The sequence below is a fragment of the Massilia phyllosphaerae genome, assembly GCF_034659755.1.
GTDB lineage: Bacteria > Pseudomonadota > Gammaproteobacteria > Burkholderiales > Burkholderiaceae_D > Telluria > Telluria phyllosphaerae.
The window spans coordinates 1-57,671 of record NZ_JAXSQX010000003.1 but is presented as its reverse complement, the minus strand read 5'-3'; the positions used below and the strand labels follow the sequence as shown (position 1 = coordinate 57,671).

The 57,671-nt window shown below is 67.5% G+C and carries 36 protein-coding genes (1 of these 36 running past the window's edge); 15 read left to right on the top strand and 21 right to left on the bottom strand.

The window, feature by feature from the left end:
* The 3 genes from U1H99_RS12835 to U1H99_RS12825 form a co-directional block, all read right to left on the bottom strand.
* Positions 1-632: the 5' portion of a M28 family peptidase gene (locus U1H99_RS12835; protein WP_323142143.1), read on the bottom strand. The gene continues 1,000 nt to the left of window position 1, outside the view; the window shows 632 of its 1,632 coding nt (coding positions 1-632); the start codon lies at positions 630-632; its stop codon lies beyond the left edge, outside the window.
* Between the two features lie 64 nt (positions 633-696).
* Positions 697-3,027 carry a M28 family peptidase gene (locus U1H99_RS12830; RefSeq protein ID WP_323142142.1) on the bottom strand — a complete coding sequence of 777 codons (2,331 nt, stop codon included), beginning with the start codon at positions 3,025-3,027 and terminating at the stop codon, positions 697-699.
* Between the two features lie 95 nt (positions 3,028-3,122).
* Entirely contained in the window at positions 3,123-3,803 is a 681-nt protein-coding gene (locus U1H99_RS12825) for an energy transducer TonB (RefSeq protein WP_323142141.1), read from the bottom strand.
* A gap of 221 nt (positions 3,804-4,024) precedes the next feature.
* On the opposite strand from U1H99_RS12825, the gene U1H99_RS12820 reads away from it, so the two are divergent.
* The 5 genes from U1H99_RS12820 (at position 4,025) to U1H99_RS12800 (ending at position 10,694) form a co-directional block, all read left to right on the top strand.
* On the top strand, positions 4,025-4,675 hold the full coding sequence (locus tag U1H99_RS12820) for a response regulator (protein WP_323142140.1): 651 nt from the start codon (positions 4,025-4,027) through the stop codon (positions 4,673-4,675).
* A 114-nt stretch (positions 4,676-4,789) separates the two neighbouring features.
* Complete coding sequence (locus U1H99_RS12815) at positions 4,790-5,752, top strand: hypothetical protein (protein WP_323142139.1); 963 nt, start codon at positions 4,790-4,792, stop codon at positions 5,750-5,752.
* Positions 5,749-7,251 carry a sensor histidine kinase gene (locus U1H99_RS12810; RefSeq protein ID WP_323142138.1) on the top strand — a complete coding sequence of 501 codons (1,503 nt, stop codon included), beginning with the start codon at positions 5,749-5,751 and terminating at the stop codon, positions 7,249-7,251. The genes U1H99_RS12815 and U1H99_RS12810 overlap by 4 nt, the downstream gene beginning before the upstream one ends.
* 31 nt (positions 7,252-7,282) lie before the next feature.
* Entirely contained in the window at positions 7,283-8,971 is a 1,689-nt protein-coding gene (locus tag U1H99_RS12805) for a M14 family zinc carboxypeptidase (protein ID WP_323142137.1), read from the top strand.
* A 22-nt stretch (positions 8,972-8,993) separates the two neighbouring features.
* Entirely contained in the window at positions 8,994-10,694 is a 1,701-nt protein-coding gene (locus U1H99_RS12800; RefSeq protein ID WP_323142136.1) for a PQQ-dependent sugar dehydrogenase, read from the top strand.
* Positions 10,695-10,836: 142 nt separating this feature from the next.
* Here the strand turns inward: U1H99_RS12800 and U1H99_RS12795 are convergent, their stop codons facing one another.
* From U1H99_RS12795 to U1H99_RS12785, 3 genes are all read right to left on the bottom strand, one after another.
* Complete coding sequence (locus tag U1H99_RS12795) at positions 10,837-12,651, bottom strand: DUF885 domain-containing protein (RefSeq protein ID WP_323142135.1); 1,815 nt, start codon at positions 12,649-12,651, stop codon at positions 10,837-10,839.
* An 80-nt stretch (positions 12,652-12,731) separates the two neighbouring features.
* Positions 12,732-13,862 carry a branched-chain amino acid ABC transporter substrate-binding protein gene (locus tag U1H99_RS12790; protein ID WP_323142134.1) on the bottom strand — a complete coding sequence of 377 codons (1,131 nt, stop codon included), beginning with the start codon at positions 13,860-13,862 and terminating at the stop codon, positions 12,732-12,734.
* 67 nt (positions 13,863-13,929) lie between these two features.
* The gene (locus U1H99_RS12785; RefSeq protein ID WP_323142133.1) at positions 13,930-14,415 is read right to left on the bottom strand and encodes an Lrp/AsnC family transcriptional regulator; all 486 of its coding nucleotides are present in this window, start codon (positions 14,413-14,415) and stop codon (positions 13,930-13,932) included.
* A 152-nt stretch (positions 14,416-14,567) separates the two neighbouring features.
* On the opposite strand from U1H99_RS12785, the gene U1H99_RS12780 reads away from it, so the two are divergent.
* The 4 genes from U1H99_RS12780 (at position 14,568) to U1H99_RS12765 (ending at position 28,116) form a co-directional block, all read left to right on the top strand.
* Positions 14,568-16,577, top strand: coding sequence for an aminotransferase class V-fold PLP-dependent enzyme (locus U1H99_RS12780; protein ID WP_323142132.1), 2,010 nt, complete (start codon positions 14,568-14,570; stop codon positions 16,575-16,577).
* A gap of 151 nt (positions 16,578-16,728) precedes the next feature.
* The gene (locus U1H99_RS12775) at positions 16,729-25,449 is read left to right on the top strand and encodes a GH36-type glycosyl hydrolase domain-containing protein (RefSeq protein ID WP_323142131.1); all 8,721 of its coding nucleotides are present in this window, start codon (positions 16,729-16,731) and stop codon (positions 25,447-25,449) included.
* Positions 25,449-26,336: an outer envelope protein gene (locus U1H99_RS12770; RefSeq protein ID WP_375341616.1), complete on the top strand. Its 888-nt coding sequence runs from the start codon at positions 25,449-25,451 to the stop codon at positions 26,334-26,336. The genes U1H99_RS12775 and U1H99_RS12770 overlap by 1 nt, the downstream gene beginning before the upstream one ends.
* A gap of 106 nt (positions 26,337-26,442) precedes the next feature.
* The gene (locus tag U1H99_RS12765) at positions 26,443-28,116 is read left to right on the top strand and encodes a CehA/McbA family metallohydrolase (RefSeq protein ID WP_323142129.1); all 1,674 of its coding nucleotides are present in this window, start codon (positions 26,443-26,445) and stop codon (positions 28,114-28,116) included.
* A gap of 122 nt (positions 28,117-28,238) precedes the next feature.
* On the opposite strand, the gene U1H99_RS12760 is transcribed toward U1H99_RS12765, so the two are convergent.
* On the bottom strand, positions 28,239-28,814 hold the full coding sequence (locus tag U1H99_RS12760; protein WP_323142128.1) for a TMEM165/GDT1 family protein: 576 nt from the start codon (positions 28,812-28,814) through the stop codon (positions 28,239-28,241).
* Between the two features lie 174 nt (positions 28,815-28,988).
* On the opposite strand from U1H99_RS12760, the gene U1H99_RS12755 reads away from it, so the two are divergent.
* Positions 28,989-30,596, top strand: a complete 1,608-nt coding sequence (locus U1H99_RS12755) for a serine hydrolase (protein WP_323142664.1) — start codon at positions 28,989-28,991, stop codon at positions 30,594-30,596.
* 234 nt (positions 30,597-30,830) lie between these two features.
* Here the strand turns inward: U1H99_RS12755 and U1H99_RS12750 are convergent, their stop codons facing one another.
* The 12 genes from U1H99_RS12750 to U1H99_RS12695 form a co-directional block, all read right to left on the bottom strand.
* Positions 30,831-31,742: a hypothetical protein gene (locus U1H99_RS12750; protein ID WP_323142127.1), complete on the bottom strand. Its 912-nt coding sequence runs from the start codon at positions 31,740-31,742 to the stop codon at positions 30,831-30,833.
* A gap of 2 nt (positions 31,743-31,744) precedes the next feature.
* Entirely contained in the window at positions 31,745-33,334 is a 1,590-nt protein-coding gene (locus U1H99_RS12745) for a trypsin-like peptidase domain-containing protein (RefSeq protein ID WP_323142126.1), read from the bottom strand.
* A 66-nt stretch (positions 33,335-33,400) separates the two neighbouring features.
* Positions 33,401-34,717 (bottom strand): phenylacetate--CoA ligase family protein, encoded by a 1,317-nt coding sequence (locus tag U1H99_RS12740; protein WP_323142125.1) that lies wholly within the window; start codon positions 34,715-34,717, stop codon positions 33,401-33,403.
* A 3-nt stretch (positions 34,718-34,720) separates the two neighbouring features.
* Positions 34,721-35,812: an NAD/NADP octopine/nopaline dehydrogenase family protein gene (locus U1H99_RS12735; RefSeq protein WP_323142124.1), complete on the bottom strand. Its 1,092-nt coding sequence runs from the start codon at positions 35,810-35,812 to the stop codon at positions 34,721-34,723.
* 173 nt (positions 35,813-35,985) lie between these two features.
* Positions 35,986-38,439: a TonB-dependent receptor plug domain-containing protein gene (locus tag U1H99_RS12730; RefSeq protein WP_323142123.1), complete on the bottom strand. Its 2,454-nt coding sequence runs from the start codon at positions 38,437-38,439 to the stop codon at positions 35,986-35,988.
* Positions 38,440-38,596: 157 nt separating this feature from the next.
* Positions 38,597-39,367: a fused MFS/spermidine synthase gene (locus tag U1H99_RS12725; RefSeq protein WP_323142122.1), complete on the bottom strand. Its 771-nt coding sequence runs from the start codon at positions 39,365-39,367 to the stop codon at positions 38,597-38,599.
* Between the two features lie 149 nt (positions 39,368-39,516).
* Positions 39,517-40,893, bottom strand: coding sequence for a sensor histidine kinase (locus tag U1H99_RS12720; RefSeq protein WP_323142121.1), 1,377 nt, complete (start codon positions 40,891-40,893; stop codon positions 39,517-39,519).
* Positions 40,890-42,224, bottom strand: coding sequence for a sigma-54-dependent transcriptional regulator (locus U1H99_RS12715; RefSeq protein ID WP_323142120.1), 1,335 nt, complete (start codon positions 42,222-42,224; stop codon positions 40,890-40,892). The genes U1H99_RS12720 and U1H99_RS12715 overlap by 4 nt, the downstream gene beginning before the upstream one ends.
* Before the next feature lie 15 nt (positions 42,225-42,239).
* Positions 42,240-43,472 carry an ABC transporter permease gene (locus tag U1H99_RS12710; protein WP_323142119.1) on the bottom strand — a complete coding sequence of 411 codons (1,233 nt, stop codon included), beginning with the start codon at positions 43,470-43,472 and terminating at the stop codon, positions 42,240-42,242.
* 29 nt (positions 43,473-43,501) lie between these two features.
* Positions 43,502-44,818 carry an ABC transporter permease gene (locus U1H99_RS12705; RefSeq protein WP_323142118.1) on the bottom strand — a complete coding sequence of 439 codons (1,317 nt, stop codon included), beginning with the start codon at positions 44,816-44,818 and terminating at the stop codon, positions 43,502-43,504.
* Between the two features lie 7 nt (positions 44,819-44,825).
* Complete coding sequence (locus U1H99_RS12700) at positions 44,826-45,533, bottom strand: ABC transporter ATP-binding protein (RefSeq protein ID WP_323142117.1); 708 nt, start codon at positions 45,531-45,533, stop codon at positions 44,826-44,828.
* A gap of 49 nt (positions 45,534-45,582) precedes the next feature.
* Positions 45,583-46,863, bottom strand: coding sequence for an efflux RND transporter periplasmic adaptor subunit (locus U1H99_RS12695; RefSeq protein ID WP_323142116.1), 1,281 nt, complete (start codon positions 46,861-46,863; stop codon positions 45,583-45,585).
* Between the two features lie 225 nt (positions 46,864-47,088).
* Between U1H99_RS12695 and U1H99_RS12690 the strand changes: the two genes are divergently transcribed.
* A complete protein-coding gene (locus U1H99_RS12690; protein WP_323142115.1) occupies positions 47,089-48,714 on the top strand; it encodes a MutS-related protein in 1,626 nt (541 codons plus the stop codon).
* A 225-nt stretch (positions 48,715-48,939) separates the two neighbouring features.
* Here the strand turns inward: U1H99_RS12690 and U1H99_RS12685 are convergent, their stop codons facing one another.
* On the bottom strand, positions 48,940-50,715 hold the full coding sequence (locus U1H99_RS12685) for a YbhB/YbcL family Raf kinase inhibitor-like protein (RefSeq protein ID WP_323142114.1): 1,776 nt from the start codon (positions 50,713-50,715) through the stop codon (positions 48,940-48,942).
* A gap of 181 nt (positions 50,716-50,896) precedes the next feature.
* Positions 50,897-52,765 (bottom strand): phosphoethanolamine transferase, encoded by a 1,869-nt coding sequence (locus U1H99_RS12680; RefSeq protein WP_323142113.1) that lies wholly within the window; start codon positions 52,763-52,765, stop codon positions 50,897-50,899.
* Positions 52,766-53,185: 420 nt separating this feature from the next.
* Between U1H99_RS12680 and rpsL the strand changes: the two genes are divergently transcribed.
* The 4 genes from rpsL to tuf all read left to right on the top strand — a co-directional run.
* Entirely contained in the window at positions 53,186-53,569 is a 384-nt protein-coding gene (gene rpsL, locus U1H99_RS12675) for a 30S ribosomal protein S12 (protein ID WP_005663517.1), read from the top strand.
* A 127-nt stretch (positions 53,570-53,696) separates the two neighbouring features.
* Positions 53,697-54,167 (top strand): 30S ribosomal protein S7, encoded by a 471-nt coding sequence (rpsG, locus tag U1H99_RS12670; RefSeq protein ID WP_141835730.1) that lies wholly within the window; start codon positions 53,697-53,699, stop codon positions 54,165-54,167.
* A gap of 132 nt (positions 54,168-54,299) precedes the next feature.
* Positions 54,300-56,405: an elongation factor G gene (gene fusA / locus U1H99_RS12665; protein WP_323142112.1), complete on the top strand. Its 2,106-nt coding sequence runs from the start codon at positions 54,300-54,302 to the stop codon at positions 56,403-56,405.
* Between the two features lie 94 nt (positions 56,406-56,499).
* A partial coding sequence (gene tuf / locus U1H99_RS12660; RefSeq protein ID WP_323142111.1) for an elongation factor Tu occupies positions 56,500-57,671 on the top strand: 1,172 nt, incomplete at its 3' end.

Genomic DNA, 57,671 nt, shown 5'->3' with positions numbered 1-57,671 from the left:
GTGTGGATGAGGAGCACGCCGGCGGCGCCGTGGCGCGCGGCTTCCTCGAATTTGTAGGTCCAGCGGCCATAATAGGTGAGGCCGCGGCCGTTGAAGCGGTTCGGCTCCGCCGCGGTCGGCGCCGGGTCGTTGACCAGCATGACCAGCAGCTTGCCCTTCACGTCGAGGCCCTTGTAGTCGTCCCAGCCGCCTTCTTCCGGCGCCTGGATACCGTAGCCGACGAAGACCAGTTCCGCATCCATCGCGTGCACCGGTTTGGCATCGCCGGGCGCCCACACCCAGTCCTTGGCGAAGGCTAACGGCAGCGGCTTGCCGCCGGCGGCCAGGGCCACCGAGCTGTCCTGCGGCTGCGCCTTGACGCCGGCGATCTTGACGCTCTGGCGGTAGCTGCTGCCGTTGGCCGGCTGCAGGCCGGCGGCCAGTGCCTGGTTCTCGAGATAGACGACGGTCAGCTCGCCACCGCGCTGGCCGGTGCCGCGGCCTTCGAAGGCATCGGACGACAGGGTGGCCAGGTGAGCGCGCAGCGGCGCCTCCTGGACGACGCCGGCCGGATTGGCGGGGGCGCCAATTGCGTGGGCGGCGAAAGCCAGCGCAAGGCTGGCGGCGACGGCGGTGCGAACGATCTTGTGCATGGAATCCTGACGCGTGAATGAGTGAAAGGCGCATGCATTGTATTGCATGCGCTTCCCTTCAAAATCACTCGATGCGCAGGATGTCGGCGGATATGGTGGTGCCGGTGAGCGGCAGCAGCGCCGGGCGCATGGCGGCGGGACGCGGCGGCAGGTCGCGCTCCGGTACCCCCGGCAGGTATTCCTGGACGAAGACCGTGAACGCGGGATCGCCGTAGAAATCGAAGGCGAAGCGCAGGTCCTGGTCTTCCATGCCGTACAGGTCGATGCGCCAGCCGCGGTAGGGAGTACCGGTCAGCACGCGGCCATTCAGGCTGGCCTGCTTCGGCCCGGCGCCATCGATGCGCAGCGCGATATGCGGCGCGCGGTTCTTCGAGCGCAGCAAGAATTCCACGTGCTTGGTGTCGCCGCGCCATTCGAGCTTTTCGATGAGCAGGTGGGGATAGGCGATGGTGTCGTTGCGCGGCGCCGCCGCATACCAGACCGGGCGGCCGCTGGGACCGAACAGGTAGGGCAGCTGGTAAGGATGCAGGGTGTTCGGGAACACGCTGCGGGTCCAGGGATCGAGCGGCACCGGCGGATACAGCCAGAACGCGCGCCAGCTCGGGGTGTCCTTGAAATACACCAGCTGGTTCGGCGCCGGCAGCTCCGGCACGCGCGGCGTGGCCAGGTAGGCGAGGACGACCGAGGCCGCGGCGGCCAGCAGCAGCGGACGCACGACGAAGCGCGCGCCGGTCTCGTGCAGCAGCAGGCCGCACAGCCCGAGCAGGGTAAAGGCCAGCGCCGCCGGCAGCACCAGCCAGGTGGGCGACACCAGCGCCAGGCTGTCGCGCAGGGCCGGCACGATCAGCACCGCGGCCGGCAGCGCCGCCAGCGCCGGCAGCGCAATCCTGTGGCCGGCAAAGCGCTGCGACAGCAGCATCAGCAAGGCCACTTGCGCCGCCAGCAGCGGCCACGCCAGCAGGTAGCTGGCGCCGGGCGCGCCCCAGCTCACGGCCACCAGCGCCAGCGTGGCGACGCAGAGTACGCCCAGCAGCATGCACAGGGCGCCGAGCCGGGCCTGCAGCCTGCGCTGCAACACGATGAAGCCGGCCGCCAGCAGCAGGGCAAAGGCCAGCACCTGCCAGCGGATGCCCTCGTCGTCGGCCAGCACGGCGGCGTCCCAGCGCCAGTCCAGGCCCGGCAGCGCGCCGTGGCCGAGGTGGACGATAAAGGTGACCAGGCAGCCCATGAACAGGAAGTTGAATCCGGCGTGGATGATGTCGGTGCCGGCGACGTGGGCGCGGCGCATCGCGCTGCGGCACACCAGCACGCTCAGCACGCACGCAAGCACGGTCAGGGGCCAGACCAGCGCATACGGGTAATGCACGATGCCCAGGCCAGGTACCGTAAAGAACACCTGGCCGCGCGCGCCCGGTGCCGGCAGCGGCCCGTTGCCGGCCTCGCGCAGCAGGGCCAGCATGGTGTCACCCTCGTGCTGCAGGCTGGCGCCGGACAGGCGCTGCGGGATGTCGTGGACGGCGCCGCGTCCGAGGGTGCCGCCGCCGGTCGCGAACTGCAGCACGGAAGCGCTGTTCGCATGCAGCAGTCCATCGGTGTTGCGCGGCCGGATATCGGCATACAGCTCGGCCATGAACGAATTCCCGTGTGGCGCCGGTGCTGCGCGCGCAAAGGCGGCCAGGGCGATGCCGTCCGCGTGCGCGGCATCGACCAGCGCCAGCGGTCCGCGGTTGCCCGGGTTATCGAAGCGCAGCAGCAGGCGTACGCGGCGTGCCCACGGATGCGAGGCCAGGAAGGCGCGCGTGCCGAGCGCTTCGCCGCTGTCGGCGTCGGTGAATACGAACAGCACGTCGTTGTCGAGCGGCGGCCCGGCCTGCAGCACGCGCAGCGCTTCCAGCAGCGCCGCGGCGGACATGGCGCCGTCGGCCGCGCCCAGCGTGCCTGCGCCGGAATCGTAGTGGGCGCTGGCCATGATGGCCGGGGCGTCGCCGGCGGCCGCTGCATGGCCTTTGGATGCGCGGCCCGGCTTGCGTACGACGATGTTGTGCACCGTCGCCAGCGTCACGCGCACGGTGCGCATCGGGCCTTCCGCCGTCGTCTGCACGGTCTCGGTCTGGATCGCGGGTTCCAGGCCCAGGCTGCGTACCTGGGCGGCGATGTAGTCGCGCGCGGCGGCATTGGCGCGGCTGCCGGCCGGCCGCGGCGCCTGCGCCAGCGCGTTCACGTGAGCCAGCGCGCGCGCCGCCACGAAGCCGGATGCAGGGGCCGCGGCGGGCGCCGGGACCGCATGGGGACGCAGCGACAGCCAGCCGATCAGGACGGCGAGCACCGCCAGCGACAGCGCCACGGCGGCAGGATTCACGCCGGGCATGCCGGGCAGGGTTGGATCGTGGCGCATGCTGGTTCCCTTGGCATAAAAAAAGCCCGCCGGTCCGAGGGGGGTAGGGCGGGCAAAAACGGGTTCGATGACCTTCGGTGAGGCGGCCGCGCGTGCTAGTCGAGGGTCCAGACATAGGCCAGCTGCGCCCAGCCGGCTTCCGCCACGCCGTTGTTCGAAGCCGGCTTGAAGCGGCACAGGCTGAGGGCGTTCACGGCGGCGCGGTCGAGGTCGCGCGAGCCGCTGGAGCGCTCGATGCGCGACGAGGTCACGCGGCCGTCGGTGCCGACCAGCAGCGCCAGCAGGGTGGTGCCGCTGATGCCTTCGCGGGCGGCGCGCACCGGGTAGTCGGGCAGGGTGCAGGCGTTCGGGTCGGCCAGCACTGCCGTGCGTACCTGGCTGGCAGCGGCCTTGGTCTGCGACCCGGCCGGCGCTGTATCCGGCGCCGCGTGCGCCGGTCCGGCCGTCGCCGGCGCGGGGTCGGGCGTGGTGGTGGCATGCACCGGCGCCGCATCCGGCGGCGGTGACACGGACACGTCGGGTTCCGGCACCACCAGCGTGGGCGGCACGATCTTCGGCAGCAATTGCGGCGGCATCGGCAGCGGCGGCTGGGGCGGCGGCGGCTCGACGCGCTGCGGATCGAGCATGACCAGCACCTGCTCGTTGATCCGCGACAGGGATATGTGGCGGCTGTTCATGGCGTGGATGAACAGCGCGCCGATGGCGACATGCAGCCCGGCGACCAGCAGGAACTTGCCGGCCTTGTTGCCACCCTCGTTGGTGTGAGAAAACTGCATGGCCATCCTCCTCATTGGTAGGTGATGGAATTACTATATGCTAGGTACACGCAATTTGCAAAAGTATTTAATAGCAGTATTCAATTCCATAAATTGTCAGATCGCTTCTGCGGACTTTGTATGGAATAATCATAGAAGCCCTGCTGCGGCTTCGATGCCGTGGTAGATGCAGGTGCCAGAGATTGGCAAGCCGATGTCGATGAATGCCCGGAGAATGTAAAGTGCAGAAAGACCAGAAGCCGATCCGCGTGATGCTGGCGGACGACCACCCGATCGTGATGACCGGTTTCGCCATGTCGCTGGCGGCCCAGGGCATGGAAGTCGTGGGGCAGGCCAAGACGCCGAGCGAGGCGGTGGCCATGTACGCCGAACAGAAGCCCGACGTGGCGGTGCTCGACATCCGCTTCGGCACCGAGCTGACCGGCATGGACGCGGCCCAAAACATCCTGAAGGCCGATCCGCAGGCGAAGGTCGTCTTCCTCAGCCAGTTCGACCAGGATAGCCTGATCAAGGAAACCTACCGCCTCGGCGCCCACGCCTTCGTCACCAAGGATTGCGATCCGGCCGACCTGGCCGACGCGGTGCGCCACGCGCATGGCGGCAAGCTGTACTTCCCGCCGCAGATCGCCGAACGCCTGGCCAGCATCGCGGTGCGCGGCGACGTGTCGCCGCAATCGCAGCTGGACGAACGCAGCCTGGAAATCTTCCGGCTGATGGCGGAAGGGCTGACCAACAACGAGATCGCGGAGCGGCTGAATTTGTCGAGCAAGACGATCAGCAATATCAGCCAGTCGGTGAAGGAGAAGCTGGGGGTGCATCGCCCGGCTTACATCACCAAGCTGGCGGTGAAGCATGGGTTGATCGAGCCCTGACCGGGTGTGGGGCGGCTCTTGGGGTGCTGGCTTCGGCTTAGAAACTTGGGTCCCTGCCTTCGCAGGGACGACGTGCATGGTTTCCGGGCCAAAAATGTATTATCGACCAGCGACGTGAGAACGTCGTCCCTGCGAAGGCAGGGACCCAAGTTCGCCGCGCTCACCTGCAGCCTCCTTGTCGCCCTGACGGCAAACGCCGCCAAACCCGACCCCGTCCACGACTACGGCTTCCAGATCGTCGCCGCCGACGACAGCGCCATCACCCGCCGCATCGCCGAAGACCTGGTCAAGCGCCTGGTCCCGATCTTCGGCAAGTTCCGCACCGAACTGGCCCAGCGCCGTCGCACCCTGTATGTCGCCATCGGCCCCAGCGCGCTGCGCGACGTGGCGGCGCGCCGCTGCGATTGCGTGGTCGTCTCCGCCTTCACCTCGAGCCAGGTCTACCGCGCCATCGCCGCCCGGCTGGCGCCGACGCAGGCGGCGGCGATCACGGCGGTGTACGCCGAACCGGCTCCCGCCGACCAGCTGCGCCTGGCCGCGCTGCTGTACCGGCGCCCGGTGCGGGTGGCGGCGCTGCTGGGCGCCGACACCGCTTTCCTGAAGCCGGCGCTGGCGTTCGACAAGGTCACGGTGCTGGACGCCGGCCAGGGAGACAACAGCGGCGGCAACAGCGGCGCCAAGAACGGCGACGACATCAACGACCTGCTGAACCGCATCGCCCAGACCGACGTGCTGCTGGCGCTGCCCGACGCCGCCATCTACAACGCCGATAACTTCCGCAACATCCTGCTCTCGACCTACCGCCACAAGCAGGGCGTGATCGGCTTTTCCGCCGACATGGTCAAGGCCGGCGCGCTGGGCACGACCTATTCCGAAGTCGAGGACATCAACACCCAGGTCGCCGAGATCGCTGCCGCCTACGTCGCCGGCGGCCAGCTGCCGGCGCCGCAGTTCCCGCGTTACTTCCGCACCATCGTCAACGAGGGGGTGGCGAAGTCGCTCGAGGTGACCGTGGACGACGCGGCGCGCCACTTCGCACGGCGCCCGCCTGGCGCGACACCGGCGCCGCCGCCATGACACTGCGCTTCTGGCGCGGCTGGAGCATCGGCCTGCGCATGGCTTTCATCACCATGCTGCCGGTGGCGCTGCTGTTCTCGGCCTTCGTCGGCTACTCCTGGTACGCGCACCGGGCCCAGGTCGACGAGGAACTGGCCGAACGCGGCCGCATCCTGGCGCGCGCGCTGGCCGAGACCAGCGAGTACAACGTCATTTCCGGCAACCTGTCCGACCTGCGCCTCACCATCAACGGCCTGGTCCAGTCGGACACCAGCGTGTACCGCATCGACGTGGTCGACACCGCCGGCCGCAACCGGGTCGGCGTGGTGTCCGAGCACCCGATCCTGCCGCAACCCGGCGGGCGCTGGTACGAGGCGCCGATCCGCAAGCAGGTGGTGTGGATCAACCTGTTCTCCGACAACGGCACGCCGCACGTCTCGGCCTCCAGCGACACCCGCCCGCCGACGATGACCAGCGAAGTGGTCGGCCGCGTGCGCGTGACGATGTCGCCGACCAACATGCTGGACAAGCAGGTGCGGCGCTTCCGCATCGAGCTGGCGATGGCGGCGCTGGCCCTGATCGCCAGCGGCGCGCTGGCCTTCATCCTGGCGCGCAGCCTGACGGTGCCGCTGCGCGAAGCGATCGCGGTGCTGCGCCGCATCCGCGGCGGCAACGTGCGCGTGCAGCTGCCGGTGACGACCGGCGGCGAGGTCGGCGAACTGCAGTCCTCGATTGGCGAGATGTCGGTGGCGCTCGACGACGCCAGGCAGGACCTGGAAAACCGGGTGGCCGAGCGCACCCGCGACCTGCTGGCCTCGCGCAACGAAGCGCTGCGCGCCGACGCCGACAAACGCAAGCTGATCCAGAAGGTCAACAGCATCATCGAGGACGAGCGCAAGTCGATCGCGATCGAGATCCACGATGAACTGAATGCCTCCCTGATCGCGGTGCGCCTGGAATCGCAGACCATCCAGCTGCTGGCCAACAAGGCGCCTCCCGGTCCGGAAGTCGAGCAGATCGCCACCAAGGCCCAGGCCATCACCAAGTTGGCGCTCGACCTGTACGCCAACGGCCGGCGCCTGGTGCGCCGGTTGCGGCCGGAAGTGCTGGACATGCTGGGCCTGCACGGCGCGGTCGAGGAAATGGTAAATCACTACCGCAGCGCCGGCGTGGTGTTCGATTTCCATACCGAAGGCGATTTTTCGAAGATCGGCAACGAACTGGCGATTTCCGCCTACCGCATCGTGCAGGAAGCGCTGTCGAACATCATGAAGCATGCCGGCGCCGGTTATGCGCGCGTCAGCCTGGTGCTGTCCGAGGCCAGCGATGCGCTGCAGATCGAGGTCCGGGACGATGGCGAAGGCTTCGATCCGGCGCTGGCGTCGGAAGGCATCGGCATCATCGGCATGCGCGAGCGCGTGTTCGCGCTCGGCGGCAGCATCCAGGTGCGTTCGACCCCGGGCGAGGGCACGCTGGTGGCGATCGCGCTGCCACTCGGGGATGCTTCTGAGGTATCTTAGCGATCTTGGCAACACCCTCACCGCACACACCATGTCCAATACATTGAAGACGCCTTTCGAGAAGGGCAACCAGAACCAGACCACCACCTGGGCCGACTGCATCGCCTGGTACGAAGACCTGGCCCGCCAGCATCCGCGCGTGCTGCGCTTTTCCCGCATCGGCACCTCGGATGCGGGCGTGCCGATCCACGCCGGCGTGGTCAGCAGCGACGGCGCCTTCAATTGCGGCGAGATCAAGCGCGAAGGCCGGCCGGTGTTCTTCAACAATAACGGTATCCACCCGGGCGAACCGGAAGGCGTCGACGCCTGCATGGCGCTGGTGCGCGACTTCTGCCTGGAACCGCAACGCCTGGCCGCGCTGGGCAAGACCGTGTTCATCTTCATCCCGCTGTACAACGTCGACGGCGCCTTCAACCGTAACAATACCTCGCGCGTGAACCAGGACGGCCCCGAGCAGTTCGGCTTCCGCGGCAACAGCCGCCACCTCGACCTGAACCGCGACTTCGTCAAGTGCGACACCCTCACTGCGCGCGTGTTCAACGAATTCTTCACGGCCTGGGACCCGGACGTGATGGTCGACACCCATACCTCCAACGGCGCCGACTACGCCTATACGATGACCTTGATCCACACCCAGGCCGACAAGCTGGGCGGCGATTTGGGCGATTTTCTGCGCGATACCATGCTGCCGCACATGTACGCCGAGATGGACCGGCGCGGCTGGCCGACCTGCCCCTACGTGAACCCGGTCAAGGACAGCCCGGACCAGGGCATCGCCGAGTTCCTGGAAACCGCGCGCTTCTCGACCGGCTACGCGGCCCTGCACCACACGATCGGCTTCATGCCCGAGACCCACATGCTGAAGCCCTTCGCCGACCGCTACCACTCGATGCGCGCGCTGGTCGAGACGGCGCTCGACTTCACGGTGGCACATGGCGAGCGGATCGTCGCGTTGCGCCGCGCCGCCAAGGATGCCGGCCGCACCCGCCGCGAATGGCCGATCCACTGGAACATGGACGCCTCCAACCCGTCGAGCTTCCGCTTCAAGGGTTACGAGGCAAAGTACAAACCCAGCCTGCTGGGCGACTACCAGCGCCTGTGGTACGACCGCAGCGCGCCCTACGAAAAGGACATCCCGTACTACAACCGCTTCCCGGCCGACATCGTGGTCTATGCGCCGCGCGCCTACGTGGTGCCGCAGCAGTGGCGCGAAGTGATCGAGCGCCTGCAGTGGAACGGCGTGCGCATGGAGCGCGTCGAGTCCGAGCGCGAGCAGGAAGTGGCGTGCTACCACGTGAAGTCGGTGACCTCGCGCCCGAACGCCTACGAAGGCCACATGTTCCACGACGACGTGCAGCTGGAACGCGGCTGCGCCAGCGTCACCTTGCGCGCCGGCGACCACATCGTCTGGCTCGACCAGGACAATGCGCGCTATGCGGTCGAGATGCTGGAACCGCTGGGCCACGACAGCTTCTTCCGCTGGGGCTTCTTCAACAGCGTGCTGGAAAAGAAGGAAGCGTATTCGGATTACGTGTTCGAGGACGAAGCCGAAAGGCTGCTGCGCGAGGAACCCGCGCTGGCGGCCAAGTTCGCCGACTGGAAGGCCGCCAACCCGGCGCTGCTGCAGGACCAGGGCGCGGTGCTCGACTTCATCTTTGCCAACTGCGCGCGCTGGCGCGAGCCGGAGTGGGGCCGTTATCCGGTCTTCATGATCGATTAATCTTGTAGAGGAAAGAGGAGACATGCATAAAACGATTCCGGCGGCGCTGACCGCCACCTTCGGCTGGCTGGCCATTTCCGGCGCCGCCGCGGCCGCCCCCGCGGCCGGCCAGACTTATTTCGAGCGCAACTGCGCCAGCTGCCACACGGCCGATGCAAGCATGGGGTCGCGCGCCGGCCCCGGCCTGTTCAACGTGGTCGGGCGCAAGGCGGCGGGCGTTCCCGGCTTCAACTACACCGACGCGCTGTCCAAGGCCGGCGCCGCCGGCAAGACCTGGACCCGGGAGGAACTCGACGTCTTCCTGCGCGACCCGAGCAAGGACGTGCCGGGCACCGCGATGCCGATCGGGATCGCCGACGCGAAACAGCGCGCCGCCGTGATCGATTACCTGGCCGGTCAACGCGGCCAGGTGGCCGCGGCCGCCACGGCAGCCGCGCCGAAGGCGGCCGGCGGCGACAAGGCCGGCGCCTGGACCGAAGACAAGCCGGGCGACCTGCACCACATCGCCGTCGCCAGCCTGGTGCAGCCCTTCGCCAGCGAGAGCGCCGGCAACGGCCCGAAAGTGGCGGCCCGCCCGGACGGCGCGCTGCCGGCGGTGCCGAAAGGCTTCAAGGTCACGACCTTCGCGCTTGATACCGGCAAGGCGCGCCTGGCGCTGCGCGCACCCAACGGCGACATCCTGCTGGCCGACACGGGCAAGGGCCAGATCACGATCCTGCGCGCCAAGGGCGGCGGCGACAAGGCCGACAGCAGCAGCGTGTTCGCCAGCGGCCTGTCGCGCCCCTACGGCATGGCGCTGTGGCCGTCCGGCCCGAATCCGAAGTACCTGTACGTGGCGAATGTGAACTCGGTGGTGCGCATTCCGTATGCGGCGGGCGACCTGAAGGCCAAGGGCGAGCCGGAACCCATCGTCGACAAGCTGAGCGATACCACCGGCGGCCACACCACGCGCACGCTGGCATTCTCGAAGGACGACAAGACCCTGTTCGTGTCGGTCGGCTCGGCCACCAACATCGCATCAGGCATCGGCAACAAGCCGCCGCTCGCCTTGCCGGAATGGGAAAAGCGCCATGGCCTGGGCGGCGCCTGGGCCGAAGAGACCGACCGCGCCACGGTGCTGGCCTTCGACCCCGACGGCAAGAACCGCCGCAACTTCGCCAACGGCCTGCGCAACTGCGTCGGCATGCTGGTGCATCCGGACACGGGCGATTTGTACTGCAGCGTGAACGAGCGCGACGAACTGGGCGACAACCTGCCGCCGGATTACGTCACGCGCGTCAAGCAGGGCGGCTTCTACGGCTGGCCGTGGTACTACCTGGGCGACCACGAAGACCCGCGCCTGAAGGGCATCCGCCCCGATTTGAAAGGCAAGGCGATCGTGCCCGACACCCTGATCCAGGCCCACTCGGCGCCGCTGGGCATGGTGGTGTACCACGCCCCGGCGGGCGCGAAAAACGCCTTCCCGAAAGAGTACGACGGCGACATCTTCCTGGCCCTGCACGGCTCGTGGAACCGCGGCATCCGCACCGGCTACAAGGTGATTCGCGTGATGATGAAGAACGGCGTGCCGACCGGGCAGTACCAGGACTTCATGAGCGGCATGGTGCTGAGCGACCGTGATGTGTGGGGACGGCCGGCGGCGGTGACCGTGGCGGCGGATGGGGCGCTGCTGGTGGTGGACGACGCGGGTGGGCTGGTGTGGCGCGTGGCGCCGGAGAAGTGATAGTGCTTCTCTAAGCGATACAACATGCACGTCGTTCCCGCGCAGGCGGGAACCCAAGTTCTGCATGCGTTATCGAAATGCGTGCAACTTGGGTCCCCGCCTCCGCGGGGACGACGTTTAAGCGTTGGCGACTACAAACGGTTTACTTCGATTCAGCAATCCACCGATCCACCTTGTTCTCCAGCAGCGCCAGCGGCAGCGTACCTTCCCCCAGCACGATGGCGTGGAATTGCGGCAGGCTGAACTTGTCGCCCAGCGCCGCCTGCGCGCGCGCACGCAGTTCCTGAATCTTCAGCGCACCGATCTTGTAGCCCAGCGCCTGGCCCGGCCACGCCATGTAGCGCTCGGTCTCGCTGCGCGCGATCGATTCCGGATAGCCAAGGGTGTCGCGCATGTACTGGATCGACTGCTCGCGGGTCCAGCCCTTTGCATGCATGCCGGTGTCGACCACCAGGCGCACCGCGCGCAGCATCTCGTCGTTCAGGTGGCCGAAATAATCTTCCGGCTTGTCGAACAGGCCCATCTCCTTGCCGAGGGTCTCGGCGTACAGCGCCCAGCCTTCCGTAAAGGCATTATTAAAATAGTACTGGCGGAAGGTCGGCAAGCCCAGCTCCTGGGTCAGCGCGATGTGGAAGTGGTGGCCGGGCTGGCCTTCGTGCAGGAACAGCGTGACCATGCCGGTGTCGCCGTACTGGGTCGGGTCGTTCACGACCGACCAGAACACGCCCGGACGCGAACCGTCGGTGGCCGGCGGGGTGTAGTGGTCGGAGGCGGTGGCGCGCGTCAGTTCCGGTTCCAGTCGGATGTCGAGCGGCGTCTTCGGCCGCAGCGAGAACAGCGCCGGCAGCTTGGTGTTCAGCGTGGCGTTCAGCTTACGGTAGACGGCGATGATCTCGGCTTCGGTCTTGAACGGCTTGTACTTGGCCTGTTCGCCGACCCAGGTCGGCAGGCCGCTGGGCGCGCCCGTATAACCCATCTGCGGGCCGATGCGCGCGTATTCGCCCTGGATGCGCGCCACTTCCTTCAGGCCCATCTGGTGGATCTGTTCCGGTTGCAGGTCGGTGGTGGTCTGGCTGGCGACGCGTGCCAGGTACCAGTCCATGCCCTGCGGCAGGGCGCTCCAGCCGGTGCTGGTGCGGCAGGCCGGCATGTATTCGGTCTCGAGGAAGGCCGACAGGCGCGCCAGCGCCGCGTTCAGCTTGCCGTCGATGGTGGCGCGGTAGGCGTCGACCAGCTTCTTCTTGTCGGCGTCCGAGAAGGTGGCCGGGAAATGCTTCACCGGCGCATAATAAATGCTGTCTTCGGCCTTGGCCGCGACCAGCTGCTTGAACTGCGGCAGGGCCGAGACCATGACCGCCTTCTGCAGCACGATGCCGCGCTTCATCCCTTCGCGCATGTTGGCGATGGCCTGGTCGATCCAGGGCGTGAGCTGGTTCAGGCGGCTCAGGTAGGCCTGGTAATCCTTGACGGTCGCCAGCGGCTGCGCGCCCTGGCCGCTGGAGTAGTTCGCCAGCGTCACCGGCATCGCATCCATCTGGTTCAGCGGCAGCAGGTGCTCGGGGAAGGCTTCCATGCGCAGCGTGGTGCGCAGGTCGAAGTCGAGGATGTCGTAGCTGGTCTGGTCGCGCTGCGCCAGTCCATCGCGGCGGATCGCGTGCAGGCGCTTCAGCATCTCCTTGTACAGCGCGAACTGGCGGGCGCGGTTCTTGGGAGCGATCGACATGCCGATCTGGTCGGGGAAGCGCGGGTCGCCCGCTTCGCCGGCCATGACGGGATCGAAGCGCGCTTGTGCGTTCCAGTAGTCGTCGCCCAGCCTGGCCAGTTGCTTCGCGTTGTTGCTCACGCCAGGGTTGGCGGCAGTGCTGACCGGCTTGGCAGTGGTCTGGACGGCGCCGGCGGGCGCGCAGGCGATCAGGGCGGCGGCTGCGATCGCGCCCAGCTTCAGGATCTGTTTCATTATGGGGGAGGTATCCGCAAAAAATAAGGCGGCACAAGGATAACCCTTGCGCCGCCCGTCGCCCAGTCTTTACTGGGAAATCAGTAATTGGCCAGCGGCGCCAACTGGCCGCCCTTGAAGGTGTAGACCGTGACCGCGGTCTGTTTCAGGTTGCCGTTGGCATCGTAGCCGTAGGTGCCGGCCACGCCCGTGTAGCTGGCGCTGTGCAGCACCTTGCCGACCGCGCCGGCGTCGACGCTGTTAGCATCCTGGATCGCCTTGGCGATGAACATGGCCTGGTCGTAGAAGGCCGGCGCATACACGTCCGGCTCGCGCCCGAAGCGCCCCTTGTAGCGGGTCTTGAAGGCCGGGCCGCCGGCCTGCTTGTCGAGCATGGCGCCGGCCTGGGCGCACAATACGTTGGCGCCGACCGCGTCGCCGCCCAGCTTGGCCATCTCGGGGCTGCACAGGGTGTCGCCGCCGAGCAGGCGCACGTTCGCCATGCCGAGCTGCTTCATCTGGCGTGCCATCGGCGCACCCTGCGGGGCGTAGCCGCCGAAGAAGATGGCGTCGACCTTCCTGGTGCGGAACGAGGTCAGGATCGAGGCGAAGTCGCTCGCCTTATCGTTGGTGAATTCGCGGCCGGCCACGGTAAGGCCGGAAGCGCGCGCCTGGCGTGCGAATTCGTCGGCGATGCCCTGACCGAAGGCGGTGCGGTCGTCGATCACGCCGACCGTCCTGATCTTGAGCTCCTTGGCCGCATACGAGGCCATCGAGGCGCCGACCTGGGTGTCGCTGGCCACGATGCGGAACACGTTCGGATAGCGCGCCTGCGTGATCTTGGGGCTGGTGCCGACGGTCGACATCAGGATGCCGGCATCGTGGTAGACCCGCGAGGCTGGAATCGCCACGCCCGAGTTGTAGGGGCCGAGCACGAACTTGACGCCGGCGTCGGCGAACTTCTGGGCCACGTTGACGCCGGATTTCGGGTCGCCCTGGTCATCCTCGGACATCAGTTCGAAACGCAGGGTCTTGCCCGCGGCCTTGATTCTCCGGGCATTGAGTTCCTCGAGCGCCAGGCGCACGCCGTTTTCGTTGTCCTTGCCGGCAAAGGCGTTGGCGCCGGTGAGCGGGCCGCTGAGGCCGATGCGCACCAGCTGGTCCTGTGCCAGGGCGCCGTGGGAAGCAGTGGCCAGCAGCGTTGCGGCCAGTGCGAGTGAAGCGATTTTCATTCTTGACGCATCTCCGTTCTAGATTCCGACGGGCGCCATCATCGCACGATTCGCGCTGGCCGCGGCATCAGGCCGGCAGGCCGTGCGAGATCAGGTCGAGCGGCAGCGCGGTGGTGTACTTGATCTGCTCCATCGAGAACGCCGACGAGACACCGGACAGCTGCGCGGTCTTGATCAGCTTTTTATAAAAGCGGTCGTAGCCGCCGATGTCGGTGGTGACCACCTTCAGCAGGTAGTCGACGTCGCCGCTCATGCGGTGGAATTCGAGCACTTCGGGCAGGGCCATCACGGCCGCGGCGAAGCGCTCCAGCCATTTTTCGTCGTGTTCGACGGTGCGCACGCTGACGAACACCGTCACCGGCAGGCCCACCTTGTTGCGGTTGACGATGCTGACCCGGCTCTCGATATACCCCTCTTCCTCGAGGCGCTTGACCCGCTTCCAGCAGGGGGTGCTGGATAGCCCGACCTTCTCGCTCAGCCCGGAAATCGACAGGGTGGCATCCGCCTGCAGCGCCGCCAGGATGGCGCAATCGTATTTGTCGAGTGAGTTCATTTTATTTTCCTGCCGGTATGAGAATAAATGTTCTGTGAGGCTGGCAAAACAGAAGAGATTTTAGTACATCTTACCCCTCATGAGTCCGTAACATATTACTCAATATGGCGCTACTCGCGAACAATTTTTTTTGGACTTTTGGCAATTATTTCATGAGCCACCTTTCCCACGCTGACGAACTTTATCTCGACGCCAACGCCACCTCGCCCGTGCTGCCCGCCGCCATCGCGGCCGCGCTGGATGCCATGGGTGGCCGCTTCGGTAATCCCAGCAGCAGCCATGCGGCTGGACTGCGCGCCAAACAGATCCTCGACGACACCCGCGCCCGGGCGCGCCGCGTGCTGGGCGGAGGGCCAGGAAGGGTGCTGTTCACCAGCGGCGCCACCGAGGGCATCCAGACCGCCGTGCTGTCGGCGCTGTGCGCGATCCGCGAACGCCGCGCCGCGGGCGACACCTGCGGCGACCTGCTGCTGTATGGCGCCACCGAGCACAAGGCCGTGTCGGAAAGCCTGGCGCACTGGAACCGCCTGCTCGGCACCGGCTTGACCCTGCAGGCGCTGCCGGTCGATGCCGACGGCCGCCACCGCCTCGACATCCTGCGCGAACTGGCGCCGCGCGCGGCCCTGGTGTGCACGATGGCGGCCAACAACGAGACCGGCGTGATCTCCGACCTGGACGGCATCGCGTGCACGCTGCGCGAGCACGGGCCGCGCGCCTACTGGATAGTCGACTGCGTGCAGGCGCTCGGCAAGCTGCCGCTCGACCTGGCCGCGACCCGCATCGACTACGCGCCGTTTTCCGGCCACAAGCTGTATGCGCCGAAGGGCATCGGCATGCTGTACGTACGCGACGGCGCGCCCTACACGCCGCTGATGATCGGCGGCGGCCAGGAAGCCGGGCAGCGCTCCGGCACCGAGAACATGGCCGGCATCGCCGCGCTGGGTGCGGTGCTGGCCGAACTGGAGCAGGGCACGGCCTTCCGCAGCCATGCCGCGATGGCGGCCATGCGCGACCGGCTGGCAGCGGCGCTGGCTGACGCCTTTCCCGGTATCGTGTTCAACGCGCCGCTGGCGCAGGCGCTGCCGACCACGCTGAACTTCGCGGTGCCGGGCCTGGCGTCGAAAGACCTGCTCGACCTGTTCGATGCCGCCGGCCTGCGCGTCAGCGCCGGGTCGGCCTGCTCGGCGGCCAAGGCCGCGCCCAGCTACGTGCTGGCGGCGATGGGTCTGCCGTTGTGGCGCAGCAGCGGCGCCGTGCGCCTGTCGTTCGGGCCGACCGACGGCGACGATTTCATCGACGAAGCCTGCGCGCGCATCCGCCGCTGCGGCCAGGCGCTGCGCGCGCCGCTGCTGGCGCCGTCGCCCCTGAGCGGCGCCGCGCACGGCCTGCTGCAGGTGAGCGCCGAAGGCCGCCACGGCTGGATCGCCTTCGACCTCGACGCCGGTGTGGGCGTGGCGATCGACCCGCCGCTGGCGCTGGCGCCGCGCATCGCGGCCCTGGTCGGCGCGCGCGGCCTGCGCGTGGCGGCGGTGCTGGGCACCGGGTCCGATCCTGAGGGCGCGGCGGCCCGGGCGGCCCTGCGTGCGGCATTGGGACAGGCGCCGGCCGATCCGGGGCCGCTGGGCTGGCCGGGTGACGCGGCCGCGATCGCGATCGGCGCCCGGGTGCTGGCGCGCCTGGCGTCGAGCGGCACGCGCATGGCTTACCTGCTGGACGCGGCCGATGGGAGCGGCATCGCCTTTACCGGCGACGCCGACGGCGTACAGTTGGCGCGGCCCGCTGCCTTGCTGTGCCATGGCGTCGATCTCGATGGCCAGGCGTTCCGCGCGTTGGATGTCGCCGCCACCGAGGCCTCGGCGGCGCACCTGGCGTCGGCGGACCTGGCGGCCTTTTTGCAAGCGCACGCCGATGCCTTGCTGGTCGACGTGCGCGAACAGCCGGAAGCCGACGCCGGCGCATGCCACCTGCATGGCCGCAGCGCGCTCAACCTGCCGCTGTCGCGCCTGGCCGAGCATCTGGCGCAGCTGCTGGCCACGCCCGAACGGCCGCTGGTGTTCGTATGCCGCAGCGGCAACCGCAGCGCCCGCGCCGCGCTGGCCCTGCGCCGCGCCGGCCACCCGCAGGCCTGGACGCTCGCCGGCGGGATCGCGCTGGCGCAGTGATCCCATGCAGAACGCGTACGTACGCCGCTTGCAAGGCGAGCGTACGCTAACGCACTGTCACTGACGACCTGATCTCTTAGCATGGCGTCAGCCGTGCGCCCTCGATCCCGCTTGCCAGCAATCGGCTGCGCACGCCAACATCGAGGTCCTTTTGAAAGACGAACGCCACCGCCCAGACGATGCCGCGCCGCTGCGTGCCGAACTGTTCTCCGCCGCCCAGATGGCGGTGCACGGGCGTAGGCTGGCGGCCGAGCACCAGCTGGGCACGCAGCCGGGCAGCGCGCGCCTGCTCGACCGCCTGGCCGACAATGCCGCCGTCATCCTCGAGGCCTGCAGCGCCCTGACGCTGGCGGCGCGCGATGGTGTGCGCCTGGCGCCGGCCGCCGAGTGGCTGCTCGACCACCGCTACATGATCGAGGAGCAGGTGCGCCTGGCGCACAGCCACCTGCCGCGTCATTACAGCCGGGCCTTGCCCTGCTTGGCCCTGGCGCCGGGGGAGGACGAGGCGGGCAGCCACCCGCGCGTCTACCGGCTGGCGCTGGAAGCCGTCGCGCATGGCGATGGCCGGCTCGAGCCGGAAAGCCTGGCGCGCTTCGTCGCCGCCTATCAGGAAGGCGCGCCGCTGGCGCTGGGCGAACTGTGGGCGGTCCCGATCATGCTGCGCCTGGCGCTGCTCGAAAACGTGCGCCGCATCGCCGCGCGCCAGGCCCACACCTGCAGGCAGCGCGCGCTGGCCAACCGCTGGGCCGACCGCCTGGCCGGCCAGGCCGAGCAGCGCCCGGGCGACCTGATATTGCTGGTGGCCGACATGGCGCGCGAGGTGCCGGCGATGGGCGCCAGCTTCGTGGCCGAGCTGACGCGCCGCCTGCAGGGCCGCAGCGGCCCGCTGACCCAGGCCCTGCAATGGGTCGCGACCCGCCTGGCCGACGACCAGCGCACCATCGAGCAGTCGGTGCAGACCGATATCGCGCGCCAGTCCGCCGACCAGGTCTCGGTGGCCAACAGCATCGGCAGCCTGCGCCTGCTCGGCAGCATGGACTGGCGCGAGTTCGTCGAGACCCTGAGCGCGGTCGAACAGGCGCTGCGCCAGGATCCGGCCGGCGTCTACGGCAAGATGGATTTCGCCACGCGCGACCACTACCGCCACACCATCGAGCGCCTGGCACGCGCCAGCCGGCGCAGCGAGATCGAAGTCGTCGGCGAGGCGTTGGCCCTGGCGGGCGAAAGCGCGCAAGGCGGGCGCGCGCACCACGTCGGCTTCTACCTGGCCGGTAGCGGCCTGGCGCGCCTGGAACGGCGCCTGAAGCTGGGCACGGCCGCGCACCGCGCGGTGCGCCGCATGCTGCGCCGCCTGCCGCTGCCTTTTTATCTGGGCGCGGCCGCCATCCTGACGGCATTGTTCACCGCCGCCGCCGTGATCCACGCGCAGGCTGGCGGCGCCGGCGACGCGCTGCTGTTCGCGCTCGCCGTGCTGGCGGCGTTCGGCGCCAGCCAGCTGGCGCTTTCCCTGGTCAACCTGCTGGCGGCGCGCCTGGTGCGTCCGAAACCGCTGCCGCGCATGGATTTCAGCGCCGGCATCCCGGCCGATGCCCAGGCCGTGGTGGCGGTGCCCGCGCTGCTGTACAGCGGCGACAACGTGGCCACGCTGTGCGACGACCTCGAGGTGCGCTACCTGGCCAACCGCGACCCGCACCTGCGCTTCTGCCTAGTGACCGACCTGCTCGACGCGCCGCTGCAGGACATGCCGGGTGACGCCGAACTGGTCGAGCAGGCGCGCGCCGCCATCGCTGCCTTGAACGGCAAGTACGCACACGACCGCGACGGTGACGCCTTCCTGTTCCTGCACCGCCGGCGCGACTGGAACGAGGGCGAGGGCGCCTGGATCGGGCGCGAGCGCAAGCGCGGCAAGCTGGCCGACCTGAACGCCTTCCTGCGCAGCGGCGCGCGGACGCCGTTCAGCGTGGTCGAAGGCAGTACCGACGGCCTGGCCGAAACGCGCTACGTGATCGTGCTCGACGCCGACACCCGGCTGCCGCGCGACAGCGCGCGCGCACTCGTGGCCGCGATGGCGCACCCGCTGAATGCGCCGGTGCTGAATGAAGAAGGCAGCCGCGTGGCCGAAGGCTACGGCCTGCTGCAACCGCGCGTGAGCGCTGCGCTGGCGCCGGAGAATGCGTCGCGCTACCAGCGCCTGTGCGGCGGCGAGCCCGGCATCGATCCGTACACGCGTGCCGAGCACGACGTCTACCAGAACCTCTTCGGCGAAGGTTCCTTCATCGGCAAGGGCATCTACGACCTGGAGGTGTTCGAGCGCACGCTCCAGGGCCGTTTCCCGGACGACCGGGTGCTGTCGCACGACCTGCTGGAAGGCTGTCACGTCCGCTCCGGCCTGCTGGGCGACGTCCAGCTCCACGAAGCCTGCCCGGCGCGCTACAGCGACGACGTCGGCCGCCGCCACCGCTGGATCCGCGGCGACTGGCAGCTGGCCGGCTGGCTCGGCGCACGCGTACCGGCCCCTGGCGGCCGCCGGGTACCGAATCCGCTGTCGCCGCTGTCGCGCTGGAAGCTGTTCGACAACCTGCGCCGCAGCCTGGTGGCGCCGGTGCTGAGCGCGCTCCTGCTGCTGTGCTGGGCGCAGCTGGACGGGCCGGCGTTCTGGAGCGCCGCGGTGCTCGCGATCTTCTTCCTGCCGGTGTTCTTCCAGGCCCTGATCCGCCTGGCCGGCAAGGCGCACGACGTCACGCTGCGCCAGCACCTGCTGAACTGGGCGCAGGACACGCGCGTCGGCGTCGTGCGTGCCGCCCTCGACGTGAGCTTCCTGCCCCACGAAGCCTGGTACAGCCTCGACGCGATCGCGCGTAGCGCCTGGCGCCTGGGCGTGAGCCGGCGCCGCCTGCTGGAGTGGAAGGCGTCCAGCCTGGCGCGTTCGAGCACCGACCTGGAAAGCAACTGGCACAACATGACGTTCGCGCCGGCGTTCGCGATCGGCACCGCGCTGCTGCTGTCGTTTGCCAATCCGCTGGCGCTGTTCGCGGCGGCGCCGCTGCTCCTGCTGTGGTTCCTGTCGCCGGTCGTCGCCTGGTGGATCAGCCTGCCCGTGGAGCGGCCCGCGCCCGCCATCGACGCCGGCCAGCGCCGCTTCCTGCACACGCTGGCGCGCCGCACCTGGGCCTTCTTCGAAGACCACGTCGGCCCCGAGGACAACTGGCTTCCGCCCGACAGCATGCAGGAGCATCCGGCGCCGTGGGTGTCGCACCGTACCTCGCCCACCAACCTCGGGCTGGCGCTGCTGGCCAACCTGAGCGCCTGGGATTTCGGCTACGCCGCCACCGCCGACCTGCTGGCGCGTACCCGCGCGACCCTGCAGACCATGGGCCGCATGGAGCGCCACCGCGGTCACTTCTACCAGTGGTACGACACCCGCAGCCTGGCGCCGCTGTTACCGATGGTGGTGTCGACGGCCGACAGCGGCAACCTGGCCGGCCACCTGCTGACCCTGGCGGCGGGACTGGAGCAGCTGGCCGATCGCCCGGCCGCATCCAGCCGCGCGCTGGACGGCATCGGCGACACCCTTGCCATCGTCGAGGAGCTGGCCGAAGCCGCCCCGGCGCCGCTCCGGGACGCGATCGCCGCCATGCGCCTCCAGCTCGGCCCGCAACGCCGCCGCAACCTCGACACGCTGCCCGGCCTGCTCGATTGCCTGGCGGCGCTGGCGCGCGCTGCCGCGGCCGTCGAACAGGCCGTCGCCGACGATGCCGTCGCCGACGATGCCGGCGCCGACGATGCCGGCGCCGAGCTGCGCAGCTGGAGCGGCAAGCTGGCCGCGCAATGCCACGCCTTCCACGCCGACCTGCTGTCGACGACGCCCTGGATGCGCGCGGCCCAGGCCTACGTGCTGGATTCGAGCCTGACCCGCATCCCGACCCTGCGCGAACTGGCCGAGGGCGGCGTGCGCATGCCGGCCGACGATACGCTCGCCGCGATGGTGGAACAGGGCGCCGCCCACGCGCGTGCGCGCCTGGACGAGCTGCGCCTGCTGGCGCGCCTGGCGCGCGAGTTCGCCGCCATGGACTTCGGTTTCCTGTACCGCCGCGACACCGGCCTGCTGGCGATCGGCTACAACGTCAGCGAGCGCCGCCTCGACGGCGCCAGCTACGATCTGTTGGCGTCGGAAGCGCGGCTGGCAAGCTTCGTCGGCATCGCCCAGGACCAGCTGCCGCAGGACCACTGGTACGCCATGGGGCGCCAGCTATGCCTGGTGGAAGGCGAGCAGGTGCTGCTGTCCTGGAACGGCACCATGGCCGAATACCTGATGCCGCTGCTGCTGATGCCCGCCCAGCGCGGCACGCTGCTCGGCCAGACCTACCGCGGCATCGTGCGCGCCCAGGCCGCGTATGCGGGCCGCCGCGGCATCCCCTGGGGCATGTCCGCGTCCGGCTACAACACCGTGGATGCGGCCATGCACTACCAGTACCGCGCCTTCGGCGTGCCCGGCACCGGCGCGCGCCGCGGCCTGGATGAGGACCTGGTGGTCGCGCCGCATGCCGGCATGCTGGCGCTGATGGTCGAACCGGCGCTGGCCTGCGCCAACCTGCAGCGCATGGCGGCGCTCGGTTTCAGCGGCCGCTACGGGTTTTACGAAGCGGTCGACTACACGCCGGCGCGCTTGCCGCCCGGCCAGGCCAGCGCCGTGGTGCGTGCCTTCATGGTGCAGCACCAGGGCATGGGCTTGCTGGCGCTGTCCCACCTGCTGCACGGGCGGCCGATGCAGCGTCGCTTCGAGAGCGACCCGCAGCTGCGCGCCACGCTGCCGCTGCTGCAGGAGCGCGTGCCCAGGTCCGGCGCCGCCGCGCCGTCGGGCGCCGATCATCCTGCGTTGCGCCAGCCGGCCCAGGCCGCCGCCACGGCGAACGCGGCAGCGCGCAGCGTGACCGATGCCGATGCCGGCCCTCCCGAAGTGCAGCTGCTGTCGAACGGCCGCTACCACGTGATGGTGAGCGCCGCCGGCACCGGCTACAGCCACTGGAATGGCCTGGCCGTGACGCGCTGGCGCGAAGATCCGAGCGCCGACGACAGCGGCCATTTCTGCTACGTGCGCGACCTCGACAGCGGCGCCGTCTGGTCGACCACGCGCCAGCCGGTGCAAGCCACGCCGGAGCGCTACGAAGCCGTGTTCTCGGAAGGCCGCGCCGAATTCCGCCGCAGCGACCACGGCATCGATCTGCACACCGAGATCGTGGTCTCGCCCGAGGACGACACCGAGCTGCGCCGCATCCGTATCACCAACAAGTCGGGCCGCGTGCGCCGCATCGAGCTGACCGGCTATGCCGAAGTGGTGCTGGCGCCTGCCGCCCTCGACGCGGCCCACCCGGTGTTTTCCCGGATGTTCGTGCAGACCGAGATCCTGCCCGAACGCGGTGCCATCCTGTGCACGCGCCGGCCGCAGACGCCGGACGAGCGGCCGCCGATCCTGCTGAACCTGATGGCGGTGCACGGTGCCGCCGCGGATGCGGATGACGCGGCAAGCTTCGAGACCAGCCGCGCCGCCTTCATCGGCCGCGGCCGGCGCAATGCGCTGCCGGCCGCACTGGCCGGCAGCGATCCGCTCGGCGCGCACGCGGGCACGGTGCTCGACCCGGCGGTCGCGATCCGGCGCGTGCTGACCCTGGCGCCCGGCCAGGAAATCACGGTGGACGTGGTGCTGGGCGTGGCCGCCACGCGCGAGCAGGCCATCCAGCTGGTCGACAAATACCAGGCCCACGAAGCCGGCAACCCGCTGGCCGACCGCGTGTTCGAGCTGGCCTGGACCCATGGCCAGGCGGTGCTGCGCCAGCTGAACGCGAGCGAGCCGGACGCCCAGCTGTACGGCTGCCTGGCCGGCGCCGTGTTGTATCCACAGGCCGCGCTGCGCGCCGACCCGGCCCTGATCGCGCGCAACGGCCGCGGCCAGTCGGGCCTGTGGGCGTATGCGGTGTCGGGCGACTGGCCGATCGTGCTGCTGCAGGTGCGCGACGCGTCGAATATCGAGCTGGCGCGCCAGCTGGTGCAGGCGCATGCCTGGTGGCGCCTGAAGGGCCTGACGGTGGACCTGGTGATCTGGTGCGGCGATGGCGATAGCGGCGGCGCCGGCGGCTACCGCCAGGGCTTGCGCGACCAGATCATGAACCTGATCGCCGCCGGGCTCGACGCGCAATCGCTCGACCGTCCGGGCGGCGTGTTCGTGCGCGCGCTCGAGCAGATCCCGAACGAGGACCGGATCCTGATGCAGTCGGTGGCGCGCGTGGTGCTGTCGGACGAGCGCGGCAGCCTGGCCGACCAGCTGCGCCGTGGCGGCCTGCAGAAGTCGAACCTGCCGCCGCAGTTGAATAATCAGGCGACGCTGCAGACGCCGCAGCCGCAGCCGCAGGCGCCGCTGCCGCTGCCCCCGCTGCAGCTCGACAACGGCATCGGCGGCTTCAGCGCCGACGGCCGCGAATATGTCATCCGCACCGGCCCCGGCCGGCCGACGCCGGCGCCCTGGTCCAACGTGCTGGCCAGCCCGATGTTCGGCAGCGTGGTCTCGGAAAGCGGGCAAGTCTACAGCTGGAACCAGAACGCCCACGAATTCCGCCTCACGCCATGGCACAACGACCCGGTATCCGACCCCGGCGGCGAAGCCTTTTATATACGCGACGAAGAGAGCGGCGTGTTCTGGTCGCCGACCGCCTTGCCGGCGCCGTCCGGCGCCGATTACCTGACGCGCCACGGCTTCGGCTACAGCGTGTTCGAGCACGCGGCGCATGACATCCGCAGCGAACTGCAGACCCATGTGGCGCTGGATGCGCCGCTCAAGTACGTAGTCGTCAGGCTGCGCAACGAGGGACAGTCGCGGCGGCGCCTGTCGGTCACCGGCTACGTCGAATGGGTGCTGGGCGACCTGCGCGAAACGTCGGCCCTGCACGTCGTCACCGAGCATGATCCGGCCAGCGGCGCGCTGTTCGCCCGCAACGCCTACAACACCGACTTCTCGGGCCGGGTCGCCTTCTTCCACCTGGATGCCGAACAGGTTTCGTACACCTGTGACCGCCTCGAATTCATCGGGCGCAACCGCAGCCTGACCAGTCCGGCGGCGTTGGCACGTGCCGGCCTCTCGGGGCGCAGCGGCGCCGCGCTCGATCCCTGCGCCGCGCTGCAGACGGTGATCGAACTGGCGCCGGGCGAGGAAGAGGAGCTGGTGTTCATGCTGGGCGTCGGTGGCCGCCGCAACCTGGACGCGGCCGGCATGGTGCAGCGCCATGCCGGCGCAAGCAACGCCCACGACAGCTTCGCCCGCATGCGCGACTGGTGGGACGAGACGCTCGGCGCGGTCCGCATCGAGACGCCGGAACCGGCGCTGGACGCGCTCGCCAACGGCTGGCTGCTGTACCAGACCATCGCCTGCCGCCTGTGGGCGCGCACCGGCTACCACCAGTCGAGCGGTGCCTATGGCTTCCGCGACCAGCTGCAGGATGCGATGGCGACCGTGCACGCGCGTCCCGAGCTGCTGCGCGACCACCTGCTGCTGTTCGCCGGCCACCAGTTCGTCGACGGCGACGTCCAGCACTGGTGGCATCCGCCCCTCGGCCGCGGCGTGCGCACGCGCAGCTCGGACGATTACCTGTGGCTGCCGCTGGCCGTGTGCCGCTACGTGGAAGTCACCGGCGATACGGCGCTGCTGGACCAGGTCGTGCCCTTCATCGAGGGACGGGAACTGCGGCTAGAGGAAGCCGCCTCGTACGACTTGCCGGAGCACTCCAGCCAGCAGGGCAGCCTGTACGAGCACTGCGCGCGCGCGATCCGGCGCGCGCTGGTGTTCGGCGGCCATGGCTTGCCGCTGATCGGCAGCGGCGACTGGAACGACGGCATGGACCGCGTCGGCGCGCAGGGGCAGGGCGAGAGCGTCTGGCTCGGCTTCTTCTTGTATGAGGTGCTGCAGCGCTTCGCCGCGCTGGCCGAGGGCCAGGCCGACTACGGCTTTGCCACCACCTGCCGCAGCGCGGCCCAGGTGCTGTCGCTGAATATCGAGGAACACGCCTGGGACGGCGAATGGTACCGGCGCGCCTGGTTCGACGACGGCACCCCGCTCGGCGCGCGCGACAGCCAGGAATGCCGCATCGATTCGATCGCGCAGAGCTGGGGCGTGCTGTCCGGCGCCGCCGATCCGGCCCGCGCACGCGCGGCGATGGACGCGGTCGACGCCCACCTGGTGCAGCGCGACGCCGGGCTGGTCCAGTTGCTCGATCCGCCCTTCGACGGCGCCGGCCCCGATCCCGGCTATATCGGCGGCTATGCCCCCGGCCTGCGCGAGAACGGCGGCCAGTACACCCATGCCGCGATCTGGGCCGCGATGGCGTTTGCCGGCCTGGGCGACAGCGAGCGCGCCTGGGAACTGCTGCGCATGATCAATCCGGTCAATCACGCGCGCGATCCGCAAGCCTGCGCGCGCTACATGGCCGAACCGTACGTGATGGCGGCCGACGTCAGCGCGGCGCCGCAGCACCTGGGACGGGGCGGCTGGAGCTGGACCACCGGTTCGGCCGGCTGGATGCTGCGCCTGATAGTCGAATCGTTGCTTGGCGTGGCGCGAAGCGGCGAACGCTTGGCGCTCACGCCACACCTGCCTACCGGTTGGGACGGCTTCCGGCTACACTACCGTTACCGCGGCAGTACATACACGATCGAGGTGCGCAAAGGCACCGTTGCTGCGCTGATCGTGGACGGTGTGCCGCAAGACGATGCGTCGATCGCGCTGGTGGACGACGGCAAGCCGCACAAGGTGGAACTGACGGTCGCCTGCGGCGCCGTCGACCCGGTCGCGGCCGGCCCCGCCCATGACACGACCTGCGAAAAATGATGAGACTCACAACAACGAATGCCGCCGCCCTGATCCTGCTGGCGATGTCGGCATCCGTGCCTGCCATTGCCGCCGACTGGAGCGATACCGCGATCAGCTGGCGCTACGGCACCCGCTACCGCGAACCGTTCAACCCGTCCGACATCAAGAAGAACATCTTTGCGCTGACCCACGCCAGCGGCTACAAGTACGGTTCCAACTACTTCAACCTCGACCTGCTGCAGTCCGACAAGAACGACCCCGCTTCCTTGACCCAGGACGAAGGCGCACAGGAAGCCTATGTGGTTTACCGCCACACGCTCGACATCGGCGCCTTGCGCGGCGCGCCGATCCAGTACGGCAAGGTCAAGGGCCTGGGCCTGGTGCTCGGCTTCGACTGGAACACCAAGAACGACGTCGGCTACAACTCGCGCAAGCGCATGCTGGTGGCCGGCCCGACCCTGATGTGGGACGTGCCCGGCTTCCTCAGCACCGGCCTGCTGCTGCTCCGCGAGAGCAATGCGCCGAGCGGCGCCTTCCCGCCGATTTCGCAGGTCAACGGCCGCTATACCTACGACACCCATGCCATGTTTTCGGCCAGCTGGGGCATTCCGCTGCCGGCGAACCTGCTCGGCGACTGGGCCCAGGGCTGGGGCTTCGAAGGCTACCTGAACTACATCGGCGCCAAGGGCCGCGACGAAGTCGGCAACCCGACCGGCGCCGAGACCAACCTCGACATGCAGCTGATGTACGACCTTGGCAGCCGCTTTGGCCAGCCGAAGAACCGCTTCCGCGTCGGCGTCGAATACCAGTTCTGGAACAACAAATTCGGCAACACGGCGGCCACCACCGGCAACCGTAGCCAGCGGGCCAGCACGCCGATGGTACGTGCCGAATACCATTTCTGAGTGCTATTGCAAACGAGTCAATATTTGTCAAAGAGATATTGATTAACTGATATTGGGGTGATCCGCATATCAAGGCAGGAATTGATGCAATTGCAAAAATTGCATCATGAAAACCACATCCCAACTTTCCTTCCTGGTGCTGGCCGCCGCCAGCTTGTTCAACCCCGTCAAGCTGCCGGCTGCCAAGGCCGCACCGGCCGTCATCGCCGCCGCGCAGCACGAGCACAGCGAATTCGAGGCGACGCTGAACGCGCCTTATCGCGGCGACGGCACCAAGCGCGGCCAGCCGGACGCGCGCAGCTTCACGCTCTCTTTCGACTATCCCGGCCTGCGCCAAGGACTGGGTGCGCGCTGGCAGCTGGAACTGGTGGCGCCCGGCGGCCGCACGGTACAGCGCTGGCAGGGCAGCGTGCAGCTCGCCGGCCAGCCGCGCGACGTGACCGTGCGCTGGCAGGGCCGCTTGAACGGACGCACGGCGGCGCCCGGCATCTACCGCGTGCGCATGCGCGCGGTTGCGGATGAAACGGTCGAGCAAAGCTGGGAGATCGCCGTCGGCCCGCTGCCGGCGCCACTGATGCCGGCCTTTGCACCGCTGCCGACCGCGCACCCCGGCATGGGCGCCGCGCCGGCACCCGCCAGCCTGCCGTACACGGTCTACTACGGCAACCTGCACAGCCAGACCAGCCACAGCGACGGCGGCGCGCCGCTCGACAACTGCAAGGGCGCGCAAGAGCCGCAGACCGCACCCTACGGTCCCGACGCCGCCTACCCGTATGCGCGCGACCGTGGGCTGGACCTGCTGATGGTCTCGGAGCACAACCACATGTACGACGGTTCCGACGGCACCGACAGCGGCGCCGATCCGGCCGCCGCCAAGGCCCTGTACCAATCCGGGCTGCAGGCGGCGCGTGGCTTCAATGCCGCGCATCCCGGCTTCCTGGCGCTGTACGGCATGGAGTGGGGCGTGATCAGCAAGGGCGGCCACCTGAACATCTTCAACAGCGACGAATTGCTGGGCTGGGAAAAGAATGGGCGCGGCGACCTGCTGGCCGACACCGTGACCGCGCGCAGCGACTACGGCGCGCTGTACACGCTGATGAAGGCGCGCGGCTGGATCGGCCAGTTCAACCACCCGGCCAACGGCGGCCAGTTCGTGGTGAACGGCGTGGCGCTCGGCTACACGCCCGACGGCGACGCCGCGATGGCGCTGTGCGAAGTGCTGAACACCTCGGCCTTCTCGACCAACGACAAGGAGCAGGAGACGCGCCGCAGCAACTTCGAGCAGGCCTGCAACAAGGCGCTGGAAGCCGGCTACCATGTGGCCTTCAGCAGCAACCAGGACAACCACTGCGCCAACTGGGGCGCGTCCTATACCAACCGCACCGCCGTGCTGGTGCCGAACGGCGTGCCGCTGACGCGCGACAGCTTCGTCGAGGCCCTGCGCGCGCGCCGCGTGTTCGCCACCATGGACAAGCACGCGCAGCTGGTCTTCACGGCGAACGGCCGCCTGATGGGCGAGCGCTTCGACAACAGCGGCCCGCTGGTCCTGAAGGCGCATTACGCCAGCGATGCCGGCAGGCGGGTGGCGTCGGTGGCGGTGATGGAAGGCGTGCCGGGACGGAACGGCACGGTGACGCAGGTGGCGGCGGCGGCCGAGGTGAGCATCGTGCCGGCGCCGGGGCAGCACTTCTATTATGTGAAGCTGACGCAGGACGATGGGAATATTTTGTGGTCGGCGCCGGTTTGGGTGAATCAGGTGGCGCCGGCGACCAAGCCTTGATGTCCGCTGCTTATGCACGTCGCCCCTGCGAAGGCAGGGCCCCAATTTCGTAGCGTTTCGGCAGCGCGTGCAACTTGGCCCCCTACCTTCGCAGGGGCGACGTAGCTTGGCGTATCGGCTGATCAGAACCCGAGGTTCCTGCCCGCACCCAGCAAGGTCGCCACCCCCAGCACCACAAAGATCAGCGCCGCAATCCCGTGCACCAGCTGCAAGGGCGCCTTGCCCGAGATGCGATCCCCAAAATACACCGCGGGCACATTCGCCAGCATCATGCCCAGCGTGGTCCCGGCCACGACCCACACCGTCGACGCATAGCGCGCCGCCAGCGCCACCGTCGCTACCTGGGTCTTGTCGCCCATCTCGGCCATGAAGAAGGCCAGCACCGTGGTCAGAAAAACGCCGAACCTGGCACGCGGCGCCTCGTCGCCGTCGATATCGTCGGGCACCATGATCCAGGCTGCCATCGCGATGAAGCCGATGCCGAGCACCCAGCGCATCACGTCCGGGCCGAGCAGCTTGCCGGCCAGTGCGCCCACCGCGGCGGCAAACGCGTGGTTGGCGATGGTGGCGACGAAAATGCCGAGCACGATCGGCAGCGGACGGCGGAAGCGGGCAGCCAGCAAAAAGGCGAGCAGCTGGGTCTTGTCGCCGATTTCGGCGAGGGCGACGATGCCGGTTGAAACGAGAAAGGCGTCCATGCAGGGGGCCTGGGCAAAGGGCCGATCATAGCAGAGAGCAGAGTGCGCACACGATGGCGGCGTGCCGATGGCGGCGCCGCGCCCTTCGTCGCCCCGGCGAAAAATGCTATCCTGCTCGCGCCCATGGCTGGCGCCGCGCCAGCAAGTCAATACAGGAAACCGAACGTGCAATCCATGAATCGCATCGCAGCAGCCGTCTTGATCGCCTTTTCCGGCGCCGCCCTGGCCCAGGCGCCAGCCACCGTCCCCGCCGCCCCGACGACCACTGCTACCGCAGCGGCCTACAACCTGGACGCCGACGTCACCCGTGCCATGAAGCTGTTCGACGTGCCGGGCATCGCGATCGCCGTGGTCAAGGATGGCAAGGTCGTCGCCGCGCAGGGCTTCGGCGTGCGCAAGCTCGGCGCGCCGGAGAAGGTCGATGCGAAAACCCTGTTCGAAGTCGCCTCGAATTCGAAGGCCTTTACGGCGGCCGCGCTGGCGATGCTGGTCGACGAGGGCAAGCTGGCCTGGGACGATCCGGTCACCAAGCACCTGCCGGATTTCCAGATGTACGACGCCTACGTCACCCATGAGATGACGGTGCGCGACCTGCTGACCCACCGCAGCGGCCTCGGTCTCGGCGCCGGCGACCTGCTGTGGTGGCCGACCACCAACTTTTCGACCGACGAGATCATCCACAAGCTGCGCTTCATCGCACCGAGCACCAGCTTCCGCAGCAGCTACGCCTACGACAACCTGCTGTACATCGTGGCCGGCAAGATCATCGCGGCGAAGTCCGGCAAGACCTGGGGCGAGACCATCCACGAGCGTATCCTGGGCCCGGTGGGCATGACGACGACGACGACCAGCCTGACGGAGAATGCCGGGAATCCGAACGTCGCCAACGCGCACAGCAAGATCGACGGCAAGATCGCCGCCGTCAAGTCGATGCCGGTGCCGAACGCGGTCGGCGCGGTCGGCATCAACACCAATGCCGAAGACATCGCGCGCTGGATGAACGTCCTGCTCGCGGGCGGCAGCCTGGGCAAGGACGCGAACGGCACCGAGACGCGCCTGTTCAGCGCCAAGCAGGCGCAGGAAATGTGGACCGCGCAGACGCCGATGCGCATCAGCACCCCGAATCCGAAGCTGGCCGGGACCAAGGCGCATTTTGCCGCCTACGGCCTCGGCTTCCAGCTGCGCGACTGGCAGGGCAAGCTGATGGCGCTGCACAGCGGCGCGCTGCAGGGCTTCTATTCGAAAGTGGTGCTGGTGCCGGAAGCGAAGCTGGGCATCGCGATTCTCACCAACGCCGAAAGCGGCGGTTCGATCAACGCGCTGCAGTACCAGCTGGTCGACCATTACCTCGGGACGCCGAACGCGCCCGACTGGATCGGCGCCGTGGCCGCGGTCGAGAACGAGAACCACGCCAAGGAACAGGCACGCCTGGCCACCACCAAGGCCGCGCGCGCCGCCAAATCGCAGCCGTCGCTGGCACGCACCGCCTACGATGGCGATTACCAGGACCCGTGGTACGGCATCGCCACCATCAAGCATGCCGGCGGCAAGCAGATCCTGTCGTTTGCACGCACGCCCGACCTGACCGGGGAACTCCAGCACTTCCAGCACGACACCTTTATCGTGCGCTGGAAGGAGCGCAACTTCAATGCGGATGCGTATGTGACGTTTGCGCTGAATCCGGACGGGAGCATCGAGCGCATGAAGATGCAGCCGATTTCAACGGAAACCGACTTCAGCTACGACTTCCAGGATCTCAATTTCACGCCGGTAAAGCGTTGACGTCCGGGGGACGTCAACGCGGCCACTAACCGTCGTCCCCGCGCAGGCGGTAAATAGCCCAGTGGGCTATTTACCGCCATGCTGAGCTATCGAAGTCAGTATTTCTGAAATACTGGGCTGGTTCCGATGTACCGAATTCTGTTAGTCAGCATGGATTCCCGCCTTCGCGGGAATGACGTTCATGGGCTAACTTAAATAATGAACTTTGCCACGCGTTGGCGTTAAACGCCAACTTCAAATCGGCGGCACCGGATTGAACCCCGCCACCGCCCGATAGCGCCCACCCTGATACCGCAGCACCTGACGCTGGTCGATCGCCGCCGGCGGCGCCGCATGCGCCTCGGCGCGGCTGATCGCGCCATGGTAGCGTACCACCAGGTCGCCCGGCTGCGCGCGTGCCGGGTCGACTTGCCAGCTGCCGTCGATCGCATAACAGTCGTGATTGCCGGGCGCGGTGGCGCTGTCATGTAGCTCACTGTCGTGCAGCCCGCTATCCTGTGGCGGCGCCTTGACCAGCGGCTGCAGGCGCCGTGCGCAGTCGAGCGCGGCGTTGACGTTGGTGCCCGACAGCGCCATCTCGACCACCGGCGTGCCCTGTACCGTGGGGCCCTGCAGTTCGTACAGCGCCAGCCAGGTGCCGCAATAACCGCCCCAGCAGCTGCCGTATTCGACGGCCACGCCCTGGCGCTGCCCCGACAGCGCGACCCGGCGCAGGCTGGCCTCGCCGAAGAAGCCGCGCAGTGCAAAGATGCCCTGGCTGGCCGCCAGCGTCCATCCGCCGCCGCCGCGTGCGAACTGGTAGGCGGCCAGCGCCCGCGGTACCAGGTGCGCGGCCGCGGGCTTGCCGTCCGCGCCAGCCGGCACCAGGCCGGCAACCAGGGTCAGGTGAGTGGCGTCGGTGCGCAGCACCAGTTCGGGCGTGGCCAGCACGCGCTGGGCGCCGGTCTCCCAGCTGGCGCCGCGGACGTCGGTCACGCCGGGGAAGTGCGGTACTGTCACGGTCCGGACGTGGCCGGCCGCGCTGTCGTCCCAGCCGGGAAAGGCCTGGGCCATCAGCCGGCCCATGTCGGGTTCGGCCGCCTGCGCCGCCGGCCAGCACACAGTCACGGCCAGCACGGCCGCGGCAGGGAGGATCGCGGCGCGCATCGTCACAGCTTCTTGCCGTTCCAGACGTCCATCATGTCGGGCGAACCCTGGGAGCGGATGCCGTTGTCCGACAGGACGCCCTCGGTCGCCTCCAGCATCGCCTTGCGCGGCAGGACCATGGTTTCGCCGGCGCGCTGGGCGAAGCGCAGCACGATCAGCTCGTCCTTCTGGTCGCGCAGCAGCGACACCAGGTGGCGCAGGCTGCGCACCGGTACGCCGTTGACCGATTCCACCACCGCGCCGAAGCGGTTCGAGTAGCCGGCCACCAGCTTGTGCGGGAAGAACGGCGAGCTGATCACCACCAGTTCCTCGTGCTGGGCGTCGGGTTCGTCGCCGCGGCGCGTCACCAGCGGGCTGCCGAGGTAGCTCATCGCATTCATGGTCGCGGCGTTGGCATTGAGCGCCCCCAGGAACTCGTTGGTGGCGCGCGAGAACACGATCGGACCGTACACGAAATACGAGGGGTAGCTGCCGTCCAGGCTCGGGATCAGCATGCTGCGGCGGTTGCCGACCGGGACCTGCACCTGCAGCGTCTTGCCGTCGCGGACGATGGTCAAAGGCACCTTGCCGTCGCGCGCCACCTGCTGCACGCGGTACTGGAAGCGCACTCGCAGGTTCGGGCCCAGCTTGACCATGCCCTGGTTGTCGACCGGGTAGTCGCCGACCCGGGTGATGATGTCCCATTCCTTGAGCGGATACGCCGCGTCGCTGCGCGCCGGGCGGTGCACCAGCGCGCCTTCGACCGCTTTATCCAGTTTCAGGTACTGGCGCAGCACCGGGTTTTCCAGCGTCTGGACGTCGTCGACCAGCTGCGGCTTGCCGTCGTAGCGGCCGTCGGCGACGTCGCGCAGGAACAGTTCGACTTCCTCGTTCGGGATCACGTAGCCGATGTTCTGGGCGTTCGTCGCCACCATGTAGGCCAGGCCGATCATCTTGTCGCCGGCGATCACCGGGCCGCCGCTGTTGCCGGGGTTGATCGGCGCGTCGATCTGTACGCGCAGGCCGGCGTTGCCGCCGAAGTAGGGCACGAATTCGACGCGCGAGACGATGCCCTTGGTGATCGATAGCGAATTGCCGCCCAGCGGATAGCCGTAGGCCATCACGGCTTCGCGCACGTCCGGCAGCACGCTGGCGCGCGGCACCGGCTTGTGCTTGTCGAAGAAGGATTCGTCGTCGAGCTTCAGCACCGCCAGGTCCATGCCCGGCGCGATCGCGACCACGGTGGCGCCGATCTTGTCGCCGTCCTGGCTGGCCTGCACCTGCACCTGGCTGGCGTAGCCGACCACGTGGGCATTGGTGAGGATGCGCTTGCCCTCGATGACGACGCCGGAGCCGGTGACCTCCTGCGGCGTGGCCTTGGTCCACGGTTTGTAGGGATCGGGGCGGCGCAGGCTGGAGAAGATCTTGACGACCGAATTCTCGACGGCGGGCGAGGCGGCGGGGACCGTGGGCGGGGCGGTGGCCTTGCTGGGCGCGGCCGGTGTGCCGGGCGTGGGTGAGGCCTCCTGGGCGTGGGCGGCGAAGCCGGCGCTGGCGAGGGCCAAGGGAAGGGCAAAGGTGAGGGCAACTGAGGCGATGCGGACGGTCTTCATGGCGCGATGATGGTTTCCGGATGTAGCAGCATACACGCGCTGTCCATGCGGAAAATACGCGAATTGTCACGCCAGCGCGCTGACCACCAGCTTGCGTTTGCCGTTCGGCGCCAGCGGGATGTCGCGCTCTTCCTGCAGCGCGATGTCGAAGAAGCCGCCCCAGCGGCGCTGCTGGGCGTCCAGCACGAAGGCACGCTGCTCGGCGCTGAGGACGCCGTGGCGCGCCACCACCGCCAGCGTGATCGCGCCGGGGCGGCGCTGGCGCACCTGGTACAGGCGCACGAAGTTCCAGGTCACTTCGTCGATGACGATGGCCAGGCCCGGGATGCGGCGGCCGCTGCGGTCGACCAGGAAGTCCTGGCCGCGGCCATCGATCGCGGCGCAGCGTCCGCCGGCGCCGATGCGGCCGTAGTCGCCGGTGCGGTAGCGGATCAGCGGCATCAGGTCGTTCCACAGCGAGGTGCCGACGATCTCGCAGCGGTCCTCGTCGATGCGGTTCTCGGACCAGCCGTACAGCGGCTGGAAGCGGTAATTGCCCAGGCCTTCGTCGTCGTAGCCGGCGAACGCCAGGTTGGTGCGCTCCGACAGGCCGTAGTTGAGCGACACCGGGCAGCGGAACAGCCGCCGGATCGCCGCCAGCTGGGCCGGGGTGGCCGGTTCCGAGGCCAGCAGCACGGCCCGCACCGGCAATGCCAGGTCGCCGGGCCGCAGCAGCTCGGCCAGCGCCGCGGCCGAACTCGGGTAGGCGTGCACGTAGGCCGGGCGGAAGCGCGCGATGGCGCCCAGGATCGCGGCGCGGTGCGCGGCGTCGAGGTGGTAGGGCGACAGCATCAGCCGGTTGCCGGCCACGCGCGTGGGCGCTTCGTGCGCCAGGCGGCGTGCGTCGGCGCCGATGCGCAGGATGCGCGCCTTGTCGAAGGAAAAGCCGAACCTGCCCCATTCATGGGTAAAAAAGGCTTTTTCGATGTCGGCCAGGCGCTTGCTGCGCCACATGCCGATGCCCTGGCCGGACGAGCCGCCGCTGGTCGCGTACAGCAGTTTATCGGTGTCGGCGCGGCAATCGAGGAAGTCGCGCTGCTGCGCCATCACCTCGTCCTTGCTCAGATAGGGAAAGCAGGCCAGCACCTGTTCCAGCGGCTCGTGCGCCGCCTCCGCAGGGCCGAGCCGGACGTTGCGCCGGTACCAGGGCACGTGCTCGAGCGCGTGCACCAGCACCCGGCGCAGGCGCCGCCGCGCTTCCTGTGCGACCCGGATGTCATCCTGGGCCAGCAGTGCCCGCACCCGGAAGAAATCGGGGTGGTACAGGATGCGCGCGGGCAGGAAGCGGCGCCACGCGTAATAGCCGGCGCCCACGCGCGCCGCCAGCCAGCCTTGCGCCGCCATCGGCTAGCCGTTGACGAGCCGGCGGAAGGCGTCCGCCGACAGGTGGCCGAGCCCGAGGCTGGCCAGGGTCCGCCCCTCGCGCACGAAGTCGCGCCCGAGCAGGCCGCCGGCGATCACGATCAGGGCGTCGGCCACCGGCGTCGGCACGGCCATCAGGCGTCCGATCGACGCCATCAGCGCCAGTCCCATCGGCACGTCCTCGGTGAGGAAGCGGGTGTCGAGGCGGTTCGGGCCCTTCGGTCCGCCTTCGCGCGCATAACGGCGGAATACCCCCAGGCCTGGGCGCGTCAGGTCGTCCTCGTTGCGGAAGCGGCATTCGTCGAAGTAGGGCGAGGGCGTGCCGCCGCTGGCTTCGATCACCGCGTTTTTCTCGGCATCGAGCCGCGCCAGCAGGCGCAGCACCGAGGGCGTGAAGGCTTCGCGGTACATCCAGAATTCGCCCTGCGCGTATTCGATGCGGCTGGCCGAGAGCAGGGTGCCGATCGTGTGCACGATCAGGTTCGGGTTGTGCAGCGCAGACTCGACCACGTTGCCGCGCGTCGCCACATAGGTCGGGAACAGGCGCGCGGCGCGCTCCAGCCCTTCGCCGGCACGCGCGCGCGGCACGAAGGCGAGCGCGTTGCGCACGTTGCGGAACAGGACGTCGACCACGCCCGGCGCAGCCAGGCGCGCATCGTAGGGCAGGCTCTCGCCCTCGGCCAGCAGGAAGCCGGCGCGTTCCTGCCACGGCAGGAAGTAGCACGAGCCCATGTTCCCCGGTGCCAGCAGTACCAGCGGGCGCGCGTCGAGCCGGGGGCCGAGCAGCGCCGCCATCTGTGGGTGGAACTGGGTCTGGGTGGTGACGATCACGGCGTCCGGGGCGCTGGAAAAGGCTTCGGCGACGTCGCGCGTGGCCAGTGCCAGCCGCGCCTGGCGCGTGACGCCGCCGTCGGGATGGCTGACGACGGTGATGGTCCCCGTTTCGCGTACCGTGTCGAAATTGTCGTCGTGCAGGGCGTGCGAGGTCTTGAGCAGCGCGACGTGGTGGCCGTCGAGTGCGAGCAAAGCGCCAAGCGCGCAGCCGGCGTTACCGGCCCCAACCATTAGCACATTCATGTTTGAGCTCCGTCAGATGAGCGGATGACGAAGCTTGACGATGCCAGTGGTAGGAGAGGTGAGGTTGCGTTGGCTCAGATATGCTGGGTGGGTGAGAGGGAACTATTTGACAGCTTTGTTTTCGTGCTAGCCGAAAAACCGTCGCCCCCGCGGAGGCGGGGGCCCAAGTTGGTTCAGAACCGGTAATCCACCTTCGCATACAAGGACCGCCCATTGATCCCGAACGGGCAGGTTTCCCAGCAATACGTGAAGCCCATCTGCGGGAACGGCGCCGCCTTCACCGGGTCCCAGCGGCTCGGGTAGGTGTCGAACAGGTTGTCGACCCCTGCGCTCAGGCTGAGGCGCCGGCTGATCGCATAGCGCAGCGACAGGTCCGTCAGCCAGCGTGCGGCCCAGGTCTGGACGTAGGGTGCCGTAAAACCCTGGCCCGCGACTTCGCCGTAGTAATTGGCGCGCAGGTTGGCGTTCCAGGCGCCGCGCGTGTAGTCGGCCGACAGCACGTGGTGGTGGCGCGGCTGGCCGCGTTCGATCAGCGTGACCTGGGCATCGTCGAACAGCTGGCTGCCGGACAGCAGCGGCGACGAGGAGTGGCGCGCCGTCACGCGCGTGCGGTTGAAGCCGAGCTGGCCGGACAGCACCAGCGCGCCGCCGGCAACGCGGCGCAGCGTCTTTTCCGCCACCAGGTCCAGCCCGTCGGTGGTGGTGCCGACCGCATTCGTGAAGAACTGCGCCTGGCCGACCCGTAGCGGATCGAGCACGGCGCGCACCGGGCAGCTGGCGGGCGTGGGGCAGGGACCGGCCTCGGGCGCGATCGTGCTGGAAAAGACGATGCGGTCGGCGATGCGGGTGCGCCAGGCATCCGCCGTGATCGAGAAGTCCGGGACCGGACGCATCACCAGGCCGAGGCTGGCGCTGCGCGAGGTCTCTTCCTTCAGCGGCGCGATGCCCAGCGCCCGGGTGACGGCGCTGCCTTCGCGCGCGGTCAGGGTTTCGGTCAGCACGCCGGCCGCGTTCAGGTTGGTCGAGACCGAGCTGTAGTACTTCTGCTGCACGCCGGGTGCGCGGAAACCGGTGGATGCGCTGGCGCGCAGGCCGAGCGTGCGGCTCGGGTCGTAGCGTAGGGTGAGCTTGCCGGTCGTGGTGGCGCCGAAATCCGAGTAGCGCTCGTGGCGCACGGCCGCGCCCAGCGTGACCGGCGCCGCCAGCTTGTGCTCGGCATCGAGGTAGACCGCGGTGTTGTGGCGGCCGGCATCGACCGCGGTCGCCGGCGTGTAGCCGGGGAAGCCCTGGATGCCGGCTTGTGCGATGTTGCCGTTCTGGTCGTAGATCGGGATCGCCGGGTTGTTGGTGCGGCCGTACTGGTAGGTCACCGGATCGCCGGCGAAGATGCGGTAGCCGTCGCGCCGGTATTCGAGGCCGGTGGCCAGCTGCACGGTGCGGCCGAACACGGATACCGGGCCGCGCAGGTCGAGGTTGGCCGTGGTCTGGGTGAAGCGCAGCTTGCCGGTGTTGCCGCCGGTCGGCGATTCGTGGGCGTGATTGCAGCCGCAGCTCGGCTCGTACCAGTAGCTGACGTTGATCGAGTTGTATTCGAAGAAGCCGAGTTCGCTGAAGCCGTGGTTGATGCTGGCGTCCAGCTGCCAGCCCTTCGGCAGGCTGTGCCGGTAGCCGAGCGCCAGCGAGGCATCCTTGACCGTGGTGCGGATGCTGGGCAGCATGCCGTCCGGGTACACGGCCGGCACGTTGCGGCCGTCGCCGCGCGGGCGGAAGAAGCCGGCGGCATCGCCGATGCGGCGCGAGAAGCCGCCGAAGGCATACAGTTCGCCGTCGGCACCCACCGGCAGCATGCTGTTGAGCCACAGGTGGCTGTCGGCGGCCAGCGAGTCGCCGATGCGCTGGGTCACGCGCGGCGGATTGGTGCGCAGGGTGTCGGGGCCGGCGCGGTTGGTTTCGCCGCGGCGCCGGCCCTCTGCGCTCAGGGTCAGGTAGCCGCCGTCGCGGCCCAGCGCGAAGCTGTGGTTTTCGCCGAGGCTGAAGGTGCGCCCGTCGCCCTTGCCCGTGGTGCTGGCCAGCGCGCCCATGCCGTCGACGTCGACACCGCCCTTGAGCACGATGTTGATCACGCCGGCGATCGCATCCGAGCCGTACTGGGCGCTGGCGCCGTCGCGCAGGATCTCGATGTGGTCGATGGCCCAGATTGGGATCGCATTGATGTCGGTGCCGGCCGAGCCGCGGCCGATGGTCTGCTGTACGTTGACCAGTGCTTGCTGGTGGCGGCGCTTGCCGTTGACCAGCACCAGCAGCTGGTCCGGCCCCAGGCCGCGCAGGGTGGCGGGGCGGATGATGTCGGTGCCGTCGCTGATGAAGGTGGTGCTGAAGTTGAACGACGGGTCGAGCGCCTGCAGCGCCTTGCCGAGTTCCGCGGTGCCGGTCGACTGCAGCTCTTTCTGGCCGATCAGGCCGACCGGGGCCGCGGTGTCGAGCGCGCTCCTGGGGGCGCTGCGGGAGCCGACCACGACCATCTTGCTCGTTGTGGTATCGGCGTCATCCGCCTGCTGGGCCGCGGCCGGTGCGCAGGCCGCCAGGACGGCGGATGCGAGCAATGTATGTCGGAAATTCTTGTCCATGATCATTTCCCTCAAGGCTGAGCTCGGTTAGAGACTCAGCCATCTTGCGCGTGCTGCTGCAGAGGGAAATTGAGCGGCCACAACCGACGCGGCGTCGGCTGGCCGTGGATGGGCGATGCATGTGCGGTTTATACAACAGGGAGGCGGCCGGCCGTGTTCACGCCAGGTGATCGCGCATCCACTCCTTCAAGCCGTTGACCCAGTTCTTGGCCGGCAGGTTATAGCGCCGCTTGATGTCGGCGGCGCGTTCGTACAGCAGCGCGAAGTCGAGCTCGGGCGATTGCTTGAAGCCGATCACGACGATGTTCGCGTCGTGGACTTCGGGCAGCCAGACCACGGCGTCGAAGGCCTGTTCCATTGCCTGCAGGTTCTTGTCGTAGTTGATGAAGTCGCCGAACACGTTGGCGGTCATGACGCCATCCGGGGCCAGGCAATCGGCGCAGGCCTGGTAGAACTCGGGCGTGTCCAGCACCGGGCCGCGCGCTTCCTCGTCGTACAGATCGACCTGCAGCACGTCGACCGTGCCGTGGTTGGCGGGATCCATCACGAAGTCGAGGGCATCCATTTCGCGTACGTCGAGGCGGGCGTCGTCCGGCGGCAGGCCAAAATGATCGCGGCAGATCGCGATCACGTTCGGATTCAGTTCGGCCGCCGTCACGCGCGCCTGCGGGAAGCGCTGGTAGCAGAACTTGGTGAGCGCGGCGCTGCCCAGGCCCAGCTGCACGATGCGGCGCGGCTGCTGCACGAACAGCATCCACATCATCATCATCTGCACGTATTCCAGCTCGATCGCATCCGGCCGGCTCAGGCGCATCGCGCCTTGCACCCAGGAAGTGCCGAGGTGGAGCGAGCGCACGCCTTCAAATTCGGTGATGGTGGCCGGCGGATGGCCGGGCTGGGAGTAGCGGGGAGAAGTGGGGACGGACATGTACGGATCTTACCAAACGCCCCCAATTCGGGGTCAGAGCACAATGGTTTTCCTCACTTCGCGCAAGCTGACTGCATCCCGCGTCTTCTTTCATCAAGCGCCGGCATCATGTGAAATCGCGGCAAAAAATTGTGCTCTGACCCCGAATTTCAGGCGGGCAGGATCAGCGTCACCGCCAGCCCGCCGCCTTCACGATTGTTCAGCGTGATGCGTCCGCCATGCGCTTCGGCGATCTCGCGCGCCAGCGCCAGTCCCAGGCCGGTGCCGCTGCGCTTGGTGGAATAGAAGGGCACCAGCGCGTTGGTCAGCACCGCGTCGTTCATGCCGCTGCCGCGGTCCAGCACGTCGATGCGCACCAGGTTCTGCACGCGGCGGATCCGGAGTACGACGTCTTCCGCGCGCGAGCCGGATTCATGGGCGTTCTTCAGCAGGTTCAATAAGGCCTGCTCCATCTGGGCGACGTCGATCAGGGCCGGCTCGGGCGGCAGCTCGCCGTCGAGGCGGAAGCTGACCTGCGCCGCCAGCCGTGCCACGAAGGCGTCCCAGGCGCAGCGTTCCAGGCGCGGCGTCGGCAGCTTGGCGAAACGCGCGTAGCCGAGGATGAAGGTCTCCAGGTGGCGCGTGCGCTCGCCGATGGTTTCCAGGATCTGCGGCAGGCGCTCGGTCTGGCCGCGCCGCACCAGTTCCGCGCCGGAGTGGGCGAGCGAGGCCAGCGGCGCCAGCGAGTTGTTCAATTCGTGGCTGATGACGCGGATGACCTTTTTCCAGGTCTGTACTTCCTGGCGCCGCAGCTCGGCGGTCAGCTGGCGCAGCAGCAGCAGTTCGTGGCGACGCCCGTTCAGGCTGAAGTCGCGCCGCGCCAGGTGGTAGACCTCCTCGTCCTCGCCTTCGCCGGCGGAAAACAGGCCGTCGCCGCCGCGCGCCAAGGCTTCCACCAGTGCCGGCGCCGCAGTCTCCAGCACCGCCTGCAGGGCGTGGCCTTCCAGCTTGCTGCCGTGCGCCAGCAGCTGGCGCGCGGCCAGGTTGGCGTAGACGATGGTGCGGGCGCCGCCCGCCGTATCGGCCACCAGCAGCATCGCCACCGGCGTGTTCTGCACCATGGTGTCGAGCAGCAGTTCGCGCTGGACCAGGCCGAGGCGCTGTTCGCGCAGCACCTCGCCGAGCGCGTTGTGGGCCGCGACCAGGTCGGACAGCTCGTCGTTCTGCGGCCAGTGCAGGCCGAACGAAAAATCGCCGTCGCGGTAGCTCGTCACGGTGCCTTCCAGCGCGCGGAACAGCGACAGCACCGGCTGCACCTGGGCGCGCAGGGTGATGACCGAGAGCGGCACCACGCACAGCAGGCAGGCGCCGAGCACCAGCAGCGGCTGCCCCGGCAGCAGGTGGTCGAGCGTCAGCGCGATGCCGATGCCGAGCGCCAGCAGCGTCGCCACCAGCGCCGACCAGCGCGTGACCAGTGAAAGGCGCCAGCGTTTCGGGCGCCAGCGCCTGAAAAAGCCCGCGTCTTCCGGACCCGGCGCCGCGTTCATGCCGAACGCGCGATGCCGAGGCGCTCCATGCGCCGGTACAGTGCCTGGCGCGACAGCCCGAGTTCGGCCGCCGCCTGGGCGATGACGCCGCCGGCGCGCGCCAGCGCCGCCGCGATGGCGTCGCGGTCCGGCTCCGCATCCGGCCCGGCGGCAACCGCCAGCGGCAGGCCGAGATCGAGCGGCTTGATCGTCTCGTCCCGCGCCAGCAGCGAGGCGCGCGCCATCACGTTCTTCAGCTCGCGCACGTTGCCGGGCCAGGCATGTGCCGCCAGCGCGCTTTCCGCACTGGGGTCGAGCCGCTTGCCCGGCGCCAGGAAGCTGCGCGCCAGCGGCAGGATGTCGCCCGGCCGCGCCGCCAGCGGCGGCAGTTTCAATTCGATCAGGTTGAGGCGGTAGAACAGGTCTTCGCGGAAGGTCCCGGCACGGATCATCCCCTGCAAATCGGCGTTGGTGGCACTGATCACGCGCACCTTGACCTGGCGTTCGCGGTTCGAGCCGAGGCGCTCGAAGCGCCCGGTTTCCAGCACCCGCAGCAGTTTCATCTGCCCGGCCAGCGGCAGGTTGCCGATTTCGTCGAGGAACAGCGTGCCGCCGTCGGCCGCCTCGAATTTACCTTCGCGCGCCCTGGAGGCGCCGGTGTAGGCGCCGGCGTCGGCGCCGAACAGCTCGGCCTCGATCAGTTCCGCGGGCAGGGCGCCGCAATTCAGCACCACGAAGGGGCCATCCTTCACCGCCGAATTGGCCTGGATGATCTCGGCGATGCGTTCCTTGCCGGTGCCGTTCGGCCCCGTGATCAAGACCGGCACGTCGGCGCGCGCCACCTGGCAGGCCAGGCTCAGCACCTGTTCGAGGGCTGGGTCGGCCCATACCAGGCCGCGCAAGTCGAAATTCTGTTCCAGCTCGCGCTTGGCGCGGCGCTCGCGCTGCAGGCGCTGGGCCAATGCGCGGTTGGCCTGGCCCAGTTCGATCAGGTTGGAGACCGTTGCCAGCAGGCGTTCGTCGTTCCACGGCTTGGACAGGTAGTCGGCGGCGCCGGCTTTCACCAGGTCGACCGCGGCGTCGAGATGGGTCCAGGCAGTGAGCAGGATCACCGGCAGGTCCGGGTACTGCTTGCGGATCGCGCGGAACAGCGCCACGCCTTCCTCGCCGGAGGTGGTGTCGGCCGTGAAGTTCATGTCCTGGATCACCAGGTCGACCGGCCGGCGCGCCAGCAGCGCCAGGCCTTCCTCGGGCGAGGCGGCGTGCAGCGCCGCGATGTCGTGCAGGGAGAACAGGACGTCGAGCGCGATGCCGACGGCGGCGTTGTCATCGATGATCAGGACAGTAGGCATACTATTAGCATAACACTACACACTGCGGGTGGCCGTGGCCGGCGAGATGCTGGCCGCCTTCCACGCCGGCCCGTAGGCGGCGATCACGCCGATCAGCCAGAACAGCAGCGCGCCGCCCGCCAGGTAGCCCGCCGGCAGGCGCGCCATCTCCAGTTTGCTCACCAGGAGCTGGTTCAATGCCAGCCCCAGCGCCGCGCCGCCGAACACGCCGGCGCTGGTGATCATCACGTTTTCAAGGATGAAGTAGCGCAGGATGTCGATGCGGCGGGCGCCGAGCGCGCGCCGCACGCCGATCTGCTTGCGGCGCTGGGTCACCCACAGGCTGGCCATGCCGACGATGCCGGAGCAGGTAATCAAGAGCATCAGCAGGCTGACCGTGACCAGCATCCACTGCAGCGCGACGTCGCCGCGGTAGCGGTCCTTGCGGTTCTCGTCGACGGTGCGCATCTTCAGGATCATCGGCGTGGCCGTGGACTTGCGCAGGGCGCTCTCCGCTTCCTTCATCACGCGGTCGCGCTGGCCCGGTTCGGTGCGCACCGCATACAGGGCGCGCGAGCCGCCGTACAGGCGTGCCGGGATGATCACCGCGAACTCGCCTTTCTCGCCGGTTTGTGCCGCTTCGGTCTGCAGGCGCTCGACCACGCCGACCACCTGGGTGCCCTGGGCCTGCTCGTTGCGCCCGAAGTACAGGGTCTTGCCGATCCCGGATGTACCCGGCCACAGCTTGCCGGCCAGCGCCCGGGTGACGATGATGTGCGGCGGCGTGTCCTTGTCCTGCTTTTCGTTGATCTCCACCAGTTCCTGGGGCAGGAAGTCGCGGCCCTCGACCAGGTTCAGGCCGAAGGTCTTGATGACCGAGTCGCCCGATAGGTACATCGAGGCCGTGGCGCTCCCGCGTTCCTGCCGACGGTCGACGCTGACGGTGCTGTTCCAGCCGCTCTGCGACAGCGGCATCTGCGACACGTCGGCCACCGAGGCCACGCCGGGTACCGCGCGCAGCACGTCGGCCTCGTGCTTGAAGGCGGCCAGGCGCTGTTCAGGACCGTCGGTGTCCAGGTTGCGCGCCTTGATGTAGAAGGTCGCGTGTTCGTCGGCGATGCCGGACGGACGCGCGATCACGGTGCGCCGCTCGTTCACGATGTACACGGCGTTGGCCAGGATCGCCAGGCTCAGCGCCACCTGCAGCGCCACCAGGATCGGACCGGTCTTGTTGCGCAGCAGCGCGGACAGGATGGGACGGATTTCCATGTCGTCTCTCTCTTAAATGGACAATGGGGTTACTGCGATTTGAGCTGGATCGCCGGCGTCACCTGGCAGGCGCGCCAGGTCGGCAGCAGGCCGGCCAGCAGCGCCGCCGCCACCGACAGCACGAAGGTCAGGCCCAGCATCTGCCAGTCCATGTGCGCCATGGCCGCCACTTCCGTGCCCTGCATGCCGATCAGCGCCAGCGCGCCGAAGGCGAGGCCGAGCCCGAGCAGGCCGCCGGCCAGGCCGATGACGCCGGTCTCGACCAGGAACTGGCGGAAGATCTCGCGGCGCGAGGCGCCGAGCGCGCGGCGTACGCCGATCTCGGACGCGCGCACCGAGAACTTGGCCAGCAGCAGGCCGATCGTGTTCACCAGGCACAGCGCCAGGAAGCCGAACGCCAGCCAGACCGACAGTTTGCTGTCGTTGTCGACGATCTTCAGCACGTCCATCCACTCCATCACGTGGTACAAGTGGTTCGGCGCAGTGCGCTTGAAGCGGCCGAGTTTTTTCTGGTCGCGCACGTAGTTGTCGAGCCAGGCCTGCAGGTCGGCGCGGTCGCTTACCGCGCGGGTCTCGAACCAGAACTGGATCCAGGTGCATTCCGACGCCAGCAGGGCGGCATAGCCGGGATCGCGCCGGGAAGTGCAGCTCATGCCGCCGTTGTTGTCGGATTCGTGGCGGATCGCGGTGGAGAAGGGAATGAAGTAGTCGTCCGCATCGCCGAAGGTGTCGCCGCCGACCAGCTTGTAGTAGCGCGGGCGCGGATTCCAGGTGTCGATCACGCCGCTCACGGTGAACGGGAAACCCATCAGGCGCACCTGCCGGCCGACCGGATCGGCCTTGCCGAACAGCTTTTCGGCCATGGCGCGGCCGAGCACCACGACGTCGGCGCCACGCGCATCGTCGGCCTCGCTCCAGGCCTGGCCATGGAGGAAGCGGACGTTGAACATGGCGAAGAAGTCGCGCGTCGGCGCCATGCCGGACACCATGAAGGCCGGCAGGTCCTTGCGCGGTGGCTCGAGCGGCCCGGCGACGCCGAACAGCGCGGTGCGGCGCTCGCCCTGGCCGCTTTTCAGCAGGTTGGCCGCATCCTGGTAGCTCATCTGCACGTCATTCGGCTCGTCGCCCGGGGACCAGCCGTCGAGCGGGCCGTTGTCGACCTGCGGCACCAGCAGGCGCTTGCTCTTTTCGGGGATCGGGTCGCCCGACATCATGTGCAGGATGGTCAGCGTCGAGACGCTGGCGGCGACGCCGACGGCCAGCGTCAGCACCATCAGGGCGGTCAGCGCGCGGTTGCGGCGCAGGCTGCGCAGGCCGAGCTTGAAGTAATAGCCAAACATGGGCATGGGCTCCTCAGGCGGTGACCGGGGTCTGGACCAGCGACGGTCCCTTGCGCACCAGGTCCGACACCTGGCCGTCGATGATGTGCACGTTGCGCGTGGTGCGCACCGCCAGCTCGGGGTCGTGGGTGACCATCAGGATGGTGGTGCCGGCGGCATTGATCTCTTCCAGCAGTTCCATCACGCCGCGCGCCATCTGCGTGTCCAGGTTGCCGGTCGGTTCGTCGGCCAGCAGCAGCTTCGGCGAGCCGGCCAGCGCGCGCGCGATCGCCACCCGCTGCTGCTGGCCGCCGGACAGTTCGGCCGGATAGTGCTTCATGCGCGAGGCCAGGCCGACCTTGGCCAGCGCATCCTCGATGCGCTTCTTGCGCTCGGTTGTATTGAAGCCGCGGTAACGCAATGGGACGTCGACGTTGTCGAACAGGTTCAGGTCCGGGATCAAATTAAAACCCTGGAAGATGAAGCCGAGCTTTTCGTTGCGCAGGCGCGAGCGCGCATTGTCGCCCAGCCCCTTCACGTTGACGCCGTCGAGGATATAGTCGCCCGAGGTGAATTCCTCGAGCAGGCCGGCGATGTTGAGGAAGCTGGTTTTACCCGAACCGGACGGGCCGGTGACGGTGACGAACTCGCCTTCGCGGACGTCGATCTCGAAGCCGCGCAGCGCGTGGGTCTCGATCATGTGGGTGCGGTACACCTTGTTCAGGTTGGTCATGCGCAGCATGGCTGTGTCCTTTCAGTGACGTGTCGTTCGTTATTCAGTGATTGATCGCTCAGTTATTGATGGAGACTCGGCTGGCGTTGTTGAAGGCGTCGGTGCCGGCCACCACGACCTTGTCGCCCTGCTGCAGGCCGGACTGGATCTCGACCGCCGAGATGCTGGTGGCGCCGACCCGGATCGGGGTGCGGGTCGCGATGCCGTCGCGCACCACGTAGGCATAGCGTCCGCCCTCGCTTTCGACGAAGGGACCGCGCGGCAGCATCAGGACGTTCGGCTTTTCCTCGACCAGCAGGCGCGCGGTCACGCGCTGGCTCTGGCGCAGGCGCTTCGGCTGCTCGCCATGCCCGTCACCATCGAAGCGGACCCGCGCCAGCACCATGCCGCGCACCACTTCCGGCGACAGCGCCGACAGCTTGCCGGTGGCGGTCCCGGACGGCAGCTGGACCTCGGCATTCATGCCCAGGCCGAGGTCGGCCACATAGGTCTCCGGCACCTCGATCTCGACTTCGAGCTTGGACAGGTCGACCAGGGTCATCAGTGGCGCATTGGCGGCGACCACCATCCGGTTCTGCACGTTCAGGGTGCCGATGAAGCCGTCGACCGGGGCGCGCACGGTCAACTCATCGACGCGGCGCTGGGCTTCGCCCATCGCCAGGCGCGCCCGTTCCAGCTCGTTGGCCTTGGTTTTAAGGGCCAGCTGGACGTCGTCGCCTTCGAGTTCCGCCGCCTGGGCCGCGTGCTTCGCACGGATCTCGCTCGATTTCACGGCATCCTTGGCCTTCTGGAAGTCGATCTTGGCGATGATGCCGAGATCGCCGACGCTCTGGTAGCGTTCCAGCGTGCGCTGGGCCGACAGGCGGTCGATTTCGGCGGTGTCGGCTTCGCGCTGCGCCAGCAGCTTCTGCTTGCGGGCCAGGATCTGCTGGCGCGCCACTTCCGCCTTCAATTGCTCGTAGGTGGACACTTCGCGCTTCAGCGCATCGGACAGGTCGGGCGATTCCAGCACGGCCAGCACCTGGTCCTTTTTCACCGTGTCGCCGGCCGCGACCTTCAGGTTGACGGTGGACGGCGCCTTGGCATACAGGGTCGGGCTGACGGCGGCCACCACGCGGCCGTTGACGGAGGCGTCGCGCACCAGCGTGCCGCGGGTGACCTCGGCGATGCGCAGGCGCGCCGCGCTGACCGAGGCTTCGCTGCCGCGCCAGGACGACAGCAGGAAGGCGCAGACGGCCAGCAGGGCGGCGGCGGCGCCGATCCAGACGGCGCCGCGCTTGAGGCCGGCGCCGGCCGGGGCGGCAATGATGGCGTCTTGTTGTGAGGTGTCGCGGATCATGGTGTGGACATTCGGGTTTGGACACAGCGGTATTTGCAGGAACCGTGCCAACGCTTAAGTCCTTGATTCGATTGGTGTCCGCCCGGATGAATGCGCCGTCCGCCCGTGTCCGTCCGGCGGGCGGACGGACAGCGCGGACACTCTTTTGTCGGTGCTCCCTTGATATTTTGTAAAGCGTTCATAATTTCCCGGCATCACTATCCGGCCCGGCCGTGGAAAGCGCCTATGTCCTTTACCGTGTTTCGCCTGCCGGATTATTGGCGCCCGCTGCTGGCGCGCCTTGCCGCTTTGACGACGCCCGCTGAACCGGAACCGCAGGATTATCCGTTCGCGCCCAGCGACGTCGCCCGGCTGCAGCGTCTGACCGCGGACGATGCGGACGATGCGCTGGACGATCCGACCTGGCGCGACCTGCTGCTCGAGCGCTACGGTGAGCACATCTCCGCCGAGACCAGCATCTTCGGCCGCCAGGTGCTGTACCGCCGCCTGCGCAACGGCAGCGGCGAGGACGAGGCGGCCCTGCGCCGCACCCGCATCGAGACCCTGCTGGCCGATCCCGGGCGCCTGGCGCGGCTGCACCACGGCTTGCGCGCGCTGCGCCATGCCGATATCGAGGTGGCCGGGCTGCTGTTCGATGCGGATGCTTCGTTTACCTTGGCGCCGCTGCAGCCGGCGTGGCTGCGGGTCTGGTTCCTGATCCCGCTGCTGCTGGCGGCCTCGATCGCGGCGGCGCTGCTGCTGTCGCCGCTGGCCTGGCTCGCTACCGCCGTCGCGATGTACCTGCTGGTGGCGCCGCAGATGCGCTACCGCGAGCGCATGGAGGAATGGGGCCGGCTGGGTGGCGCGCTGCAGATGATGCTGCGCGTGTGCGCGCTGCTGGACGGCAGCGGCCATCCGCTGGCCGAGGATTTCACGGGCCGCGCCGAGGGGGTAGGCTGGATCAGCCGGCGCCTGACGCCGTCACCGCTGGTCGACGGCGCGCCGCTGGTCAAGGATTACCAGCACTGGTTCATGCTGGCCAACGTCCGCCATTACTTCAGGAGTGTGCGCATGGCGTTCGCACAGCGCGCCTTTTTATGCGAGTGCTACGACCTGTGCGCCAACCTGGAAGCCGACGTGGCGCTGGCGCGCCACCTGCTGGCCACGCCGCTGTGGTGCTGGGCCGGGCGCAGCGCTGCCCGCTCGCTGGCGCTGGACGAGGGCGTGCATCCGCTGGTCGCGGGGGCCAGCGCGCTGTCGATCGCGCTCGACGGCAAGGGCGCCTTCCTGTCGGGCCAGAACGGCGTCGGCAAGAGTACCTTCCTGCGCACGCTGGGCCTCAACCTGGCGGCGGCGCGCGCCTTCGGCTTCTGCTACGCACGCCGGGCCAGCCTGCCGGCGCTGCCTGTCGTCGCCAGCATGCAGAACGAGGATTCGCTGCTGGGCGGGCAAAGTCTCTACATCGCCGAACTGGCGCGCGCCAGGGAGCTGCTGGCGGCCGCCGCCGCACGCCCGGTGGTGTGCCTGGTCGACGAGATCTTCCGCGGCACCAACCACGAGGAATCGGTATCGGCGGCGGCGGCGGTGCTGGACGAACTGGCGGCGCAGGCGCTGGTGGTCGTGTCCTCGCATAACCTGGTGCTGGGGCCCTTGCTGGCGCACCGGCTGGCGCCGTGGCGGGTCGGGACGGGGGACGATGGCGTGCTGCGGCTGGAACCGGGCCTGCTGGGGCGGACCAACGGGATTGCGCTGCTGGCCGGGCACGGATTCGGGACGGCGGTGCAGGGCAAGGCGGAGAAGGTGGCGCGCTGGCTGGCGGGGCAGCGGGGTGGGGGTGCCGGGGCGGATTTGCTGGATGATGGGGTGGGGTGACCCCCGATATGGCCAGGCACACCAAACGTCGCCCCCGCGAAAGCGGTAAATAGCCCACTGGGCTATTTACCCCCATGCTGAGCTTCCGAAGTCCGCATTCCTGAAGCACTAAGGTGCTTTCGGCATACCGAATTCTGTTATTCAGCATGGATTCCCGCTTTCGCGGGAACGACGTTGATTAACGGCGCGGCAGCTTCACTATTGCAGTTCCGGTTGCGGCATCATTCATTTCTGCGGCTTCTGCTTCTGCGCAAACGTCCCGACCAGCTCCCCCTTGGCCAGCACGTGCCCCTGCATCGCCTCCAGCAGCTGGTCGCGCTCCGCGCCCCAGGGCACGTCCAGCATCCGGTCCAGCGCATACACCTGGAAGTGATAGTGGTGCGGCTTGTCGCCCACCGGCGGATGCATGCCGTACCAGCCGGTCGAACCGTGCGTAGTGCGGCCCTGCAGCACGCCGTCCGGATCGGTCAGGCGCGGCTGCTCCTGCAGGCCCTCGGGCAGGCGGGTCAGGCTGGCCGGGATGTTCCAGGCCAGCCAGTGCACCACCGGCGTGACCGGCTTGGCGTCCGGGTCTTCCATGATGACGACGTAGGATTTCGCGTTCGGCACCGGGGTCCAGCTCAGCGCCGGCGCCACGCCGTCCGCATATTCGCTGTACTTGGCCGGGATCTCGCCGCCGCGCACGAAGCCCGACGAGCTGACGGTGAGCGTGCCCTTGGCCTGGGTCTGCGCGCGGGTGAAGGCGATCGGCACGCCGCTGCCCTTGCTCGCCTGCTGCTGCATCGGGCCGGCCGGCGCCTGCAGCTCGCTGGCGGGCTTGGCGGCGTTGCCCGTGTAGGCGATGCGGTAGATCACGCCGTTGGCGTCGTCCGCCATCAGCAGCGCGCCATCCTTGGCCATCGCCAGGCCGACCGGGCGCGCGATGTGGGTCTTGTTGCCGTCGGTGAGAAAGCCGGTCACGAAGGGTTCGATCGAGCGCGCCTGGCCGTCCTGGAAGCGCACGCGCACGATTTCGTAGCCGGAAGGGACCTTGCGGTTCCAGGAGCCGCGCATGGTGACGAAGGCGTCGCCCTGGTATTCGGTCGGGAAGGCGGTGCCCTTGTAGAAGACCAGCTGCATCGGTGCCGCGTGGGCGGCGTAGCCCAGCACCATCGGCGTGCTGTGCGCCTTCCAGTCCTGCTTGCTGATCTCGCCGATCGGGGTGCTCTGCGGGTAGATGGTGCCGGCGCCGACCACGTGCGGCCAGCCATATTGTTTACCCTGTTCGATCTTGTTGAGTTCTTCCGGCTGCTCCTCGTCGCCGAGGAAGTCGATGCCGTGGTCGAAGCCCCACAGTTCGCCGGTCCGCGGCTGCCAGTCGAAACCGATGGTGTTGCGCAGGCCGGTGGCGACGATCGTGCGGCTGCTGCCGTCCGGCGTGAGGCGCAGGATGGTCGCGTTTTCCTGGTTGGTTTCGTTGCAGGCGTTGCAGGTGCTGCCGACGGTCAGGTACAGCATCCCGTCCGGGCCGAAGGCGATGGTGCGGTTGGCGTGCTGGCCGGCGTCGGGCAGGTCGCGCACCAGCATCTTCGGCGCGCCCAGGCGGCCGTCGGGCTGGATGTCGACCACGAACAGCTCTTTCACCGTCACCAGGTACAGCTTGTTGTCGCGGATCGCCAGGCCGTGCGCGCCGGCGCGGCTGACCACGATCTCCGGCTGGCTATCGGCGCGGCCGTCGCCGTTGGCATCGCGCAGCAGCACGACGTCGCCCTGGTCGCGCCGGCTCACATAGACGTTGCCGTTGGGCGCCACCGCGATGATGCGGGCGTTCTTCAAGCCGGTGGCGAAGGGCGTCACCGTGAAGCCCGGCGGCGCCTTGATGCCGGCCATGCGCTGCGGCGTGGGCTCGACCTTGTCGGGTTTGAAGATATTGTTCTCGGCGCTGTACCGGGTGCCGTCGCCTTGCTGGGCCCAGGCACCGGTAACGGTCAGGCACAGCAGGGCCATGAGAGGACGTTTCATCGCGTGCTCGCTTTCGGAAAGTGGATCGGTCGGGGGAGGGACCGGGCCATCTTTACGCAGACAATTGGTGTTGTCTGTTTGCGAACTCACCAATGCCGAGCCTGGTCAGTAATCCGGTAAATTCGGGGTCAGAGCAGAAATTCTGCTCTGACCCCAAATTTACCTGGATTTGATGTAGCGCTTAGTGGCGCGGGAGCGGCTTGCCTTTGGCGATGACTTCGTGGCATTCGCCCTTGATGGTGGCGTTGTCGTAGTCGGTCCAGCCGTAGCTGTCGACGTAGCGCTTGTGCTGGCGGAAAGCCGGGTTGACGACGCTCCAGTCGAGGCGTTCGCCGGGATAGTGCACGTCGGCCAGGTCGAGCAGGGTGTGGAACACGTTTTCGGTGGCCAGCCTGGCCTTGCGGTGGCGGCGCAGCTGGCCGACCTTGTCGGGGTGGCGCTCGGCGTAGGCGTCCGAATACCAGGCAAAGGCGGGTACGTGGAATTCGTACTGGGTGTTGTGGCCGTGGAAGGCCAGGCGGCAGCTATTGTCGTACAGGGTCTGGCCGTGGTCGGCCACGTACAGCAGCGCGGCCGGCCTGGCGCTCTCTTTCAGGCGGCCAATCACGCCGTCGAGGAACCAGTCGGTGTACAGGATCGAGCTGTCGTAGCTGTTGTTGAGCTGGGCCTTGATGCGGATGTCGGTGTAGACCGGCTTGTCGATGCCGTACAGCGAGGGCAGCCATTTGTCGAACTGCTTCGGGTAGCGGTGGCTGTAGTTCCAGTGGCTGCCCAGCGTGTGCAGCACGATCAGTTTTTTCGGCGCCGGATCGGCCACCGCGTGCTTCAGGGGGCCGAACAGGATCTCGTCGTAGTTGGAATTGTCCGTAAAACCGCCCAGGTTCAGGAAATCGACGACGTCCGCCTCCTTGGCGAACACGGAGACCGGGGTGTCGAACTTGCCGAACGAGATCTGGTTCGACAGCCAGAAGGTTTTATAGCCGGCTTCCTTGAAGGCGGAAATAAACGATTTTTCCGAGAAGCCATCCTTCAGGCTCTCGGTCGCCGGCTTGCGCGAGATGATCACCGGCACCGACAGCCGCGTCGCCGACACCGAGGTGATCATGTCCGGCAGCGTCACCAGGTTGGCCTGCTGCGACAGCAGCGGATTGGTATCGCGCGCATAGCCGTTCAGGCTCCAGCGGTCGTAGCGCGAGGATTCGCCAATCACCATCACCACGGTCTGCGCCTCGTCCGCGGCGAGGGCGGAGGTCGCGTGGAAGCGGAACTGGGCGCTGCTGCGGTTGAGTTGCGCCAGATAGACGCGCTCCTTGTAGAAGTCGACGCCGCGCGCCATCAGGCCGAAGGGCCAGGAATGGGCGAAGGTATCCAGGTCGAAGGGCAGTTTCGCCCAGTACGCCAGCGGCGGCAGGGCGGCGCGCGGCGGCACGCTGCCGGGACGCGGCGCGGCGGTCTTCTCGGCGCCCTCGTCCTTGGGAGGCGTCGCCTTCACCAACCGTGCGGGCGCGCGCGGAGACGAGGCGGCCGCCAGCGGTGGTGCCGCCACCCCGAATTCGACGCCATATGCGAACACCGCCGTGCCGACCGCCAGCACGCCCAGCACCACCGGGCGCGAGACGTCGGTCCAGTCGAGGTCGCGCGTGCGCCAGGCCGCGACCCAGCTGGCGGCGAACCAGGCCAGCACGCCGATGAAGACTGCAACCAGCAGCCACACCTTGGTGCCGAGGAACTCCATCGCCTCGGCCGGGCTGGTCTCGGCGATGATGCCCAGGTGGTGGGTGGAGATGCCCTGGCCGTAGAACGCATATAAATAGAGTTCCACCGGCAGCGCCAGGAAGGCCGGCAGCAGCAGCCAGTGAAACCGGGCCGGGCGTTTCAGCAGCGCCCAGACGCCGGTCCAGGCCATCAGCTCGATGCCGAGCACCTTGCCCGGATGCTCGAGCGGCAGGCCGAACAGGGCAGGCACGAAGGGCATGCAGGACAGCAGCAGGTAGCTCAGCAGGACGGCCAGGTTACGCGGACGCAGCAGAAAACGCGGCAGAAAACGCATCGGAAAACGCATTGGAAAACGGGGCAAGGGTCGGGCCATCGGCCGGAAGGCGAAGTCGGCTATTATGTCTTCTTTGCCGCAAGAAACGCTATTTCTTACCGGTAACTAAGCGCAACGGCGTGCAAAATGCCGGCCGACGATGGTTTGTTGTATCTCAATCACGACATTCTTTGGCAATCAGGCATCCTTTCGCCATTCAGGCTCGTCGAGAGTGACCACGCGGTTGACCCCGTCCCATATCAGGTCTATACTTGCGAGTTCTCGTTTTACTCTGGTCTTCGTATACGTCAATTCAGCCGCTCCCATTGGTGAGTGGCTTTTGGCGCCTGTCGGGACAGTAGAGCGAGACTAGGTTTCAGTCCCCGGAAGCACCTGATGAGTCCGGGTCATCAACGTAGTAACTTTGTTGGATTAAGAACGATGCCAACCATCAATCAACTGATTCGCAAGCCGCGTGAAGCCGCGGTTGTGAAGAGCAAGTCGCCGGCACTGGAAAACTGCCCGCAAAAGCGCGGTGTTTGCACCCGTGTCTACACGACGACCCCGAAGAAGCCGAACTCGGCACTGCGTAAAGTCGCCAAAGTTCGCCTGACCAACGGTTTCGAAGTCATTTCGTACATCGGCGGTGAAGGCCACAACCTGCAGGAACACTCGGTCGTGCTGCTGCGCGGCGGCCGTGTGAAGGACTTGCCGGGTGTGCGTTACCACATGGTCCGCGGTGCACTGGATACCCAGGGCGTGAAAGACCGTAAGCAGGCCCGTTCGAAGTACGGTGCCAAGCGCGCTAAAGCCGCCAAGAAGTAATTCTTAGCACTTTTAGCTTAATTAATTTGTTGAGTTGAGCCGGCCGGAAGGCCGAGTAAGTGAAAAACCATGAGGGTTTTTCGCGAGTGCGGTTCAAGCACTCAACTGAAGACAGGAAGGAATTGAAATGCCACGTCGTCGTGAAGTACCCAAGCGCGAGATCCTGCCGGATCCGAAATTCGGCAATACCGATGTCGCCAAGTTCGTCAACGTTCTGATGCTGTCCGGCAAGAAGTCGGTCGCAGAAAACATCATCTACGGTGCGTTCGAATACATCCAGACCAAATCGGGCAAGGACCCGCTGGAAGTCTTCGTTACCGCGATCAACAACGCCAAGCCGATGGTCGAGGTGAAGTCCCGCCGCGTCGGTGGTGCCAATTACCAGGTACCGGTTGAAGTTCGTCCAGTTCGCCGTATGGCTCTGTCTATGCGTTGGTTGCGCGAAGCCGCAAACAAGCGTAGCGAGAAGTCCATGCCGCAACGCCTGGGTGGTGAGCTGATGGAAGCGGCGGAAGGCCGCGGCGGCGCAATGAAGCGTCGTGACGAAGTGCACCGTATGGCTGAAGCGAACAAGGCGTTCTCGCACTTCCGCTTCTAAAAAAGGACCAGCCGGTCCATGGGCAGGTCGCCCCGGGATTGGCTCCTTAGTAATATCTGTTGTTCAGGCCGAGCTTCATTTTGATATCAAGATGCTGCTCGGTTTTGTCCATTCAAAGATTTAGGAAAAATTATGGCACGCAAGACCCCCATTGAGCGCTACCGCAATATCGGTATTTCCGCTCACATCGATGCTGGTAAAACCACCACCACCGAGCGCGTCCTGTTCTATACCGGCGTGAACCACAAGATCGGCGAAGTGCACGACGGCGCAGCGACGATGGACTGGATGGAGCAGGAGCAGGAACGCGGCATTACCATTACCTCGGCAGCGACGACCTGCTTCTGGAAAGGTATGGCCAACAACTTCGAGCCGCACCACATCAACATCATCGACACCCCGGGCCACGTCGACTTCACCATTGAAGTCGAACGCTCGATGCGCGTGCTGGATGGCGCCTGCATGGTTTACTGTGCAGTCGGTGGCGTGCAGCCGCAGTCGGAAACCGTGTGGCGCCAGGCTAACAAGTACAAAGTCCCGCGTCTGGCCTTCGTCAACAAGATGGACCGTACCGGTGCGAACTTCTTCAAGGTGTACGAGCAGATGCGCGCCCGCCTGAAGGCCAACCCGATCCCGCTGCAGATCCCGATCGGCGCCGAAGAGAACTTCCTGGGCGTGGTCGACCTGGTCAAGATGAAAGCGATCATCTGGGACGACGCGTCGCAAGGCATGAAGTTCGACTACCGCGACATCCCGGCCGAGCTGGTCGATCAAGCCAACGAATGGCGCGAAAAGCTGGTCGAGACCGCTGCTGAAGCGAATGAAGACCTGATGAACAAGTACCTGGAAGAAGGTGACCTGTCGGAAGAAGAGATCAAGATGGCACTGCGTCAGCGTACCATCGCGTCGGAAATCGTCCCGATGATGTGCGGCACCGCTTTCAAGAACAAGGGCGTGCAGGCCATGCTGGACGCGGTCATCGAGTACCTGCCGTCGCCGGTCGACATTCCGCCGGTCGGCGGTACCGACGAGGACGACCAGCCGGTCACCCGTCAGGCTTCGGACGACGAGAAGTTCTCGGCGCTGGCATTCAAGATCATGACCGACCCGTTCGTCGGCCAGCTGATCTTCTTCCGCGTCTACTCGGGCATGATCAAGTCGGGCGATACCGTCTACAACCCGGTCAAGAACAAGAAGGAACGTCTCGGCCGTATTCTGCAGATGCACGCCAACCAGCGTGAAGAGATCAAGGAAGTCCGCGCCGGCGACATCGCCGCTGCAGTCGGCCTGAAAGACGCGACCACCGGCGAAACCCTGTGCGACCCGTCGTCGATCATCACCCTGGAAAAGATGGTGTTCCCGGAGCCGGTCATCCAGCAGGCAGTCGAGCCGAAGACCAAGGCCGACCAGGAAAAGATGGGCCTGGCCCTGAACCGCCTGGCACAGGAAGATCCGTCGTTCCGCGTGCGTACCGACGAAGAATCGGGCCAGACCATCATCGGTGGTATGGGCGAGCTGCACCTGGAAATTATCGTCGACCGCATGAAGCGTGAATTCGGCGTGGAAGCGACCGTCGGCAAGCCGCAGGTTGCCTACCGCGAAACCATCCGCAAGGCAGTCAGCGACGTCGAAGGCAAGTTCGTCAAGCAGTCGGGCGGCCGCGGCCAGTACGGCCACGCCGTGTTGTCGATCGAACCGCAAGAGCCGGGCAAGGGCTTCGAATTCATCGACGCCATCAAGGGCGGTGTGATTCCTCGCGAATTCATCCCGGCAGTCGAGAAGGGTGTTCGTGAAACCCTGTCGAGCGGCGTGATGGCCGGCTACCCGGTGGTCGACGTCAAAGTGACGCTGACCTTCGGTTCGTACCACGACGTGGACTCGAACGAAAACGCGTTCCGCATGGCCGGTTCGATGGCGTTCAAGGATGGCTGCCGTAAAGCCAACCCGGTCATCCTCGAGCCGATGATGGCCGTGGAAGTGGAAACGCCGGAAGACTACGCCGGTACCGTGATGGGCGACCTGTCGTCCCGCCGCGGTATGGTGCAGGGCATGGACGAAATCCCGGGCGGCGGCGGCAAGATCATCAAGGCCGAAGTCCCGCTGTCGGAAATGTTCGGTTACTCGACCGTGCTGCGTTCGGCAACCCAGGGCCGTGCGACCTACACGATGGAATTCAAGCACTATTCGGAAGCACCGAAGCACGTGATGGACGCTATCGTCACCGCGAAAGCCAAGTAAGAATTTAGTCAGTAAAATCTAGTTAGTTGAGGACAGAGCAAAAAGCGGTAAACCTTGCTCTGTCCCGCAAAAAATAAACTTAAGGAAGATCAAAATGGCAAAAGGTAAATTCGAACGGACCAAGCCGCACGTCAACGTCGGCACCATCGGTCACGTTGACCACGGCAAAACCACCCTGACGGCTGCAATCGCAACCGTTCTGTCGAAGAAATTCGGCGGCGAAGCCAAGGCCTACGACCAGATCGACGCGGCTCCGGAAGAAAAAGCACGCGGCATCACCATCAACACCGCGCACGTCGAGTACGAAACCGCGAACCGTCACTACGCGCACGTCGACTGCCCAGGCCACGCCGACTACATCAAGAACATGATCACCGGTGCCGCCCAGATGGACGGCGCGATCCTGGTGTGCTCGGCCGCTGACGGCCCGATGCCGCAGACCCGCGAGCACATCCTGCTGGCGCGTCAGGTTGGCGTTCCGTACATCATCGTGTTCCTGAATAAGTGCGACCTGGTCGACGACGCAGAACTGCTGGAACTGGTCGAAATGGAAGTCCGCGAACTGCTGTCGAAGTACGAGTTCCCTGGCGACGACCTGCCGATCATCAAAGGTTCGGCACGTATGGCGCTGGAAGGCCAGCCGGGCGAAATGGGCGAAGCATGCATCGAGCGCCTGGCCGAAGCCCTGGACAGCTACATCCCGACCCCGGAACGTGCCGTTGACGGCGCCTTCCTGATGCCGGTGGAAGACGTGTTCTCGATCTCGGGCCGCGGTACCGTGGTGACCGGTCGTGTCGAGCGCGGCATCATCAAGGTCGGCGAGGAGATCGAAATCGTCGGTATCATCGACACCGTGAAGACCACCTGCACCGGCGTGGAAATGTTCCGCAAGCTGCTGGACCAGGGTCAAGCTGGCGACAACGTCGGCCTGCTGCTGCGCGGCACCAAGCGTGAAGACGTCCAGCGTGGCCAGGTTCTGGCCAAGCCGGGCTCGATCAAGCCGCACAACCACTTCACCGGCGAGATCTACGTTCTGTCGAAAGATGAAGGCGGCCGTCACACCCCGTTCTTCAACAACTACCGTCCGCAGTTCTACTTCCGTACGACTGACGTGACCGGTTCGATCGAACTGCCGGCAGACAAGGAAATGGTCATGCCAGGCGACAACGTGTCGATCACCGTCAAGCTGATCGCTCCGATCGCGATGGAAGAAGGTCTGCGCTTCGCAATCCGCGAAGGCGGCCGTACCGTCGGCGCCGGCGTGGT

Excerpts from the sequence above, each read along its gene's own strand:
- U1H99_RS12780 (WP_323142132.1), top strand. The coding sequence starts at position 14,568 with ATGAGCCACCTTTCCCACGCTGACGAACTTTATCTCGACGCCAACGCC.
- fusA (WP_323142112.1), top strand. The coding sequence starts at position 54,300 with ATGGCACGCAAGACCCCCATTGAGCGCTACCGCAATATCGGTATTTCC.
- U1H99_RS12730 (WP_323142123.1), bottom strand. The coding sequence starts at position 38,439 with ATGGACAAGAATTTCCGACATACATTGCTCGCATCCGCCGTCCTGGCG.
- rpsL (WP_005663517.1), top strand. The coding sequence starts at position 53,186 with ATGCCAACCATCAATCAACTGATTCGCAAGCCGCGTGAAGCCGCGGTT.
- U1H99_RS12825 (WP_323142141.1), bottom strand. The coding sequence starts at position 3,803 with ATGCAGTTTTCTCACACCAACGAGGGTGGCAACAAGGCCGGCAAGTTC.
- U1H99_RS12770 (WP_375341616.1), top strand. The coding sequence starts at position 25,449 with ATGAGACTCACAACAACGAATGCCGCCGCCCTGATCCTGCTGGCGATG.
- U1H99_RS12805 (WP_323142137.1), top strand. The coding sequence starts at position 7,283 with ATGTCCAATACATTGAAGACGCCTTTCGAGAAGGGCAACCAGAACCAG.
- U1H99_RS12795 (WP_323142135.1), bottom strand. The coding sequence starts at position 12,651 with ATGAAACAGATCCTGAAGCTGGGCGCGATCGCAGCCGCCGCCCTGATC.
- U1H99_RS12680 (WP_323142113.1), bottom strand. The coding sequence starts at position 52,765 with ATGCGTTTTCTGCCGCGTTTTCTGCTGCGTCCGCGTAACCTGGCCGTC.
- U1H99_RS12695 (WP_323142116.1), bottom strand. The coding sequence starts at position 46,863 with ATGATCCGCGACACCTCACAACAAGACGCCATCATTGCCGCCCCGGCC.
- U1H99_RS12725 (WP_323142122.1), bottom strand. The coding sequence starts at position 39,367 with ATGTCCGTCCCCACTTCTCCCCGCTACTCCCAGCCCGGCCATCCGCCG.
- U1H99_RS12800 (WP_323142136.1), top strand. The coding sequence starts at position 8,994 with ATGCATAAAACGATTCCGGCGGCGCTGACCGCCACCTTCGGCTGGCTG.
- U1H99_RS12755 (WP_323142664.1), top strand. The coding sequence starts at position 28,989 with ATGAATCGCATCGCAGCAGCCGTCTTGATCGCCTTTTCCGGCGCCGCC.
- U1H99_RS12685 (WP_323142114.1), bottom strand. The coding sequence starts at position 50,715 with ATGAAACGTCCTCTCATGGCCCTGCTGTGCCTGACCGTTACCGGTGCC.
- U1H99_RS12700 (WP_323142117.1), bottom strand. The coding sequence starts at position 45,533 with ATGCTGCGCATGACCAACCTGAACAAGGTGTACCGCACCCACATGATC.
- U1H99_RS12715 (WP_323142120.1), bottom strand. The coding sequence starts at position 42,224 with ATGCCTACTGTCCTGATCATCGATGACAACGCCGCCGTCGGCATCGCG.
- rpsG (WP_141835730.1), top strand. The coding sequence starts at position 53,697 with ATGCCACGTCGTCGTGAAGTACCCAAGCGCGAGATCCTGCCGGATCCG.
- U1H99_RS12710 (WP_323142119.1), bottom strand. The coding sequence starts at position 43,472 with ATGGAAATCCGTCCCATCCTGTCCGCGCTGCTGCGCAACAAGACCGGT.
- U1H99_RS12735 (WP_323142124.1), bottom strand. The coding sequence starts at position 35,812 with ATGAATGTGCTAATGGTTGGGGCCGGTAACGCCGGCTGCGCGCTTGGC.
- U1H99_RS12790 (WP_323142134.1), bottom strand. The coding sequence starts at position 13,862 with ATGAAAATCGCTTCACTCGCACTGGCCGCAACGCTGCTGGCCACTGCT.
- U1H99_RS12765 (WP_323142129.1), top strand. The coding sequence starts at position 26,443 with ATGAAAACCACATCCCAACTTTCCTTCCTGGTGCTGGCCGCCGCCAGC.
- U1H99_RS12830 (WP_323142142.1), bottom strand. The coding sequence starts at position 3,027 with ATGCGCCACGATCCAACCCTGCCCGGCATGCCCGGCGTGAATCCTGCC.
- U1H99_RS12705 (WP_323142118.1), bottom strand. The coding sequence starts at position 44,818 with ATGCCCATGTTTGGCTATTACTTCAAGCTCGGCCTGCGCAGCCTGCGC.
- U1H99_RS12745 (WP_323142126.1), bottom strand. The coding sequence starts at position 33,334 with ATGAAGACCGTCCGCATCGCCTCAGTTGCCCTCACCTTTGCCCTTCCC.
- U1H99_RS12720 (WP_323142121.1), bottom strand. The coding sequence starts at position 40,893 with ATGAACGCGGCGCCGGGTCCGGAAGACGCGGGCTTTTTCAGGCGCTGG.
- U1H99_RS12740 (WP_323142125.1), bottom strand. The coding sequence starts at position 34,717 with ATGGCGGCGCAAGGCTGGCTGGCGGCGCGCGTGGGCGCCGGCTATTAC.
- U1H99_RS12785 (WP_323142133.1), bottom strand. The coding sequence starts at position 14,415 with ATGAACTCACTCGACAAATACGATTGCGCCATCCTGGCGGCGCTGCAG.
- U1H99_RS12750 (WP_323142127.1), bottom strand. The coding sequence starts at position 31,742 with ATGCGCGCCGCGATCCTCCCTGCCGCGGCCGTGCTGGCCGTGACTGTG.
- U1H99_RS12760 (WP_323142128.1), bottom strand. The coding sequence starts at position 28,814 with ATGGACGCCTTTCTCGTTTCAACCGGCATCGTCGCCCTCGCCGAAATC.
- U1H99_RS12690 (WP_323142115.1), top strand. The coding sequence starts at position 47,089 with ATGTCCTTTACCGTGTTTCGCCTGCCGGATTATTGGCGCCCGCTGCTG.
- U1H99_RS12810 (WP_323142138.1), top strand. The coding sequence starts at position 5,749 with ATGACACTGCGCTTCTGGCGCGGCTGGAGCATCGGCCTGCGCATGGCT.